We start from the raw sequence: 57,671 nt of genomic DNA on the forward strand, positions 1-57,671 counted from the left end.
CCGCGGCCGTCGGCTGAGCCGCCGGGTCAGCGGAGGGCACCTCAGTCGCCGGCCGGTCGGTCGGGGGTCCGGGGGCGGGCGCGTAGGTGGGCGCGCTCGCCCTGCCGGCCGAAGAGGCTGAGGATCTCCACCGGTTCGGCGTCGGCCGCGCCGAACCAGTGCGGCACCCGGGTGTCGAACTCGGCCGCCTCGCCGGGGGAGAGCACCAGGTCGTGTTCCCCGAGGACGACCCGCAGCCGCCCGTTGAGCACGTACAGCCACTCGTAGCCCTCGTGGGTCTGCGGGTCCGGCTCGGCGCGGCGGCCGTCGCCCGGCAGCACCAGCTTGTACGCCTGGATGCCGCCGGCGCGGCGGGTCAGCGGGAGCATGGTCATCCCGTGCCGGGTGATCGGGCGCAGGTGCACGCGCGGGTCCCCGGTGGGTGGAGCGTCGACGAGTTCGTCGAGCGTGACGCCGTGCGCCCGCGCGAGGGGGAGCAGCAGTTCCAGGGTGGGCCGGCGGGTGCCGGACTCCAGCCGGGACAGGGTGCTCACCGAGATGCCGGTGGCCGCGGCGAGCTCGGCGAGGGTGGTCTCGCGCTGCTGGCGCAGCGCGCGGAGCCGGGGTCCGACCGCGTCGAGGGTCTGGTCGAGGGCGTCGTCCATGCCCCCAGTTTGCCACTTCGGCAACAACATTTGCCGGCCGGCGGGGGTGGCCCGCATGGTTGTCGCGGGAGGTGGTCACGGTGACCGAACAGCTCGAAGAGGCGTACGACGTGGTGGTGGTCGGCGGGGGTGCGGCCGGTTTGAGCGGGGCGCTGACCCTGGCCCGGTCCCGGCGCACGGTGGTGGTGCTCGACGCGGGCGCCCCGCGCAACGCCCCGGCCGCCGGGGTGCACGGGCTGCTGGCCCGGGAAGGGACGCCGCCAGCCGAGCTGCTGGCACGCGGCCGGGCGGAGGTCCGCGGGTACGGCGGTCAGGTGCTGCCCGGCGAGGTGACGGCGGTGACCCGGGACGGTGAGGGCTTCACGGTGACGCTAACCGACGGCCGGTCGACCCGGGCCCGCCGGTTGCTGGTCGCCAGCGGCCTGGTCGACGAGCTGCCCGACGTGCCCGGACTGCGGGAACGGTGGGGACGGGACGTGCTGCACTGCCCGTACTGCCACGGGTGGGAGGTCCGGGACCGGGCCATCGGGGTGCTGGCCGGCGGGCCGATGTCGGTGCACCAGGCGCTGCTGTTCCGCCAGTTGAGCGCCGACGTGACGTACTTCGCCCACACCACCGCGCCGCCCGAGGGCGAGCCGGCCGAGCAGCTCGCCGCCCGGGGCGTGCGGGTGGTGCCCGGCGAGGTGGCGGCACTGGAGGTCGTCGAGGACCGGCTCGTCGGGGTACGGCTGGCCGACGGCACCCTGGTCCGGCGGGACGCCCTCGCGGTCGCACCACGGATGGTGGCGCGGGCCGGTTTCCTGGCGGCGCTCGGGCTGCCGACGGCGGAGCATCCGTCGGGGATGGGCGAGCATGTCCCCGCCGAGCCGACCGGCCGGACCTCGGTGCCCGGGGTGTGGGTGGCGGGCAACGTCACCGACCCGGCCGCCCAGGTCGGCGCCGCCGCGGCGGCCGGCACGGTGGTGGCCGCCCAGATCAACGCCGACCTGGTCGGTGAGGAGGCCCGCCGCGCGGTCGCCGCGCTGCGGGAGCCGTTCTCGCCCGCGATCGAAGCGCGAGTGGGTGAACTGGTGGCGGGCGACCGCCGGCACGGGCTCTGACCCGGGAAGGAAGCTGTCACATGTCCGAACAGTTCGACGAGGCGTACTGGGAGCAGCGGTACCGCGGGCACGGCCCCGCCCACCGGCGAGCGCCACACCCGTACCTGATGGCGGCGGTGGAGGACCTGCCGCCCGGCGTGGCGCTGGACGCGGGCTGCGGCGAGGGCGCCGAGGCCGGCTGGCTCGCCGCGCGCGGCTGGCGGGTGACGGCGGTGGACATCTCCGCCACCGCGCTGCACCGCGCCCGCGAGCACGCCGCCACCCTCGGCGCCGACGTGGCCGACCGGATCGAGTGGGTGCGGGCCGACCTGACCGGCTGGACGCCGCCAGCGGAGCAGTTCGACCTGGCCTGCGCCCACTACGTGCACCCGGCGACGGCGGACGCGGACCTGCTGCGGCGGCTGGCGGCGGCGGTCGCCCCGGGCGGCACGCTGCTCGTGGTCGGCCACGCCCCCACGTCGCCCGGTACGGCCGGGCGCCGCCGGCCGGGCGGGCGCGGGACCCCTCAGCGCAGCCGGACCGGCCCGGCGTCGATCCGGACCCGGAACAGCCCGTACGGCTTGCGGCGCAGGTCCTGCCCGCACTGGTACCTCGGCTGCCGGTGCAACTGGTTGGCGGTCACGTAGAGGTACCCGTCGGCGGCCACCGACATGGTGTCGGGCCACAGCAGCCGCGGGTCGTGCGCCACCGTCTCGTACTCGCCGTCGGGCCGCCGCCGCAGCACCGCGTTCTGCTCGTACGAGGTCAGGTAGACCCGGCCCGCGTCATCGGTCTCCAGGCCGTCCGCGCCGCCGCCCTTGTCCCCCTCGTCCACCACCGTCGTCGCGACCTCGGCGTCGTCGAGGGTGCGGTCGGCCAGCGCGTCGGTGGCGACGCTGTACCAGCGCCGGGACGCGAGCGGGCAGTAGTGGAGCCGCGCCCCGTCGGCGGAGATGGCGATGCCGTCGGAACCTATCGCCATCGGCTTCGGCGGCCCGTCCGGCGGCCGCTCCAGGAACGGCCGCCCCTCCACCACCGGCCGGAAGTCGGACAGCGGCTCCGCCTTCGTGGACGGGTGGTCGTGCAGCCGCCGCCAGGACGCGCCGCTGGCCAGGTCCACCACGATGATCCCGTTCGGCCCGGAGACGGACGAGTCGGTGACGTAGGCGATGCCGGCCTCCCCGCGGCGCAGGTCGAACCGCACGTCGTTGAGGTACGTCGACGGCAGCGCCACGTCCGTCGGGAAGGTGATCGACTGGGCGACCCGGTCGGTGTCCAGGTCGATCCGGACCAGCTTCGGCCCACCCGGGCGGGTCGGCTGGAACATCGGGCTACCGGTGTCCAGCACCCAGAGCCGGTCGGCCGGGTCCACCACGACGCTCTGCACCGAGACGAAGGCGGTCGGGTCGTCCTCGTCGGCCGGGCTGTTCCACGCCTCGTCGGGGAACGGCACCTCCCGGCCGTCGCGCAGTTCCACCACGGTGGCGGTCACCGGGTCGCCCCACTTCGGGAAGTTGACGAAGATCCGGCCGGTGTGCGAGACGCTCACCCCGGTCGGCATGGGACCCGTGAACGTGTGCACCAGCTCCAGCTCGCCGACCGGCTCGTCGCGTACGGGCCCGTTCATCCGCTGCTCCTGCCTCCCGGTTGAGGGTCGCCCTTCCCGCCGCCCGGCCCGGCAAACCTCGCCGGGACCCCCCCGCGCGGGCGTCACCACCGGCGGACTCGGCGCCCGCCGCCCGTGACGGGCGGGTGACGCGACCTCCGGCAGGGTCGCAGCACGACGTCAGCCCCTCGTCCCGTCAGGCCGTCCGAGGAGACTTCATGATCAGGACGATGCTCCGGCTCACCGCCCGCCCCGGATGCGAGTCCGTGCTGGATGTCGCGTGCCGGACGGTGGCCGGGCAGATCGCCGGGCTGGCCGGCAGCGTCCGGCAGGACGTGCTGCGTGACGGCACCGACCCGGCGGTGTTCGTGCTGGTCACCGAGTGGGCCGACGACGGCGCCCGGCGCCGGTACGCGGCCGGCCCGGTCGCCACCCGGTTTTCCGAAGCCGTCCGCCCGCTCTGCGCCGGGCCGCCGCGGCAGTGGGTGATGCGGGCGGCGCCCACCGGCTCGACGGTCTATGTGGACGTCGAGCTGACCGTGCCGGCCGACCGGCGCGCGGAGTTCCGGCGCGGCTACGCCGAGGTCCTCACCCGGATGACCGCGGTGCCCGGCTACCTGCGCGAGGAACTGCTCCACGAGCCCGGGTCGGACGTCCACCACATCTTCGCCGAGTGGCGCGGCGAAGCGGAGTTCCACCGCTGGATCGGCGACCCGGCGCACGCGCGGGAGGAGGCCGGCCCGATCGCGCCGTTCCTCCTCGACATCCGGCGCCGGCTCTTCCACGCCGTGGCCGATCCGGACAGCAGCCGAGAACCCAGCGCGGGCAGGGAGGCCGACGTGCACAGGACAACGGACGTACTGGTCGTCGGGGCGGGGCCCACCGGGCTCACCGCGGCCGTCGAACTGGCCCGGCGCGGCGTCGAGTGCCGGGTGATCGACAAGCTGGCCGCGCCACCCGGGCAGGCCGACAAGGCGATCGGCGTGCACTGCCGCACCATGGAGCTCTGGGAGGAGCAGGGCATCGTCCGGGAGGCGATGGACGCCGGCGTCTGGCTCACCGGCAACATGGTGTTCGTCAACGGGGCGGAGACGCACCAGATGAGCTGGGAGCTGCCCGGGCTGCCGTACGCGCACCTCGGCCTGCCCCAGTACGAGACCGAGCGGCTGCTCACCCAGCGGCTGGCCACCCTCGGCGTACGGCCGCGGCGGGGGACCGAGCTGGTCTCGTTCACCCAGGACGACGACGGCGTGTCGGCCGTCGTGGCCACCCCCGACGGAAGCACCGAGACGGTACGCGCGAAGTACCTGGTCGGTTGCGACGGCGCGCACAGCAGGGTCCGCGAACTGCTCGGCCTGACGTTCACCGGCGGGCTGGGCCGGTTCCCGCAGCTGTTCATGCTCGGCGACGTGGACGTCGACTGGGACATGCCGGACGGCCACCTGCTCCGGTTCCTGCACGAGACCGACGGCCGGATGGACGGCATGCTGGTCTGCGTGCCGCTGCGCGGCGAGCACCGGTACCGGATCGCCACCCTCGCGCCCCCCCGGTTCTTCGCGCAGACCGGCGGTCAGGACGCCCCGCCCGGGTTCAGCGAGGAGCTGGCCGAACCGACGCTGGCCGACGTCCAGGCCGCGCTCGACCGGCTCGCCCCGCCCGGCACCCGGGCGTCGAACCTGCGCTGGTCCTCGGTGTTCCGAATCAGCCACGGCATCGTCGACCGCTACCGGGACGGCCGGGTGTTCGTGGCCGGCGACGCGGCGCACCTGCATCCGCCGGCCGGCGGCCAGGGCATGAACACCGGGATCCAGGACGCCTGGAACCTGGCCTGGAAGCTGGCCCTGGCGGTACACGGGATCGCCGCGCCCGGCCTGCTCGACAGCTACGAGACCGAACGGCGGCCGGAGGGCGAGGAGATCGTCGGCCGGGCGGTCCGGATGGCCTTCACCGACGAGCTGGACCCGGCGGACCTGGAGCGGCAGTTCCTCCAGGAAATGTCCCTCCTGCTCAGCTACGCCGGCAGCCCGCTGGTCGGCGAGTCCGTCGCCGACCCCGACGCGCTGCGCGGCGGCCCCGGACCCGGTGATCTCGCCCCCGACGTGGCCGGCCTGCGTCGGCGCGGGGTCGGGCACCCGCTACGGCTGCGCGACCTGACCCGCGGCACCCGGCACACCCTGCTGGTCTACGCCGACGCCACGGCCGACGAGAAGGCGCTGACCGCGGCCGCGGAGCTCTGCGCCGACGCGCAGCGGCAGGCGTCCGGCGAGCTGGACGCGTACCTGCTGCTCAGCCCGGACGCCCCCGCGCCGCGGCTGCTCGCGCCGCCCGCGGTGGTGGACGCCGACGGCGCGTTCCGCGCCCGCTACGGCGTCGCCGGCACGGCGCTGTACCTGGTCAGGCCGGACGGGCACGTCGGGTACCGCAGCCAGCCGGTCGACGGCGACGGCCTCCGCAAGCACCTGCACCTGCTCCTCGGCGGTGCCCGATGACCCGGGTCCGCACCGTGCTGGCGATGCGCGCCCGGGAGGGCTGCGAGGAGCGGTTCGAGGCGGAATGGCTCTCGGCGGCCGAGGAGATCCGGACGCTCGACGGCTGCCTGCACCAGGACCTGGTCCGCGACGCCGACGACCCGCGCAGCTATCTGATCATCAGCGACTGGGCGGACCGGGAACGGCTGGACGCCTTCGGCCGCAGCGAACACCGGGACCGGCTGCTGCGGATCATCCGCGAGCTGCGCGAGTCCGCCCACCGGAACACCTACCAGGTGCTGCACAGCGTCAGTGGCGAGCCGCAGGAGCAGTCGAGATGACCGAGGACGCCGTACCCGGCCGGGAGCTCTACACCGACGAGTTCGCCGCCGACCCGTACCCCACCTTTGCGCGACTGCGGAGCGACCGGCCGGTCTGCCCGGTCAGCGCCCGGTTCGACCAGTACCTGATCACCGGGTTCGACGACGCCCGGGTGGCGCTGACCGATCCCCGGCTCTCCAAGGACCTCTACGGGCCCGGCCAGCACTACCTGCGGATCTTCGGACCGAACTCGGCGGGGCTCAACCGCAACATGCTCAACTCGGATCCGCCCGAGCACACCCGGCTGCGCCGGATCGTGTCGCAGGCGTTCGCGCCGCGCCGGATCGAGGCGCTGCGGCCCCGGGTCGCCCGGATCGTGGACGACCTGCTCGACAAGGTCGTCCCGCACGGCCGGTCCGAGCTGATGCACGACTTCGCGATCCCGCTGCCGATGACGGTGATCTGCGAACTGCTCGGCATCCCGCCGGCCGACCACGGCCGGGTACTGGACTGGACCCAGGTGATCCGGACCTCCGGCTCCTCCGGCCGCAGCCCGGAGGAGGAACGGGCGGCGGTGCAGGACGCCCAGTTGCGGCTGCACCACTACCTCATCGACCTGGTCGGAACCAAGCGGGCGCACCCGGCCGACGACATGATCGGCGCGTTGATCGAGGCCAGCGACGAGGACGCCACGCTGTCCGAGGCGGAGGTCGTCGCCACCACGTTCCTGCTGCTGTTCGCCGGCCACCAGACGACCGCCGACTTCCTCGGCAACGCCGTGCTCGCCCTGCTCACCCACCCCGAGCAGCTCGAACTGCTGCGTACCACGCCGCAGTTGCTGCCGTCGGCGATCGAGGAGCTGCTCCGTTTCGACGGCCCGCTGCCGGTGGCCAGCCCGCGGATCGCCACCGAGGACGTCGAGTACCAGGGCGTCACGGTCCCGCAGGGCTCGGTCGTCGGCGTGGTGATCAACGCGGCGAACCACGACCCGGCGCACTTCGCCGACCCGGACCGGCTGGACATCCGCCGGGTACGCGGCCCGCACCTCGGCTTCGGCCACGGCGTTCACTACTGCCTCGGGGTCTCGCTGGCCCGGATGGAGGCGCAGATCGGCCTCGGGGCGCTGCTGCGCCGGCTGCCCGGGCTGCGCCTCGCCGTACCGGCCGCCGAGGTGCCCCGGCTGCCGGCGGGCTCGCCGTTCCGGGGCCTGCTGGAACTCCCGGTCACCTTCGCCGCCTGACCCGCGGCGTCATCCGTCAGATCCGACTCAAGGAGCAGCCATGGTCTTCCGTAACGTGATCGTCTGCCGCATGGTCCCCGGCAGCGAGGGCACGGTCGGCGACGTCTTCGGGTACTACGACCGGACCACCCGACCCCAGGACCTGGGGGTCATCGGGCGGATCCTGCTCTCCCACCACGACCTCTACCTGCACGTCATCGAGCGCCGGCAGGACCCGAAGATCTCGGGGCAGACCCGCGGGCTGCCCGCGTTCCAGAAGATCGCCGAGGCGATCGGCCCCTACGTGACGCCGTACCCGAGGTACTGGAAGAACCCGTCCGACTCGGTCGCCAAGGAGTTCTACCGCTGGGCGCCGGAGGATGGCACCGCGCCCGAGGACAACACCCTGACCGTCATCGTCCAGCGGATCAAGCCGGGCGCCGAGGCGGACGTGGCGCGGATCTTCGCCGAGTCCGACGCCGGGCCGCTCCCGCGCGAGCTGGGCGTCGCCGCACGCTTCCTCTACTCGATCGACGACGTGTTCGTGCACCTGATCGAGCAGGACGCGGCGATCGCCGAGAGCCTGCGGCACCGCCATGAGCAGAAGCCGGCCTTCGGCAAGCTGATGGCGGAACTCGGCCCGTACGTCGAGCCGTACCGGCCGGAGAGCTGGCGGGGTCCGCAGGACTCGGTGGCCACGGTGTTCTACCGCTGGCGCGCGGAGGACTGAGGACCACCCCGCGAACCATCGGTAGAGCGCGAGAAGCAGCAGCGTCCCGCCCACCCCGACCGGCATGCCCGGGTTATGACGTCGTGCCGGTCCCGCTGCTAGGCGAGGATGGGCGGGTGACGACGGAGAGCCGCGAAGCCGCGGAGCTGGGCTGGTACGCGGTGCGCTGCGTCTTCCAGGACGGCCCCGACCTGCCGATCAGGTACGAGGAACGCATCACGCTGTGGCGGGCGGTCTCCTTCGCGGGGGCGATCGCCCTGGCTGAAGCCGAGGCGGCCGACTACGTCGAGGACATGGGCTGGACCTACTGCGGCCTCGCCCAGGCGTACCACCTGTTCGACGAGCCCGGGCACGGCGCCGAGGTCTATTCGCTGATGCGGGACAGCGACCTGGCTCCGGAGGCGTACTTGTCGGCGTTCTTCGACACCGGCCGCGAGCGCCAGGGGACCGTCACCGAGCCGGCGGCCGACCAGCCGGGATAGGCGGGATGCGAGCGCGCCCCGGCCCGTTCGAGGATGGGCCGGGGCGCAGCACGGCTCAGCTCACCTTCTCGCCGCGGCTGGCGCGGACGATGCCGTCGGTGTCGGAGATGCCCTCGCCCTTGATCACCTTGCCGTCGCGCAGGGTCCAGAAGTGCACGAAGCGCACGTTGAACTCGCCGCCGCTGCGGAAATGTCCGTACCACATGCCGATGGCCGCCGCCCAGTCGTCGCCGGAGACCCGGACCTCCTCGACGTCGAACCGGTTGTCGTCCAGCAGCTCCAGCGCCCCGGTGAAGTACTGCATCGCCCCGTCCAAGCCGCTGTAGTGGCCGGTGGACCACGGCAGCGACTTCGGGGTGACGATCTCCGCGTCCGGGTGGAAGAGGCTGACCACCGCCGGCGCGTCCATCCGCTTCAAGCCGTCGTAGAGCGCCTCCACGACCGCCTCGACCCGTTCCGTCATGCGATCCCCTCCCGGGGGTACGGCCGCCCCACCCGGGGCGGGCGATGCGCCCGTCCGTCCTCTTCGGACGATGCGAGCCTGCGTCGATGCCAGCCAAACGCACCAGACCAGCGCGGACAACCCCTAGCCGGCGACCGGCAGCCCCTACCCGACCGGGACGCAACCACACCGCCGGCATGCCGACCGACGGGTAACCCTGGCCGGTCGGACAGCCGACCGCGGTCGTTCGGACACCCTTCCCCAGGTGCCGACCGGGCAGCAATCTGGGAGAAGACAGTGACGGCGCTCACTCCCAGGATGGGAATCGCGCAAACGGGGGGTCAGTGCGCCCCCCACGTCGGTCCGGCCGCTCCGGATCAGTCCGACCGTCCTCGTCGGACCTCACCGCCACCCGATCGCGCGGCCCGGCGCCGCCTCCACCCGCGCCGGTACCGCGTGTCCGGCCCCGTCCCGGCGAGCCACGCCGGCCGGCGGCGGTCCGGTCCACGATCCCGCCCGCGCCGGTCCACCGGCGCCCTCCCCGTGAAGGACGACCCCATGCAGGACTACTGGCTGGCCCGGGTGCGCCAGCACGCCACCTCCCGCCGCGCGGTACTGCTCGGCGCGGCCGGCGCCGGCGCCGGCCTGGCCCTCGGCGGGCCCAGTGCCGCCTCGGCCGCCGCACCGACCACCACCGCCGCCGCCACCGAGCCGGCGTTCGACTTCGACACGGGCAATGCCGCCGAATCGGTGCTCGGGCCGTTCGCCGGCCCGGCGGTCTACGCCACCGTCGCGCCCAGCGATGCCACCCTGATCATCCGGTGGGCGAACATGCTGGAACTCTGCTGGTTCGACGCGATCGCCCCCTACCACCCCACGGCGGTGGGCATCCACACCCAGCTGCCCCGCCGGCCGCGGGCCGAGGCGGAGACCAACCGCAACAAGAACATCGCCATCCTGTACGCCTCGTTCCGGGTGTTCAACAGCATCTTCCCGAGTTACGCCCACACCTGGCGGGAGATGCTCCAGTCGGTCGGCCTGGACCCGGCCGACGACAGCATTGACCCGAGCACCCCGGTCGGCATCGGCAACCTGGCCGGCAAGGGCATTGTGGCCGCCCGCGAGCACGACGGCATGAACCAGCTCGGCGACCACGGCGGCCAGGTCTACAACCGGCAGCCGTACTCCGACTACACCGGCTACCGACCCCGGAACACCGCGTACGAGCTGGTCGACGCCTCGCGCTGGCAGCCGAACATCGTCACCAAGGGCAACGGCATCTTCCAGGTGCAGCAGTTCGTCACGCCGCAGCTGCAGAACGTCAAGCCGTACAGCTTCACCGACTTCGAGGAGTTCCGGGCGCCGGTGCCGACCGCCAGCAACCACCGCAACAAGGCGGCGTACAAGGCGCAGGTGGACGCCATGCTCGCCACCTCCGCCGGGCTCACCGACGAGCAGAAGATGAAGGCCGAGTTCTTCGACGACAAGTTCGCCAGCCTGGGGCTCGCCGTCGGGGCGGCGGCCCAGAACGCCGGGCTGAGCCTCGACGCCTGGGTGCACCTGCACGCCGCGGCGGAGACCGGCACCTTTGACGCCGCGATCGCGATCTGGTGGAACAAGAACATCTACGACTCGGTGCGCCCGTTCACCGCGATCCGCCACGTCTACCAGGGGAAGACGGTGACCGCCTGGGGCGGCCCGGGCAAGGGCACCGTCCGCGACCTGCCCGCCGAGCAGTGGCGCGGCTACCTGCCGGTGGCCGACCACCCGGAGTACCCGTCCGGCTCGACCTCGCTCTGCGCGGCCGAGACGCAGGCGGTCCGTCGGTTCCTCGGCACCGACCAGGTGCACTTCCGGTTCGAGCGGAAGGCCGGCTCCTCGGTAATCGAGCCCGGCCTCACCCCGCGGCAGGACATGGTGCTGAGCTGGGACACCTGGACCGACTGGATGCACGACTGCGGGATGAGCCGCTACTGGGGTGGCGTGCACTTCCAGCCCGCCATCAGGGCGTCGTGGGAGATCGGCCAGAAGATCGGCGACCGGGCGTTCGACTTCGTGCAGCGGCACATCAACGGTGAGGCGGTGCTGCGCTCTCGACGCTGACCTTCAGCGCCGCGAGCGTCCGCCGCATCCCGTCGCGGTTGTGCCGGGACCGGTCGCGGACCCCGGACGTCAGGGCGGAGACCCGGCGTCGGGCCGGTCCGCGCCGGTCCCACCACGACTGGACGACCTTCGTCCCGGCGCCGTCCGGGGCGGAGGTCAGGTCGAACCGCCAACTGGACACCAGTGCGCCGCCCAGCCGGACGTCGAAGCCGAAGCAGCGGCCCGGCTCCGCGGCCGTCACCGTGCACCGGGTGGTCCAGGACCGCCATCGGCCCTGCCGGTTGTGGCCGCGGAAGGTGCTGCCCACGGTGAGCGGGGAGCCCGGGTCGTCGAGCGTGGCGCCGACGCACTCCGGGCTCCATTCACCCATCCGCCGGACGTCGCTGACCGCCGCGTACACCTCGGGGGCCGGCGCCCGGACGACGATCCGCTCCTGGACGACCTCCGTCATGCCGCCGCGCGGAGTTCGTCGGACAGGTAGCTCTGCGCGTTGTAGATGGTGCGGGCCGGGTCGAGGATGCGCCGCCGCCCGTGCATCACCCGGGTGTTGTCGATGAGCGCCACATCCCCATCCTGCCAGGCCAGGTCCTCGGTGAGCGCCGCCGTCCGCGCCTCCACCTCGCGCATCAGCTCAGGGGGGAGCTCGGTGCCGTCGGCGAAGGTGATCCGCGGCTTCTCGTAGTTGTAGGACGGGCCGAGGATGCTGTTGGCGAACGCGAGGCGGGAGCCGAACAGGGTCGGATGCGCGGCCGGCACCTGGAACTCGTAGCGGATGGCGCCGTCGTCCAGCGGCTCGATCAGCGTCCTGCCCGGCCCGGTGGCCAGCGCCCGCATGTCGTCCACGGTGATCTCGTCGACCGGCTTGGCGTCGCCGAGCTGGTGCACGACGAACGCCTTCCAGCGGTGCTCCTCCACCCGGCGGCTGTACGCGATGTCCTGCGCGGCGAACCGCGTCCGGGCCTCCTCGCTGAACCCGTCCCAGACCCGGTAGCCGTCGCAGACCGTGGTCTCCGAGCCCTCGGCGGCCGCCTTCTCGCAGAAGAACCAGGTCAGGTCGGGGGCGAACGGGCTGTTGCCGTTCTCGATGTGCAGGCCGACCGCGTCGGTGCCGGCGTCCACCTTCTGCGCGACGTCCCCGCCGTGGAACTCGCGGGCCGGGTCGAGGGTGATCCGGCCGGAGATCGCGTGCACCAGGGCGGAGAAGAGCTCCAAATCGGCGCGGAAGCCGCGGAACACGATGAAGCCCGACTCGCGCAGCAGCCGGACGGTGACCAGCGGGTCGAGGTCGGTGAGCGCGGCGGTGGCCGGGGCGGTGCAGAGCAGCCCGTTGCCGGTGCCGTAGCGGCTCATGGCGAAGGTCGTGGTCAGCATTGCCGTCATCTCCCGAAAGTGGACTCGAAGGGGGTGGCCGTCGGCCGGTCGGCCGGCGGGTCCAGCGGCCGGCAGGGCAACCGCCCGTCGGCGATGGCCGCCCTGATCTCGTCCCGCCGGGGACGGCCGGTCACCGTGAAGTACCGGCCGTACAGGTCGTCGCCGGCGGGCAGCACGCAAGCGGCCGAGACCCGCTCCACTGCGGAGAGCCGCTGCGCGCCGAGCGCGGCCAGGTCGCGCCGGGCGGTCGCCTCGTCCGTTCCGTCGGCGACCAGGAACAGGCCGTGCAGCGTCTGCATCCCGTCGCCGACCACCGCGCCGGCCCGGACGAACGGCAGCGTGGCGTACTGCGCCTCCACCCACTCGGGGGCGACGTTGCGTCCGGCGGAGGTGACGATGACGTTCTTCTTCCGGCCGACGATGCGGATGTGGCCGGTCTCCTCGATCTCGGCCAGGTCACCGGTGTGCAGCCAGCCGTCCGGGTCGACCCGGCACGCGGACGGGTCGGTGCCGGTGTAGCCGGCGAACAGCGACGAGCTGCGCACCAGCAGTTCGCCGTCGTCGGCCAGCCGCACCTCGACGTGGTCCAGCGGCTGCCCGACCGTGCCGATCCGCCGGTGGCCCGGGCGGTTCCAGGAGACCGTCGAGCTGTTCTCGCTCAGGCCGTAGCCCTCGTACACGGTCAGGCCGTGCCGGTCCAGGCGGCGCAGCGTGCCGGCATCGACCGGCGCGCCGCCGCAGCAGATCAGCGGCGGCTCGTCCCGGCCGAAGAGCTCCCGGACCACCGGCCGGCCCTGCGCCGCCATCCGGTCCGCGCGCTCGGCCAGCTCCTCGGCCAGGGCCGGAGTTGCCACCAGCGCGGTCGGCCGGGCGGCCGGGGTGTAGCGCAGCACCGCGCGCGCCGCGAACGACGAGGTGCCGACGAGTGGCTCGTCCGGCGGCAGCAGCATCACCGTGCCGCCGTGGCAGATCACCAGGTAGATCGCGGCGACCTGCTCGATCAGCAGGCTGAACGGGACCAGCGACAGGTAGCGGGTGTACGCGCCGGCCGGCATGATCCGGTCCAGCGACCGCAGCAGCGCGTCCAGACCGGCGCCCCGGATGCGGACGCCCTTGGGGTGGGAGGTGGTGCCGGAGGTGTGCACCACCTTGCAGACCGCCTGCTCGTCCCGCCACGGGGCGTCCGGCCACGGCGGGGCGGCAACCACGGCGGCCTCGGCCACCAGGTCGGTCAGTGCCACCGGGACCACCCGGCAGCCGGCCGGCAGCACCCGGTCGGCGCCCCACTCGGCCAGCCGTTGCCGGCCTGCCTCGTCGACCAGGCAGATCGTGGCCTCGGGCAGCAGGCTGGCCGCCTGCTCGGCGGAGAACGCCAGCGGCACGGGCACCTCCACCGCGCCGGAGAGCAGCAGCGCGAGGTCGGCGACCACGAACTCGGCGGTGTTGCCGGCGAGCACGCCCACCACCGGCCGGGTCTCCGCCAGCCGCAGCCCGCCGGCCAGCACCCGGGCGGCGCCGACACCGTCCCGGTAGGACAGCACGGTGGTCGGCCGTCCGTCGTGGTTCAGCGCCTCGACCAGCGGGCGCCCGTCGGCGGCGAGGCGGGCGAGCCGTTCCTCAACGAGCATCGGTCATCGCCTCCCGGGGCAGCGCGCGGCGCAGCGCGACGTCGAGGTTGAGGAAGCGGTACCGGCCGGTGCAGGCGCGTACCAGCTCGCCGATCCGGTCCAGCGGCACCAGGCCGGTAGTGGGCGCGTGGTCGTAGTAGGTGCCCCAGCGCCTCCGCTCGCCGGGGGTCATCCACGTCGGCCGGGCCCGCCCCAGGGACAGGAACGGCACCCCGAACTGGGGTAGCGCCGCCGCGAGCGGGCCGGTCGCGGTGCAGAGCGCGAAGCGCATGCCCTGGCACCAGGCGAGCAGCGGCAGCAGCCGGATCAGCTCCGCGCCGCTGCCGCCGACCGCCACGAACGAGCCGACCTCCACCACGTCGTCGCGGGAGACCGGTGCCCCGGCGACCCGCTGGAGCGCCTCCTCGAGCGGATGGTCCAGGTAGCGCTCGGAGAAGAAGCCGCAGGACGAGTTGAAGGTCATCCCGCCGCAGGCCACGATCTGCTCCGGCCGGTCCGGATGATGCCGGGCGGCCAGCACGAAGCAGTCCGGCGCCGGGTCGATCAGGGCGCCGTAGATCTCGGCGTACCCGGCGCGGACGAACGCGGTGGCCGCGTCCCACTCGGGCGACGGAGGGCTGGTGACGCGGACCCGCAGCGGGTCAGCGCCGATGGTCGCCGCCGGCCCCGGTGCAGCCGTGGCGGATCGGGTGATCGTCATGCCGCCTGCCAGTCCATCCGGATCGGGGATTTGTTCATCCGCAGGAGCAGCCGCGGGGGCAGCTTGTACTGCCGGCGCAGCAGCGCGGTCGCGGCGCGGGTCATGGTGCGGGGCTGCCGGTCGAGCCAGGTGAGTGTCTCCTCGAGCGCGGCGAGCGCCTGGTCGATCTCCTCGGCCGTGCAGGTCAGCGGCGGGTACATGCGCAGCACCGGCTCGGCGATCCGCTCGTTGAGCGAGTGTCCGGTGTGTACGCCGCGCTGTCCCATGCCGATCGACACCATCAGCTCCACAGCCGGGTTGGCCGTCCGCAGGCCGGTCATCAGGCCGATGCCCGGCGCGCCCCGCAGGTGCTTCGGGTGCCGGCGGACGGCCTCCGCCAGGCCTTCGGTGAGCCGCGGGCCCAGCTCGGCGGCCCGGGCCGGCAGGTCCCGCTCGCGGACCTCGGCGATGGTGGCGGCCGCGGCGGCGACCGCGACGCCGGTGACCGCGCCGCCCGAGGCGAGCAGGGACGGGTGCCAGCGCGGGTGCCGGGTCGCGTCGTCGACCACGGCGGAGCTGAGCGCGCAGACGCCGACCGGCACGAACCCGCCGGTGAGCGCCTTGGACAGCAGCATGACGTCCGGCCGCACGTCGTCGCGCTCGACCGCGAACATCCGCCCGGTACGGCCGAACCCGGTCTGGATCTCGTCGGCCACGAAGAGGGTGTCGGTGGCCGCGCAGGCCTCGGCGACCGCGCGGACGTACCCGGGCGGGGGGACGGTGAGGTGCGCGCCGCCCAGCACCGGCTCCAGGAACACCGCCGCCACCGAGCCGTCCGCCAGGGCCGCGCGGACCGCCGCGGCGTCGCCGTACGGCACGACGACGAGGTGGTCGCCGAGCGGCTCGAACGGGGTGCGGTGGTTGCCCTGGCCGAGCAGCGAGAGGGCGGCCAGGGTCTTGCCGTGGTAGCTGCCGTCGGCGACGACGATCCGGTGCCGGTCGGGCCGGGCCAGCCGGACCGCGCGCAGCGCCGTCTCGCAGATCTCCGCGCCCGAGCAGCCGAGCACGAAGCGGTCCAGCCCCGCCGGCAGGATCTCGGCCAGGGCGCGGAACAGCGCGGCGGTGGCCGGGTGCACCGCGCCGGGCGGGTTCGCCGGCGCCTGGTGCAGCGCCTCGGTCACCGCCGCGGCCACCCGGGGGTTGCCGTGCCCGACCAGGAAGACGCCGTAGCTGGCGGCGAGGTCGAGGGCGGTGGTGCCGTCCTCGCCGTACACGTGGCTGCCGCTGGCGTGGCTCTCCACCGCCCGCCCGGCGGCGGCCAGCATGGTCGCCGCGGTGGGGTTCCAGTGCCGGCCGAGCGTGGAGAAGATCCGTTGCCGGTCGTCCAGCGAGGTCATGCGCGTACCTCCCGCCCGGCGCCGGGCCCGGTGGTGGCGAGCCGGGCGCCGGCGGCGGCGATCCGGTCGAGGAGTTCGGCGACGTCGCCCGGCGCGGCGGTCAGCGGGGGCAGCACGGCCACCACGTCGCCGTCCGGCGGGCGCGCCAGCACGCGTTCCCGGGCCAGCTCGGTCACCAGCGTCCGGGCGGCGTCGGGCCCGGCGAGCCGCAACCACACCAGGGCGCCGTCGGCGCCGACGTCGCTCACCGCGCCGGTGCCGACCAGGGGCGCCAGCCGGGCCCGGGCCAGCGTCTCCACCTCCCGCTGCCGGTCGGCCAGCCGCTCGTCGGCGACGGCCGACAACACGGCGGCGACGGCCGTGGCGGAGAGCGGGTTGGCGCCGAAGGTCGAGCCGTGCAGGCTCGGGTTGCGGCGGGCGTAGACCCGGTCGTAGGTGGCCCGGCTGGTCACCACGCAACCGACCGGCACCGCGTCCGCGCCGAGCGGCTCGCCGAGCACCAGGGCGTCCGGCACGATCGGCAGCCGGGTGACCGCGAGATCGACGCCGAGCCGGGCCGGGCCGGTGAGCCGTTCGTCGAGCACCAGCAGCGCCCCGCTCTGGTCGCAGGCCGCCCGCAGCCGGCGCCACCAGTCGGGGGACAGGTCGGCCAGCCGGCGGCCCGGGGCGGCCGGTGCCACCACCACCGCCGCGACGTCGTCGCGGACCCGGGCGACCAGCTCGTCGGGGCGGTCCCGGGGCACGGCGGCCGGCGCCAGCGGTTGGTCGGGCAGGAGCGGGAAGCCGTGGGTCAGCGACAGCCCGTGCAGCAGGGTGCCGTGGTCGGCGCCGGCGAAACCCGCGACGAGGCGCCGGCGCCGGTGGGTGCCCTTGGCGAGCTTGAGCGCCGAGTCCAGCGCCTCGGCGCCGCTGTTGCACAGGTACGACACGGTCAGCGGGTCGGGGCAGAGCCGGTGCAGCGCGGTCACCGCCTCGGCCAGCGGCCGGCTCACCAGGATCCGGCTGGACAGGGCGGTGCGACCGGCCTGTGCGACGAGCCGCTCGGTCACCGCCGGGTGGCCGGGACCGAAGCCCGCCGAGGCCGCGTCGAGCCACACGGCGCCGTCCACCGCCTCGATCCGGGCGCCGACCTGGCGCCGGATCACGGGCGCCTGCGGCCCGGGGGCGCCGATCAGGTGCCGGCGGACGACGTCGCCGTCGTCGAGGTCCGGCGCGTCGCGGGTTCCCAGGTGCGAATTGGTCGTCATGAGGTCACCAATCACGGCCGCCGACTCGTGCGAAAGGGACGGAGCGGCGCAGGCATAGACGTTGCGGAATGGGCGCTGGGTGCGCCGACGGCCCCGACGACCCGCTTCAGCATGTCGTCCGGTCCGCGAAAAGTCTTCGCGCAAATTGCTGTCTTGGTGCGCCGTCGCCGTCCGTCCTCCGTCGCCGCGACGCCAGCGCGATGATGGATGAATTCGCAGCTCACAGCGATGCTCGCAGCGGGTGGCCGAGCCGGGTCCGGGGTGCGGCGGCAACCTCGCGTCGTCTTCCGGACATCTGCCGTACGGATAGCGGCCTATCGACGTACGCTACCCCTTTGTCGGGGCCGGAAAAAAGCCGACAGAGTATGTTCGTCACGCGGTTAAGTAGTCTCGGACCGTCGGTCCGCCCATTATGGTTGCTGCTATGAATGGGATTTCGGGACCGATCCATCGTCCGGGCGACGCCGGCTACGACACCCACCGCACCGGCTACAACCGGATCATCGAGCACAAGCCCGCCCTGGTGGTCGAGGCGGCGGACGCCGACGACGTGGCGGCCGCGGTGCGCCTCGCCGCCGCCGAGGAACGGCCGGTCGCGGTGCAGGCGACCGGGCACGGCCCGGCGGTGCCCGCTGACGACGCGGTGCTGGTCCACACCGGACGGATGGCCGGGGTGCGCGTCGACCCCACCGCGCGTACCGCCCGGCTGGCGGCCGGCGTCCCGTGGCGCGACGTGCTCGCCGTGACGGTTCCGCACGGCCTCGCGCCGCTCAACGGCTCCAGCCCGGTGGTCGGCGCGGTCGGGTACACCACCGGTGGCGGGATCGGCATGCTCGGCCGGCGGTACGGCTTCGCGGCGGACCATGTGCGCGCGATCGACCTGGTGACCGCCGACGGCCGGCAGCGCCGGCTCACCGCGACCCAGGAGCCCGACCTGTTCTGGGCGGTGCGCGGCGGCAAGGGCAACTTCGGCGTGGTCACCGCGCTGGAGATCGACCTGTTCCCGGTCACCCGGCTCTACGGCGGTGGCCTCTACTTCGGCGCCGAGGCGGTGCCGGACGCGCTGCGCGCGTACGCCGAGTGGACCGGGACGGTGCCGGACGAGATGACCTCCTCGGTGCTCATGGTCCTGGTGCCGGACATCGAGGCCGCCCCGGCCCCGCTGCGCGGGCGGTACGTCATGCACCTGCGGATCGCCTGGTGCGGCGCGCCGGAGGAGGGGGAGCGGCTGGTCGCGCCGCTGCGGGCGGCCGCGCCCGCGCTGATGGACACACTCGGGGTGCTGCCGTACGAGCGGGTCGGGTCGATCCACCACGAACCCACCGACCCGGCGGCGAGCTACGGCCGCAACGTCGCGCTGCGGGCCCTGGAGCCGGACACGGTGGCGGCGCTGCTGGCCGCGGCCGGTCCCGACGCGGGCGCCCCGTACGCGGTCGAGCTGCGCCACCTCGGCGGCGCGTACGCCCGGCCGCCGGCGGTGCCGAACGCGGTCGGCGGCCGGGACGCCGGGTTCAGCCTCTCCTCGATGTCCCTTGCCGACGGCGCCGACCTGGACGCGTTGCGGGCGGCGCACGAGGGCCTGCACGAGCGGCTGCGCCCGTGGCTGGCCCCGGGTCTGTTCAACTTCCTCGGCGTGCACGATGCCACCGGGCAGGCCGTGCGGGCCGCGTTCGGCGCCGGCTACGAGCGGCTGGTCGACGTCAAGACGGAGTACGACCCGGCGAACCTGTTCCGGATCAACCACAACATCCCGCCGCGTACCTCCGCGTGATGCGTCGTCGACAATTGACGGTGAAAACTGTTCACCTCGCATTTTCCTGATGCTCGACGGGTGGTCCGTAAACGCTGGAGGCAGAAATGTTGCCGGCAGATGTCGGCTCCGGTCGAATGCCGCATAACCCGCATCCAGCGTTTGTCGGGAGTGCGACACAAATAGCCTGTAATCGATGGCTACCCTGCGCAGGTGCCTCCTCGCTCACAGCAATATGGGAGTGGTTCCGGATGTGCCGTCCCTGGCAGAGTCTTTTCCGATCCTGCCGACGACGCCGGCATCGGGTTCGGCGTTCCGCCGTCGCCACCGCCGACCGCCCCGCCGGCGCCTTGCCGAAAGGAAACGCAGGGACACAATTAAATAGGACCAGAATCAACGACATCTGTTTGGGTCGCCGGGTTTCCGGACCGGTTCCTGCCGGTCCCCGGGCAGCCCATTCCGAAAACCCACCGGAAGAGACGCTCCGGACGGCCCGGCCGAGTGCCCGCACGGGTCGACCGGCCGGGCGTGGGGAGGCGGTGGGCGGCAACGACGGTGGTGGTCTGTCGCCGGGCCCCGAGGACCGGGTGATCATCCGGCCCCGGGGCCCCGCGCGGACGCTGGGGGAGGCGTTCGGTGCGACTAGTTCGGGAATCACTGTGTCTGGCCGTGCTCGGCCCCATGCGCGCCTGGCGGCACGGGGACGAGATCACGCTGGGCCCGCCGAAGCAGCGGGCGGTGCTCGGCCTGCTGGCCAGCCGGGTCAACGACGTCGTCGGCTTCGAGGAGATCATCGACGCGGTCTGGGGCAGCGACGTGCCGCCGACCGCCGCCAACGGGGTGCACACGTACGTCGCGGGCCTGCGCCGGGTGCTGGAACCGGGCCGCAACCGCCGGGAACTCGGCGACGTCCTGGTCTCCACCGGCGGCGGGTACGCCCTGTTCATGGACCCGGACGACCTGGACACCACGCTCTTCGCGGCCCGGCACCGGCAGGCCCGCGGGCTGCGCGAGGCGGGCGACGGTCCGGGCGCGGTCGAGGTCTACCAGTCGGCGCTGCGGCTGTGGCGCGGCGAGGCGTACTTCGGTGTGCCCGGGCCGTTCGCCGCGGTGGAGCGGACGCGCCTGCAGGAACTGCGGTTGACCGTGGTGGAGGAGCTGGCCGAGCTCCTGCTCGACCTGCACCGGCCGGCCGACGCGGTCACCGTGCTCTCCGAGGCGGTGGCAAAGGAACCGTTGCGCGAGAAGCTGCGCGGTCTGCTGATGCTCGCCCTCTACCGCAGCGGCCGGCAGGCCGACGCGCTGAGCCTCTACCGCGAAACCCGGCAACTGCTGCACGAGGAGCTGGGCATCGAGCCGGTCCTGGAGCTGCGCGACCTGCACAACCAGATCCTGGCCGGGCACCCCGACCTGGACGACCCCGCGCCGCCCGAGCTGCCGGCCGAGGTTCCCGCGGCGCCCGAGCCGCGCCTCGGTGACCTGCGCCGGCCGGCCCAGCTGCCCTGCCGGCCGCGCGGCTTCGCCGGCCGCCACGCCGAGCTGACCCAGCTGCACGGCCTGGTCGACCGGGACCAGCAGCGCGGGGCGACGACCGTCGCCGTGCTCGAGGGCGGTCCGGGCGCCGGCAAAACCGCCCTCGCCCTCGAACTGGCCCACGAGATCGCCGCCGGCTTTCCGGACGGGCAGCTGTTCGTCGACCTCCGTGGTTCCGCCGCGGCCGGCGGCCCGCCGTTGTCGCCGCTGGACGCCCTCACCTTCGCGCTGGTCAGTCTCGGCATCGACCGCCCGCGCATCCCCGACGAGCTGCACGCCGCCAGCGCGCTCTACCGCAGCGTCCTGCACGGGCGGCGGATGCTGGTGGTGCTCGACGACGCGACGGACCCGGGGCAGATCCGCCCGCTCGTCCCGGGCGGGCCCGCCTGCGTCCTGGTGACCAGCCGTCGCCGGCAACGCGGACTCGCCGCGCGCGACGGGGCGTACCGGGTGACGCTGGGGCCGGTCTCTACGGCGGAGGCCACCGACCTGCTCGCCAACCTGGCGGGCGTCGGTCGACTGACCGGCCGGGCGGACGAGGTCGCCGAGCTGGCGGAGCTGTGCGGCCGGTTGCCGCTGGCGTTGCGGATCGCGGCCGTGACGCTGGCCGCCGAGCCCACCCTCACCCCCGGCGAACTGGTCCGCCGCTACCGGCTGCCGCACAACCGCCTCGACCATCTCGCGGTACGCGGCGACTCGAGCACCGACGTGCGGGCCGCGCTGGCCGTCTCGTACCAGGGGCTGCCGCCCGAGGCCGCGCGGATGTTCCGGATGCTGGGTTGCTGCCCCAGCACGGCGGTCACCACCCAGATGGCGGCCGCGCTCGCCGGACTGACCCGCGCCGAGGCGTACCACCAGCTCCAGGTCCTCGTCGACCACCACCTCCTCGAGGAGGTGTCCGGCTGCCTGCACCGGTTTCCGGCCCTGGTCCGGGTCTACGCCACCGAGTGCAGCGAGGCCGAGACCCGGGCCAGCCGGATGGCCGCGCTGGGCCGGATGCTCGGCCTCCAGCGCCGGGAGGAGGCCCTCCGCCAGTACGAGGAGAGCGCCGCGTGAGCCCGTGCAGACATCGACCAGAGAACCTCCAGACCAGCGGCGGCAGACTCAGCACACCCCGGCGGCGCCGCCGAGCTGCCCGCCACCCGATGGTCTCGCTTCCCGACAGCCAGCCCTGAGGAGAGTCCGTGAGCATGATCGGTAGCCATGCCATCGTCGTAGGTGGCTCCATCGGCGGAATGGCCGCGGCCACCGCCCTCGCCCGCCGGTTCGACCGGGTGACCGTCATCGACCGGGACACCCTCCCGACCGAACAGGCCCGGGACCGCCGCGGGGTGCCGCACGGCATGCACGCGCACGCCCTGCTGATCAGTGGCCGGCTCGCGCTCGAGGAGCTCTACCCGGGCCTGACCGAGGAGCTGATCGCCGGCGGCGCGGTGCCCTTCGATCCCGGCGCCGACCTGCTGTTCCACCAGATGGGCGGACTGCGGGTACGGTTCCGCAGCGGCATGCTCGGGATCAGCCAGACCCGGGCGTTCCTGGAGCTGACCGTGCGCAAGCGGGTGCTGCGGATGGCCAACGTGACCGTCCACGACCGACTCGCCGTCTCCGGCCTCATGGGCGTCAGCGGCCGGGTCACCGGGGTGGAACTGGACGACGGCCGTACCCTCGCGGCGGATCTCGTCGTGGACGCCACCGGCCGCAGCGGCGGCCGGTCCGACCGCTGGCTGGAGAAGCTCGACTGCCCGGCGCCGGAGAACGCCGTCGTCCGGATCGACGTCGGCTACACCAGCCGGATCTACACCCGCCAGCCTGGCGACCTGCCCGACGGCACGCTGCTCGCGCTGATGGCCGCGGTGCCGCCGCACCACAAGAAGGCCGCGGCGGCCTTCGCCGTCGAGGGCGACCGGTGGGTGGTGACCATCGGCGGCTGGCACAAGGATCACGCGCCCGCCGACCCGGCCGGTTTCCTCGCCTTCGCCGAGGGCCTGCCGTCGCCGGCCATCGCCCACCTGATCAAGAAGGCCGAGCCGCTCAGCGACCTGGAGACCCGGCAGTTCCCGGCCGCCCGCCGCCGCTTCTTCGAGCGCCTCGACCGGCTGCCCGCCGGATACGTCGCTCTCGGCGACACCATCTGCAGCTTCAACCCGCTGTACGGGCAGGGCATGACCGCCGCCACTCTGGAGGCGCTGGCGCTCGGTCGCAGCCTGGACAGGTTCGGCACCGCCTCCACCGAGATGGCCCGGCACTACTACAAGGCCGCGGCGAAGGTGCTGGAGACGCCGTGGCGGATGGCGACGGGTGGCGACTTCGCCTATCCCGAGACCACCGGCCCCAGGCCGTTCGGCACCGACCTGATCAACCGGTACGCCCGGGAGGCGATGCTCGCCAGCCATGTCTCGCCCGAGGTGCACAAGGTGCTGCTGGAGATGCAGCACCTGCTCTGCCCGCCGTCGGCGCTGCTGCGGCCCACCACGGTGCTGCGCTCGCTGGTGGCCGCCCGCCGCTCGCCGGCCCGGGCCGAGGTGGTCACGCAGTCCGCGCCGGCTCGCTGAGTCTCCCCGGGCGGGCCGGTCACCGTCCGGCCCGCCCACCCGGCCGCCGCTCCCGCGCCGTCCGTCCATCGGCCCGTCGTCCGGCCGGCCTGCCCGCGCCGCCGCCGTGATCGTGCCGACCGTCCTCTGCCCAGTGAGGGAGCTGCCGTGCCACCGTCGACCCCGCCCCGGCCGCGACGCTGGTGGGCCCTGGCCGCGGCGGTGGCCTGCCTGCTGCTGATCGGGCTCGACACCACGACGGTCTTCCTGGCGCTGCCGGAGCTGATGACCGCCCTCCCGGCCTCGGCCGGCCAGCTCCAGGGCGTGTTCGTCGGCTACCTGCTCGCCTTCGGCCTGCTGATGGTGCCGCTCGGCGCCCTTGCCGACCGGCTCGGCCGGCGGCGCGTACTGCTGGCGGGCCTGCTGGTCCTCGGGCTCGGGGCGGCCGGCGCGGCGCTGGCCGGCAGCGTCGCCGCGCTGCTGGTCGCCCGGGTGGCCATGGGCGTCGGCGCGGCCGTCGTCATGCCGACCGCGATGGCGATGCTGCCGGTGCTGTTCCCGCCCGAGGAGCGGGGCCGGGCGTTCGCGGTGGCCTCCGCCGCGGTGAGCCTCGGTCTCTGCTTCGGCCCCCTGGTCGCCGGCGCGCTGCTGGAACGGTACTGGTGGGGTTCGGTCTTCCTGGTCGACCTGCCGATCGTGGTGGTGGCCGCGCTGCTCGTGGCGGTGTTCTTCCCCGAGTCCCGGGCGCCGGCAGGTCGTCCGGCCGCCGGCGGCGGTCCCCGGCTGAGCCGCCCGGTCCTGGTGCTGGCGCTGGTGTACGTGCTCATGACCGGGTTCCTGTTCGTGCTGACGCCGTACCTCGACGGGGTCGGCGCCGCCCGCGGGCTCTCCGCCGGCCTGCGGCTGCTGCCGCTGGTCGGGGCGTTGCTGGTGGGCGCGGGCCTCGGCGAGCGGGTCGGTGCCCGGGTCGGCCCGCGGGGGGCCGCGGTGGCCGGCGCGCTGCTGGCCGCGGCCGGCCTGGCGCTGTTCGCCACGGCGGGCACCGCCACCGCCGCCGCCCGGGTCACCCTGGGACTGGTCGCGGTCGGGGCGGGCCTCGGCGCGATGCTGTCCAGCGCGATGCGGGCGGCCACCGCGGCGAGCCCGGACGACCTGCTCGGCGTGGTCCGCTTCACCACCGCGGTACGCCAGGTCGCCGGGGCGGTCGGGGTGCTGCTCGCCGGCACGGTACTGACCCTGGTGTACCGGGCCGGCTCCGCTGCCGTCGGTGCGCACCTGGGCGCTGCCCTGCGCCGGGGGGAGGAGGCCGGGGCGGCGGGCGACGAGCTGCGCGCGGCGGCCCGGCTGGCCTACGTGGACGGCCTGCAGGCGGCGGCGCTGGTAGGGGTGGGGCTGGCCCTGCTCGCGGCCGCGATCGCCGCGACCGGCCGGTTCGGGCCGCCCGCCGACGACCGGGCTCCGGCGGTGCGCCACCCGGCCCCCGCCGGCGCGGACCGCCCCGCCTGACCATCCGGCCGGCCCCGCACCCGCGCCCGCGCCGAGCGGCGCCGCGCGGTACCGCGCGGTATGCAGGCAGCAATTTCCCCGAAGGTGCTGCCTCGGGACGAGACAAGGCAGCAACTTCCCGGAAGTTGAGCGGATCTTGGGGGTGCGCGGGCGGGTGGGGTGCCGGGCGTGGCGTGCAGGGTGCGCAATGCAGGGTGCAGCTGGTGCCGTCGGTCCCGTCGCCGGGATTGCGAACGGTGCCATCGTCGCGATGTCCTCCGTCCGCGGAGGACGGTTGGCGAGCCGGTGCCTGAGCTGCACGGACGCCGATGGGGGCGGCCGGCCGGCGATGACCGGGCGGTGCCGTCGCCGGCGGCCGGGCGGGTCTGGGGAGGCCCTTAAGACCGCGTCCAGAGGGTCTGCAGAACGACCTGCGCAGACTGGCCTGGCGCACCCGGGACCCGCTCGTCGGACCGCGCGGGGCCGGTCGTCAGACATCGGTCCGCCCGGGTCGCCCGCCCCTTTCGTGGCCCGATCAAGGGAGAGTTGCGAATGTCGTCCAATCTCTACGGCATCCCCGACGACTTCGACGTCGTCGTCATCGGTGGCGGCCCCGCCGGCGGCACGCTGTCAGCGCTGCTGAGCGAGCGCGGCCGGCGGGTCCTCGTGCTGGACCGCGAGCGCTTCCCCCGCTACCACATCGGAGAGTCCCTCATCCCCGGCTTCATGCGGCCGATGGAGGAGCTGAAGCTGCTCGACCGGATGGAGCAGCGCGGGTTCGAGAAGAAGCACGGCGGCACCCTGGTCTGGGGCGCCCAGAAGATCCCGTGGGGCTTCTCGTTCATCGAGGGCGGCCCCTACAGCTACTCGTATCACGTCCGCCGGGCCGACTTGGACTCGATGATCCTCGACCGGTCGCGCGAGCTGGGCACGCACGTGATCGAGGAGGCCACCGTCAAGGAGGCCATCGAGGAGGACGGCCGCGTCGTCGGCGTCCGCTACACGATCCGGGGCTCCGAGGAGGTCCAGGAGGCCCGGGGCAAGCTGGTGATCGACGCCTCCGGCCAGGCCCGCGTGCTGGGCCGCAAGCTGAGCAACGTCAACTGGCACGACGACATGCGCAACGTCGCGGTCTGGACGTACTTCGACAACGCCGACCGGCTCCCCGGCGACGAGTACACCAACATCCTCATCGAGGGCCTGGAGGGTGGCTGGTTCTGGGGCATCCCGATCGACAAGGGCACGATGAGCGTCGGCTACGTCACCGCCTCCGCGGCGGCGGCCGCCTCCGACGAGTCGCTGGAGGACCTGTTCCGGGCCCAGCTCGCCCGGTCCAGTCAGCTCAAGGAGCTGCTCAAGAACGCCCGCCAGTCCAGCGGCTTCCGCTCGGCCCGCGACTGGTCGTACACCTGCGACCGGTTCTACGGCCCGGGTTGGGCGCTGGTCGGCGACGCCGCCGCGTTCGTCGACCCGCTCTTCTCCACCGGCGTGGCGCTGGCCACCCTGGCCGGCAGCGCCCTGTCGAAGATCCTCGACAAGGTGCTGGAGCACCCGGAGATCGAGGATGCCGCGCTGGAGCGGTACGCGACCGCGTACCGGGCCTTCTTCGACGAGATCCGCACCTTCGTCGGGAAGTTCTACGACCGCACCAGATACAAGGAGTTCTACTGGGAGCAGGCCCAGACGATCGTCGACCCGAAGCGCGAGCGCGACCCGCGGGAGGACTTCGTCACCCTGGTCTCCGGCCTCAGCGGCCGCCACCCCCTGTTCAACATCAACGTGGACGACCTCATCGCCGAGCGCGCGGAGACCGCCGCGGTCGGAGCCTGACCCACCCACGCGGCAGCCGCTCCGGCGGCTGCCGCGTGGCCGCACCGAAGCCGAATGGGGCCCGATGACCAGCCACACCATCCAGATGTTGTTCGTCGACCTGGCGCTGATCCTGTTGCTCGCCCGCGGCTTCGGCGTGCTCGCCGTCCGGTTGGGGCAACCGCCGGTGGTCGGTGAGATATTCGCCGGCATCCTGCTCGGGCCGACCCTGTTCGACGGCTGGATCGCCGCGAACCTGTTCCCGACCGCCGTCCGGCCGCTGCTCTCCGGTATGGCGGACGTCGGAGTGGCCCTGTTCATGTTCGTGGTCGGTCTCGAGCTGGAACGTGGCGTGCTGCGCGGCATGGGACGCAACACCGCCGTGGTGGCGGCCGGCTCCACCCTGCTGCCGCTCGTCCTGGGCCTCGGGCTCGGCTGGTACCTGCTGCGCGGCCACGGTCACGGCGACGCCGCGGCCTTCATGATCTTCATCGGCCTGTCGGTGTCGGTGACCGCGTTCCCGGTGCTCGCCCGGATCATCGCCGACCGTGGACTGTCGCGGACGACGGTCGGCACCTTCGCCCTGGCGACCGCCGCCGTGGTGGACGTGGTGGCCTGGGTCGCCCTCGCCGGCGTACAGGCCTCGATCGGCGGGGAGGACGGGCACTGGCGGGTCCTGCTGCTCCTGCCGTACGTCGCGGTGATGTTCCTCGTCGTCCGCCCGCTGCTGCGGCGGCTGGTGACCGGCGGCGACCCGGACGATCCGATCAGCGTCCCCCGGCTGGCCGCTGTGCTCAGCGGTGCCCTGCTCTCCGCCGCCGCCACCGAGGCGATGGGCATGCACTTCATCTTCGGCGCGTTCCTGTTCGGCCTGGTGATGCCGACCGGCGGCGCGGAGCAGCGCAGCGAGGCCATCCAACGGCAGACCGGCCAGCTCACCGCCCTCCTGCTCCCGGTCTACTTCGTGGTCGCCGGGCTCAAGGTGGATCTCGGCGGGGTGGGCCTGGACGGGCTGCTGGACTTCGGCGTGATCCTGCTGGTCGCCGTGGCCGGCAAGCTCGGCGGCACCTACCTCGCGGCACGCGTGCAGGGCGTGCCCGCCCGCGCGTCGCTGGCGCTGGGCACCTTGATGAACACCCGCGGGCTCACCGAACTGATCATCCTGGGCGTCGGGCTGCGGATCGGCCTGCTCGACGACTCCCTCTACTCGCTGATGGTCGTCATGGCGCTGGTCACCACTGCGATGACCGGCCCGATGCTCGCCTGGATCTACCGCCGGCCGGTGGAGATCACCGCGCCGGCCAGGGTGCCGGATCTGGTACCGGCGGCCCGGTCGTCGGCCTAGGAGGAGGAACAGATGCACCTCGTCGAACGTGGATCGGAGCTGGCCACGCTGGCGGAGGTCCTCACCGCCTCCGCCATGGGCACCGGCGGCGCGGTCCTGATCAGCGGCGGCATCGGCTGCGGCAAGTCGGACCTGCTCGACGCCGTACGCGGGCGGGCCGAGGCGGACGGCTTCGCGGTGCTCGCCGCGGTGGGCTGCTGGGCCGAACGGGAGTCGGCCGGTGGCGTCCTCGGACAGCTGCTCCGCTCCGCCGAGCTTCCCGGGGCCGCGCCGGACCGGATCGGCGAGCTGCTCGACGGGCTCGGCGGCGCCGCCCCGGTCCCGGAGGCCGAGCCGCGTACCCTCGACGCGGGCACCACCGCCGCCGTGCACCAGCTCTGCACCGAGGTGCTCCAGGTCGCTGAGCGGGTGCCGGTGCTCATCTGCGTCGACGACGTGCAGTTCGCCGACGCGGTCTCCCAGCACTGGCTGATCCAGCTGCTCGGCCGGCTGCGCAACGCCCGGGTGGCGGTGGTGGTCGCCGAGTGCGTGCTCTCCCGGCCGACCAACCCGCGACTGCGCGCCGAGCTGCTGCGGCTGCCCAGCTACCGCCGGATCCCGTTGCCGCGGCTCTCGCCGGCCGGGGTGGCCACCGTGCTGCACCGCCACCTGGACCCGGACACCGCCGCCGCGCTGGCCGGCGAGGTCCACCAGGTCAGCGCGGGGAATCCGTTGCTGGTCCGGGCGCTCGTCGAGGACCAGCGCACCGGTGAGCGGCCGCCGGCCGCCGGGACCCGGGTCCGGGTCGGCGAGGCCTACGGGGACGCGGTGCTCAGCTGCGTGCTGCGCGGCCGGCCGGTGCTGATGCGGGTGGCCCAGGCGCTCGCCGTGCTCGACGAGGGCGCCGACAGCGCCGCGCTGGCGGTCCGCCTGCTCGACGACGAGGAGCCGGCCACGGTCCAGCGCGGGCTGGACGCGCTGGACGCCGCCGGCCTGCTGAACGGGGGAGCCGTCCGGCATCCGGCCGCCACCGCCGCGCTGCGCGCCAGCGTTCCGGCACACGAGCGGGCGCGGCTGCACCGGCGTACCGCCGAACTGCTCTACTCCGACGGCGCGCCGCCGACCCGGGTGGCCCGCCACCTGGTCGCCGCCGACCGGACGCTGCCCGACTGGGCGCTGCCGGTGCTGCGCGCCGCGGCCGAGCGGCACCTGGTGGAGAACCGGGCCGCCGACGCGTACGCCTGCGTCGAGGTGGCGCTGCGGATCTGCGCCGACGAGAGCCTGCGCGTCCCGCTGAAGGCCCTGCTGACCAGCGCCGCCTGGCTGCTGAACCCGTCGATGAGCGTCCGGCACCTGGGCGAGCTGGCCGAGGCACTGCGGGAGGGGCGGCTCGGCGACCGGCACGCCCTGATGCTGGCGAAGTACCTGCTCTGGCACGGCCGCTTCGAGGAGGCGGCGGAGGCGATCGAGCGGATCGTGGCCCGGGGCGAGGAGAACGACCCGGCCGGCTCGGCGGAGCTGCGCGCGACCCGGGAGATCCTCGCCGCCTCGTACCCGGCGCTGGTGTCGGGCCGGCTGCGACCGGAGCGCAATCCCGCCCGTCCGGCCCGGGACCCCCGGGTACGCAGTGCGGCGGCGCTCTCGTCGCTGCTCGCCGGCGGTGACGAGGACGAGGCGGTGGCCGACGCCGAGGCCTGCATGCGGGCCATGCGGTTGACCAAGAAGACCCAGGAAGCGCTGATGTGCGCGGTGGCCACCCTCCAGTTCGCCGACCGGCTGCCCGCCGCGGCGAGCTGGTGCGATCACTGGCTGGCCGAGGCGCGGGCCTGGCAGGTGCCGCTCTGGGAGGCCGAGTTCGCCTCGCTGCGCGCCAGCATCGCGGTGCGGCAGGGCAACCCGCTGCTGGCCCGGCAGCTCGCCGAGGCGGCGCTCAAGCAGGTGCCGCTGGAGAGCTGGGGCGTCTGCATCGGCGGCCCGCTGGCCAACCTGGTGCAGGCCGCCACCGACACCGGCGACCACGAGGCGGCGTCGACCTACCTGGAGATGCCGGTGCTGGAGGGCATGTTCAAGAGCCGGTTCGGGCTCTACTACCTGCACGCGCGGGGCCGCTTCCAGCTGGAGAACGGCCGCCCGCACGCCGCCCTCAACGACCTCACCACCTGCGGCCAGCTGATGACCTCGTGGGGCTTCGACCGGCCGGCGCTGGTGCCGTGGCGGGCCGAGGCGGCCCAGGCGTACCTGCTCGCCGGCGACGTGGCGCGGGCCCGGACCCTCGCGCGCGAGCAGTTGGCCCTGGTCGGTCCCCGGGCCTCCCGGACCCGCGGCATGTCGCTGCGGGTGCTGGCCGCGGTCAGCCCGCCGGGGGAGCGCGCCGACCTGCTCACCGAGGCGGTCGAGGTGCTCCGCGGCTGCGGCGACCAGGCCCAGCTCGCCCAGGCCCTGGGCGATCTCGGTTGCCTGCACTACCAGGCCGGCCGCCCGGCGCGGGCCCGGCCGCTGGTCGAGACGGCGGCCCGGCTGGCCCGGTCCTGCGGCGCCCGGCCGATCCTGCGCCGGCTGCCGCTGGAGGCCGGCCCGGCCCGGCCCGAGCCGGCCGACCCGGCCGAGCAGGTGAGCCGGGTGGCCGCGCTGTCGCTGCTGTCCGGTGCGGAACGCCGGGTGGCGGCGCTGGCCGCGCGCGGGCACACCAACCGGGAGATCTCCCGCCGGCTGTGCATCACGGTCAGCACGGTGGAGCAGCACCTGACCCGGACGTTCCGCAAGCTCGGCGTCAAGACCCGGGCGGACCTGCCCGAAGAGATCGTGCTGGACATGGCGGTGGCGGGATGAGACCCGCCGGCCGTCGGGCCCCCGCACACCGTTTCCCGACGAGAAGGAGGTGAGAAGATTGCCGCTCGACAGCTCCGGATCGGGACGTGACGACCGGTACGATGTGGCGATCCTCGGCAGTGGTATCGCTGGCGGCATGCTCGGTGCGGTGCTGGCCCGCAACGGCGTCAAGGTGCTGCTACTGGACGCCGGCGCCCACCCACGGTTCGCGATCGGGGAGTCCACCATCCCCTTCACGTCCGGGATGACCCGGATCATCGCCGACCGCTACGGCGTGCCGGAGATCAAGCCGCTGTCCAGCTTCCGCGGCGTGCAGAAGCACGTCTCCCGCAACTGCGGCCGCAAGCAGAACTTCGGCTTCGTCTACCACCGTGAGGGCGTCCCGCAGGATCCCAGGCAGACCAACCAACTGGTCGTCCCGTCGATGCTGCGGACCGAGTCGCACCTGTTCCGCCAGGACGTGGACACGTACCTGTTCCAGGTAGCGGTGAAGTACGGCGCGCACACCCGGCTCAACACCCGGGTGGTGGACGTGGACATCGACCCGGACGAGGGCGCGGTGCTCCGCTCGGACCGGGGCGAGGAGTTCCGGGCCAGCTACGTGGTCGACGCCGGTGGGTTCCGCTCGCCGCTGGCCGACAAGTTCGAGCTGCGCGAGGTCCCCACCCGGGCCCGGACGCACTCGCGCAGCATCTTCACCCACCTCATCGGGGTGCGCCCGTACGACCGGTCGCCGGCCGCCGCGCGCGGCCACGACCAGCCGAACCCGTGGCACCACGGCACCCTGCACCACGTCTTCGACGGTGGCTGGATGTGGGTGATCCCGTTCGACAACCACCCGGACTCGCTCAACCCGCTGGTCAGCGTCGGTCTGACCCTCGACCCGCGGGTACACCCGAAGACCGACCTGCCGCCGGAGGAGGAGTTCCGGCAGTTTTTGAACCGCTTCCCGGACATCGCCTGGCAGTTCGAGGAGGCCAGGCCGGTGCGGCCGTGGGTCTCCACCGGCCGGCTCCAGTACTCGGCGAAGCAGATCGTGGGGGACCGGTTCTGCCTGACCTCGCACGCGGCCGGCTTCATCGATCCGCTCTACTCGCGCGGCATGACGAACACCCTCGAACTGATCAACATCATGGCCTGGCGGCTGATCGCGGCCGCCCGGGACGGCAACTGGTCGACCGACCGGTTCGAGTACCTGGAGACTCTCCAGCAGGGACTGTTCGACTTCCACGACGACATCGTCTACAGCTCGTTCGTCGCGTTCCGCGACTACGATTTGTGGAATGCGGTGAACCGCACCTGGCAGCTCGGCACCATGCTCGGGAACGTCGTCATCGAGGACGCCTACTTCCGCTATTCCCGCAGCGGGGACGACAAGGTCTTCCTCGCCCTCGAGGACAGCCGCCACCCCGGCTCGCCGTTCCCGGTCAGCGAGAAGTTCAGCGAGTTGGGCGTGTTCACCCGGCAGACCTGCCAGGCGGTCGAGGCCGGCACGCTGTCCGCGAAGGACGGGGCCGCGCAGATCTTCGCCACGATCGCTTCGGCCGACTACCTGCCCCCGTCGTTCGGCTTCGGCGATCCGGAGAACCGCTGCTTCAGCGCCTCCCCGTCGAAGATGGCGCGCAACGCGGTGTGGAGCCGGCGCAAGGCGCCGAAGGAGATCGGCGGCATGATGACCCGGGCCACCGCCGGCCTGGTCCGCATGCGGCTGCGCCCCTGACCGCACCCCCTACGCGGTACGGCGGCGGTCCCGGTGTTCCCACCGGGGCCGCCGCCAACGTGTGTGCGGGGTCACTCCACATTGGTATTCTTCGCTGCCTGCGGGCGGTCGCGATAGGGGTCGGCCTCGGGTACGGACGGGTCGAATCGGGGTTACCGCCCATTCGCCGCCCGCGTAGATTCTGGTGGGCGGCGACAATTTCGCCGCGACCCGTGGAATTTCCACACCGCCGGGCGACGAACGGTCGTAACCGCAATTTCTGCATTCTCCCGCCGCGGTCCCGTCGACGAAAAGGCAGTGAATGGACGCGATGGCAGACTTCGACACGGCAGACCAGATCGCGATCGTCGGCATGGCCGGACGCTTTCCCGGCGCCGACGGTCCGGAGGCCCTGTGGCGACTGCTGATCGGACGCGGCGACGCCATCGTCGGCGTACCGGCGCAGCGCTGGGACGCCACGGCCCAGCTGGACCCGGAGCGCGAGATCCAGGCCGTGGGCGGCTTCCTCGACGGCGTGGACGAGTTCGACGCCGCCTTCTTCGGCATCTCGCCGCGCGAGGCCGAGGACATCGACCCGCAGCAGCGACTCATGCTGGAGGTCACCTGGCGGGCGCTGGAGGACGCCGGGCAGCCGGCCGCCGGCCTGGCCGGCACCCGTACCGGCGTCTACGTGGGCGCGTCCTGGCACGACTACGAGCTCGCCCGCCGCGAGCGGGGCGCCCCGACCAGCCAGCACAGCCTGGTGGGCAACGCCCTGGACGTGATCGCCGCCCGCGTGTCGTACGCCCTGAAGCTGCGCGGCCCCAGCCTGACCGTGGAGACCGGCTGCTCGTCGTCGCTGGTCGCCCTGCACCTGGCCGCGCAGGCGCTGCGCGCCGGGGAGATCGACGCCGCGGTCGTCGGCGGGGTGAACCTGATCCTCGCCCCCGACGTCTCCATCGGCCTCACCCACTTCGGCGGGCTCTCCCCGAACGGCCGGTGTGCCGCCTTCGCGGCCGGGGCCGACGGGTTCGTCCGCGGCGAAGGGGTGGCCGCCGTCCTGGTCAAGCGGCTCGACCGGGCGCTGCGCGACGGCGACCGGGTGCACGGCGTGCTGGTCCGGTCGGTGGTCAACAACGACGGTGGCGGGGAGAGCCTGGTCACCCCCAGCCCGGAGGGGCAGCGCGAGCTGCTCCGCCTGGCATACGGCGACGGCACCGTGCCGCTGGACCGGCTCGGTTACGTCGAGGCGCACGGCACCGGCACCGGCCGGGGCGACCCGATCGAGGCCGGCGCCATCGGCGAGGTGCTCGGGGCAGCACGCACCGTCGGGCCGCTGCCGGTCGGCTCGGTGAAGACCAACATCGGCCACCTCGAGGCGGCGGCCGGGATGGCGGGCCTGTTCAAGGTCCTGCTGGCGCTGCGGCACCGCACCGTTCCGCCGAACCTGCACTCCGCCACGCTCAACCCGGAGATCCCGTTCGACCGGCTCAACGTCACCGTGGTGCGGGAGCCCCTGGCGCTCCCCGCCGACGAGCCGGTCTACCTCGGGGTCAACTCCTTCGGCTGGGGTGGCACCAACGCCCACGTGGTGGTCGGCCCGGCCCCCACGCCCGCCGCCGGCCCGGCCGCCGAGCCACCGGACACCGGCCTGCCCGCCGTGGTGCCGCTCTCCGCCCGCCAACCGGCCGCGCTCGCCGCGCTCGCCGGGGACCTCGCCGGGCGGGTGCCGGAGGCGGAGCGGGACCTGACCGCCGTCGCGGGCAGCCTGGCCTGGCACCGGGACCACTTCCCGATGCGCGCGGCGGTTGTCGCCGACCGGCCCGCCGCGCTGCGGGACGGGCTGGCCCGGCTCGCCGCCGCCGGACCGGACGCGCCCGAGGACCCCGACCTGCCCACCGGCCGGGCCGTGCCGCACCGCCGCACCGCGTTCGTCTTCCCCGGCCAGGGTTCGCAGTGGCGGGGGATGGGCCGGGAGCTGTACAAGCGCAGCCCGGTCTTCGCGGACGTGGTGCGCCGCTGCGCCGAGGCGCTGCGCCCGCACGTCTCCTGGGACCTCACCGCGGTCGTCGCCGACGAGGCGGGCGACGAGTGGACCACCCGGATCGACATGCTCCAGCCGACCCTCTGGGCGATGTCGCTCGGCCTGGCCGAGCTGTGGCGCGCCAACGGCGTCCACCCGGACCTGGTGCTCGGTCACAGCCAGGGCGAGATCACCGCGGCCACCCTGGCCGGCGCGCTCTCCTACGCGGACGCCGCCCTGCTGATGGCCCGGCGCAGCGCGATCGCCCGGCGGGCCTCCGGCCGCGGTCTGATGCTCGCCGTCGACCTGGACCGGGACGGCGCCCGGGAGGCGTTGCAGGGCTTCGAGGAGACGGTGGCCCTGGCCGTGCACAACGGCCCCCGTTCCTGCGTGCTCTCCGGCGCCGGGGACGACGTGCTGACGCTCAAGGAGCTGCTGGAGGCCGAGGACGTCTTCTGCCGCCTGGTCAACGTGGACTACGCGTCGCACAGCCCGCAGATGGAGGCGCTCCGCGACGACCTGCTGGCCGCGCTGGAGCCGGTCCGCCCGAGGGCCGGCGCCGTGCCGCTGCTCTCCACCGTCCGGGTCAAACTGCTCGGCGGCGCCGAACTCGACGCCCGGTACTGGGTGGAGAACCTCTGCCGCCCGGTGCTCTTCGCCGACGCCCTGCGGCAGGCCTTCGACGACGGCGTCACCCACGTCGTCGAGATCAGCCCGCACCCGGTGCTCACCCCGGCCGTCGAGCAGCTCGCGGCCGAACGCGCCGAGCCGGTCGCGGTGCTCTCCACCCTGCGCCGCGACCAGGGCGCCGCCGAGGACATGGCCCGCGCCCTGGCCCGGTCGTACGTGGCCGGGCTGGCCCCGTTCGGCGCGCTGCCCAAGGGCCGCCGGGTGGACCTGCCGGGCTACCCGCTGCGGCCGGAACGGTACTGGCCGGCGGACCGGCCCCGGCGTACCGGCGGGCGCGGCTTCGAGGTGGCGCTGTCCCCGGCGCCCGGGCAGGTGGACACCTGGCACGCGCCGGTCGGGCTGGCGCTGGGCGAGCAGTCGTGGCTGGCCGACCACCGGGTGCACGACGCCGTGGTGCTGCCCGGCGCCGCCATGCTCGGGCTGCTGCTGTTGGCCGCGCGGGCGCGCACCGGCGGCCGGCCCGGCAGCCTCGACGAAGTGGCCTTCGACCGTGAGGTCACCTTCGCCGGCGACGACGTGCGACTGACCGTGGAGTGGCGCGACGACGTCACCGAGGGTGGCAATGTACGCCTGCTCCACCTGCCCGACGGCGGCGCCGGCTGGACCGCCGCGGCCGGCGGCCGGGTCTCCTACCGGCCGGTCGACGCCCCGCCCCCCGCGTATCCCGACTGGGCCGAGCCGGCGGAACCGACCGACCCGGGCACCTTCTACCACGAGTGGGCCGGCCGGGGGCTCCGCTACGGCCCGGCGTTCCGCCCGGTCCGGGCGCTGCGGGTGCACCCCGGCGGGGCGGAGGCGGTCGGCGAGGTGGTGCTGGCCGACCGGCTGCGGGCCGGCAACCGGCCGCATGCCCTGCACCCCGCGCTCGCCGACGGCGCCCTCCAGGTGGCGCTCGCGCTCTGCCCCGGCGACCAGGCCGTGGTGCCGGTCGCCGTCGACCGGGTCCTGCTGCACACCGACCTCGACGAGCCGCCGACCACCGTCTCGTCGCACGTGGTCCGGCACGACGCCGAGCACTACGACGTGCACGTCTTCGACGCCGCGCGGCGGCCGGTGCTGAGCCTGCGCGGACTGCGCCTGCGGCCGCTTCCGGACACCGTCGGCGGCACCGACGACGCGGACCGGCTGCACCGGCTCACCTGGACGCCCGCCGAGCCGCCGACCGTGCCGGTGAGCCTCGGCCGGTGGCTGGTCTGCGGCCCGGCCCCCCGGGGTGAGCTGGTCACCGCGCTGCGGGCGGCCGGCGCCGACCCGGTGGACGACGGCAACGACCTGCTCGCCACCGACCCCCGCGCGGAGGCCGCCGGAGTGGTCTTCGTCGCACCGGACGCCGACGCCGGGCTCGGCGCGCAGCGGCAGGGCCTGCTCCGGCTCACCGCCGTGGCCCGCGCCTGCGCCGGGCGGAGCGTGCCGCCCCGACTCGCCGTGGTCACCACCCGGGCCCAGGCGGTCACGCCGGCCGACCGGCCCGACCCCGGAGCGGCCCTCTACTGGGGCTACCTGCGGGCGCTGCGCCGGGAACACGGCGAACTCGAACCCCGGGTGGTCGACGTGGACCCGGCCGACCCGGACCGGTCCGCCCGGTGCGCCGCCGAGCTGCTCGGTGGGGAGGACGACCAGGTGGTGCTGCGCGCCGACGGCCGCCGGGTCGGCCGGCTGGCCCGCGGCGAACTGCCCGAGGAGGACACCGCCGAGCTGCCCGCCCCGCGTACCGCGGCGCAGCCCTTCCGGGTCGTCCCGTCCCGACCGGGACGCTGGGAAGGGGTGGTGCCGGTCCCGCTGGCCCGGCGCGCCCCCGGGCCGGGTGAGGTGGAGGTCGAGGTCACCGCCACCGGGCTCAACTTCATCGACGTGATGAAGGCCGTCGGCACGTACCCCGATCCGTCCGGCGGGGCCGGCCTGCTCGGCGGCGAGTGCGCCGGCCGGGTCGTCGCGGTCGGCGACGGGGTCACCGAACCCCGGCCCGGGGACCGGGTGGTCGCCTGCGTCTTCGGCGCGCTGGCCAGCCACGTCACCGTCCGCGCCGGGCACACCCGGCCGATCCCCGCCACCCTCGCCGACCCCGACGCCGCCGCCCTCCCGCTGGTCTACGCCACCGCCTGGTACGCCCTGGCCGACCTCGGCCGGCTCGCCGCCGGCGAGACCGTGCTGGTGCACTCCGCTGCCGGGGGCGTGGGCCTGGCCGCCGTGCAGGTCGCCCGCGCCCTCGGCGCCCGGGTCGTCGCCACCGCCGGCGGCGAGGCCAAACGCGAGCACCTGCGGGCGCTCGGCGTCGCCGACGTCTTCGACTCCCGCGACCTGGGCTGGGCCGCCCAGGTACGGGCGGCGACGGGCGGGCGGGGCGTGGACGTCGTGCTCAACTCGCTGACCGGCGCGGCGATCCCGCTCGGCCTCGACGCGCTCGCCGAGGACGGCCGGTTCATCGAGATCGGCAAGAAGGACATCTACGCCGGGCGGCCGATCGGCCTGGACGCCTTCCGCAAGGGCATCACCCTCGCCGCCGTCGACCTCGCCGGCCTGATGGACCGGCGACCCGACCGCTTCGCCCGGCTCTTCGCCGATGTGTGGCAGCGGATCGCCGACGGCGCCCTCCCGCCGCTGCCCACCCGGGTTTTCCCGTACCCCGAGGCGGCCGAGGCGCTGCGCGAGATGTCGCATGGCACGCACATCGGCAAGCTGGTGGTCGTCGACCCGACCACCGTCGAGACGGTCACCGCGGTGCCCCTGCCCGACGGGCGGTTCCGGGACGGGACGTACCTGATCAGCGGCGGCCTCGGCGCGCTCGGCCTGGCCCTGGCCGAGTTCCTCGCCGGACACGGCGCCGGTGGCCTGGTGCTGCTCGGCCGCTCCGAACCCACTCCCGCCGCCCAGGCCCGGGTGGCGGCGCTGCGCCGCACCACCGCCGTCGAGGTGCTGCGCTGCGACGTGGCCGACGAGGCCGCCCTGCGCCGGGCGGTGGACGGGGTACGCGCCGGGCTGCCGCCGGTGCGCGGCGTGTTCCACGCCGCCGGCCTGCTCGACGACGCCACCGTCGGCACCCTCACCGCCGAGCAGGTGGCCCGGGTACTGGCGCCCAAGGTGGACGGCGCGCTCGCCCTGGAGGCGGTCACCGCCGACGACCCGCTGGACCTGTTCGTGCTCTTCTCCTCGGCCGCCGCGCTGATCGGCAACGCCGGCCAGGCCGCATACGGGGCGGCGAACGCGTACCTGGACGCCTTCGCCGAGTCCCGGCGGCGCGCCGGACGGCCGGCGCTCAGCGTCCAGTGGGGCCCGTTCGGCGACGTCGGCCTCGCCGCGGCCGACGAGAACCGGGGTGCCCGGCTGGCCGAGCGGGGCATGGAGAGCTTCCCCACCGGCGAGGCGTGGCCGGCGTTGCTGCGGATGCTCGGCCGAGACGAGCCGGTGGTCGGGTACGTGCCGCTGAACCTGCGCCGCTGGTTCGACGCGTACCCGGACACCGCCGGGCTGCCGAGCTGGCAGTGGCTGCGCTCGGCGGCCCGCGACGGGGAGGCCGCCGCTCCCGCGCACGGATTCCGGGGCACCCTGCTGCAGACGCCGGCCGCCGAGCGGGCCGCCCTGGCCGAGGCGAAGGTGCGCGAGCTGGCCGGCCGGGTGCTGCGGCTGGACACCGAGCGGGTCGACCGGGAGACCCCGTTCAAGGACCTCGGCCTCGACTCGCTGATGGGCCTGGAGCTGCGCAACCGGCTGGAGCAGGCGTTCGGGCTGCGGCTGTCGCCCACCCTGCTGTGGACGTACGGCAGCGCCCGCGCCCTGGCCGGCGCCCTCTGCGAGCAGCTCGCCCGCACCGCCGAGCCGCCCACCGCCGAGCCGGCCGAGCCCGACCGGGCGGCCGCCGAGCCGGCGGTGCCGAGCGGCACCGGCTGACTCACGGCACCGCCCGCCCGACCGCATCCGCGCCCCGAGGAACCGAGGTCATGGACGACACCGACAACGCCGCCGCCAAGCGGCAGGACGCCCAGCTCAAGCGGGCCCTGGCCACCATCCGGACGCTGCGCCGCAAGCTGGACGAGCAGGGCGGCGACCAGCCCGTCGCCATCGTCGGGATCGGCCTGCGGCTGCCCGGCGGGATCGACGACACCGAGGCGTACTGGGACGCGCTGGCCGCCGGCCGGGACCTGGTCGGGCCGATGCCCCCGGCCCGGCAGGGTCCGTTCGCCGCCGAGTGGGCGCAGCTGCCGCAGCGCGGCGGCTTCCTCGACGAGGTGCTCGACTTCGACGCCGACTTCTTCGGCATCAGCCCGCGCGAGGCCCGGGCCCTCGACCCGCAGCACCGGCTGCTGCTGGAGGTCGCCTGGGAGGCGCTGGAGAACGCCGCCGTCCCCGCCGACCACCTCGCCGGCCGCCCCGCCGGGCTGTACGTCGGCATCACCGGCCAGGACTACCGGGACTGGCTCCCCGGCGAGCCGGACGCCTACTGGGCCACCGGCAACGGGCACTGCTTCGCCGCCGGCCGGCTCGCGTACAGCCTGGGGCTGACCGGCCCGGCCATGGCGGTCGACACGGCCTGCTCGTCCTCGCTGGTCGCGGTGCACCTCGCGGTGCAGGCGCTGCGCCGGGGCGAGTGCGAGGTGGCCATCGCCGCCGGGGTCAACCTGATCATGTCGCCCCGCTCCACCCGGCTGGTCGTGCAGACCCGGTCGCTCGCCCCGGACGGCCTCTGCAAGGCGTTCGACGCCCGGGCCAACGGCTTCACCCGGGGCGAGGGGGCCGGCGCGCTGGTGCTCAAGTCGCTCGCCCGCGCGGTCCGCGACGGCGACCGGATCCACGCGGTGATCCGGGGCAGTGCGGTCAACCAGGACGGCCGGTCCAGCGGGTTCACCGCACCGAACGTGCTCTCCCAGGTGGCGCTCATCGAGGCGGCCCTGGCCGGGGCCGGCGCCGGGCCCGCCGACGTCGGGTACGTGGAGGCGCACGGCACCGGCACCGCGCTCGGCGACCCGATCGAGCTGGAGGCGCTGGCCACCGTGCTCGGCCGGCGCAACGGGGGCGCGCCCCTCGCGGTCGGCTCGGTGAAGACCAACCTCGGGCACCTGGAGGCCGGGGCCGGGGTGGCCGGCCTGGTCAAGGCGGTGCTCTGCGTCCAGCGCCGGCAGGTGCCGCCGGTGGTGCACCTGCGGACCCTCAATCCGCGCATCGACCTGGGCGCCACGGGGATGGTGGTGCCGGACCGGCTGATCGACTGGGCCGACGACGCCGGCCGGTTGGCCGGGGTCAGCTCGTTCGGGATGAGCGGCACCAACGCGCACCTGGTCATCGGCGCGGTCGAGCCGGACGAGCTGGCCGAGCGGCCGGCCGGGCCCGCCGGCCCGGTGGCCGGCTTCGTGGTCTCCGCGCGCACTCCCGAGGCGCTGCGCGAGCTGGCCGCCGCGTACGCCCGGCGGGTGCGGCGACTGTCGCCCGAGGACTATCCGGCCTTCGCCGCCACGGCCAACGCCGGGCGCAGCCGGCTGCCGGTGGCCGCCTGGATCGCCGCCGCCGACCCGGACACCGCCGTCGCCGGCCTCACCGCGCTGGCCACGGGCGCCCCGCCGGTCGAGGTCGACCCCGCCGCGCTCGCCGCCGCCTCGGCGGCGCGGGCCGTGCTCGACCTGCCCGGGTATCCGTGGCAGCGCCAGCGGCACGCCCCGGACCGGCCCACCGGCGGGGAAGCCGACGAGCCCCGGCCCGCCCGGCACACCCACGAGGTGGTCTGGACCGCACTGGACCGGCCGGCCCCGGACCCCGGCACCGGTCCGCTGGTCCTGGCCGGGGACGACGCCGCGCTCGTCACCGAACTGGCGGCCGCCGCTGCGGCCCGCGGGCTCGCCGGCACGCTGCTCACGCCGGAACCGGGGGACGCCCCGCCGGGCTGGCGGGCGGCGGCGCTGCCGGGCGACGCGGCGGAGTGGACCGGGCTCTGGGCCGACCACCCCGACGGGACCCTGGTGCTCGTCCCGGCCGCGCACCCCGTCCGCACCGCCCGGGACGAGGACGCCGCCGGCTCGGACGAGGACGCCGCCGGCTCGGACGAGGACGCCGCCGGCCCGGACGGGGACGGCGACCCGGTCGACCGGGCGGCGGCCACCGTCGCGGCGGTGACCACGGCGGTGGCGGCCCTGGCCGGCACCGGGGCCAGCGGCCGACCGGCTGTGCTGCTCACCCGGGGCGCCCGCCGCACCGGGCCGACCGACGAGGTGACCGCCACCGACCACGGGCCGCTGCACGGCCTCGCCCCGGTGCTGGGACTGGAGTTCGGTCCGGCGTTCGGCGGCGTGGTCGACCTGCCCGCCCGGCCGGGCCCCGACGACCTGGCCGCCGCGCTGGACCTGCTCACCGCGCCGCCCGGCCCGGTGCTGGAGGACCTGGTCGCGGTGCGGGCCGGCCGGATCCACGCCGCCCGGCTGCGTGACGCCGACCCCACCCCGGCAGCCCTGCGGGTCCGCGCCGACGCCACCTACCTGGTCACCGGCGCGCTCGGCGCGGTCGGCCGGGAACTCGTCACCGACCTGGTCCGGCGCGGCGCCCGCCGGCTGCTGCTGGTCGGTCGGCGCGCCGAGGCCGACCTGGAACCCGCCGCCCGGGAACTGCTCACCCGGCTCCGCGACGACGGGATCGGGGTCGGCTACGTCGGCGGCGGATGCGACACCGCCGACTCGCGTCGGCAGGTCACCGCCGCGCTGCGCGGCATGCCGCCGCTGGCCGGGGTGCTGCACGCCGCCGGCACCATCGCCCGGGTACCCGCCACCGAGCTGGACGCCGGGCGGATCGCCACCGCCCTGCGCGCCAAGCTGGGCGGCGCCTGGTGGCTGCACCGGCTCACCCGGAACCTGCCGCTGGACTTCTTCGTGCTGGTCTCCTCGGTCTCCGCGCTCTGGGGCACCGAGGGCTACGCCGCGTACGCCGCCGCCAACGGCGGGCTGGACGCGCTCGCCGCGTACCGCCGGTCGCTCGGGTTGCCGGCGGTCAGCATCGCGTACGGGCCGTGGGCGGTCTCCGGGATGGCCGACGGCGACTCCCGGGACCGGTTCGCCCGGCTGGGCGTGGGCGCGCTGGACCCGGCCACCGGCTGCGCGGCGCTGCGGGACGAGACACCCGGACCGGAGGGCTATTTGGTGGCCTGCCCGCTGGACCGGGCCCGGCTGGACAGCGTGCTGGGCGGCCTGCGCCCGCGCGGCCTGCTCGCCGCCGCGCCGGCCCGCGCCGGGGCACCGCCCGCCGCCGATGGCGCACCCGGATCGGAGGACGAGCGGGAGCCGTCGGTCGTGGCGGAGCTGACCGCGCTGCCGGTGGGCACCCGCCCGGCCGTCGCCCGCGCCCACGTGGCCCGCCTGCTGGCCGCCCAGCTCGGGCACCCGGCGGGCCACGTCGTCCGGGAGGACACCGGCTTCTTCGATCTCGGCCTGGACTCCATCATGGCGGTGGACCTGGCCCGCCGGCTCGCCGAGGCATTCGAGGTGCCGCTGCAGGTGGCCGACGTCTTCGACCACCCCACCATCCGCCAGTTCGCCGACCACCTGCTGGCCCTGGGCGACGGCCCGGCCGCCGTCCCCGGACCGGCCGTGGCGGTCGGCGTCCCGCCGGCCGACCACGCCCGGATGCACGCCGCCGACCCGCCGGTCCACGGTGGACCGGCCGCCGTGCGCCCCGTGTCTCCGGCCATCCCGACGGCTCTCCTCCCGGCCGCCCCGCAGGCGGGGGAGCCGGCCGCCCCGGTCGCCACGGTGACCGGACCGGCGGCGTCCCCGGCCGGGCCGGCGGCGATCATCGGGATGGCCGGTCGCTTCCCCGGCGCGGACTCGGTGGAGGAGCTGTGGGACCTGCTCCGCTCCGGCCGGGACGCGGTGGGCCCGGTGCCCGCGCACCGCTGGAGCCACCGCACGTTCCACACCGCCGACCCGGACAGCGGTCCCCGGATCACCACCGACCAGGGCGGCTTCCTGCGCGATGTGACCCGCTTCGACGCCGGATTCTTCGGCGTGCCGACCCGGGAGGCGGAGAACCTCGACCCGCAGCAGCGGCTGCTGCTGGAGTGCGCCTGGCACGCGCTGGAGGACGCCGGGATCGACCCGAAGGGGCTGGCCGGCAGCGGTACCGGGGTCTTCGTCGGGGTGAGCAACGGCGACTACGCCCGGGTGCTGGCCGGCGCGGGGGTGGACCGGCTCGACGCCTACTACAGCACCGGCACCGCGCTCAACGCCGTCGCCGGCCGGCTGGCGTACGTGCTGGGCCTGGCCGGGCCGGCGCTCGCCGTGGACACCGCCTGCTCGTCCTCGCTGGTCGCCCTGCACCTCGCCGTCCGCGCGCTGCGCGGCGGGGAGATCGACGCGGCGATCGTCGGCGGGGTCAACGTCATCGTCGACCCGCTCGCCTCGGTGGCGGTGAGCCGGGCGCACATGCTCTCCCCGGACGGGCGGTGCCGGGCCTTCTCCGCCGACGCCAACGGCTTCGTCCGGGCCGAGGGCTGCGGGGTGCTCGTCCTCAAGCGACTCGCCGACGCCGACCAGGACGGCGACGCTGTGCTCGCCGTGGTCCGGGGCAGCGCGGTCAACCAGGACGGCAGCTCGTCCGGGCTGACCGCGCCGAGCGGCCGGGCCCAGGAACAGGTCATCGCCGCCGCGCTCGCCGACGCCGGGGTCGACGGCGCCGGCGTGGACTTCCTGGAGGCGCACGGCACCGGCACCTCCCTCGGCGACCCGATCGAGGTCGGGGCGGCCTGGCGGGTGCTCGGCAAGGGTCGGGCCGCCGACCGGCCGCTGTGGCTCGGCTCGGTCAAGAGCAACCTCGGCCACTGCGAGTCGGCCGCCGGCATGGCCTCGGTGATCAAGACGGTGCTCGCCCTGCGGCACGGCACCATCCCGGCCAACCTGCACTTCACCGACCCGAACCCGCACATCGACTGGGCCGGCATGGACGTCCGGGTCGTGGACAGCCCGATCGCCTGGCCCCGCGCCGGCCGGCCCCGGCTCGCCGGGGTGTCCGGCTTCGGCTTCACCGGTACGAACGCGCACGTCCTGCTCGCCGACCCGGAACCGGCCACGGTCGGCCCTGTCGACGGTCCGACGTGGATCGCTGCGGATGCCGATCCGACCGCGGACGACAGCGCCGCGACCGCTCCCGGCGGGACGACCGACCCGCTGCTCGTCCCGCTCTCCGCGCCGGGCCCGGACGGGCTGCTCCGGCTGGTCGACCACTGGCGGGAGCGGATCGCGGAGTGCCCGCCGGCGGAACTGCGCGACCTGGCCGCGCTGGCCGGCACCGGCCGAGCCCACCTGCCGTACCGGGTGGCGCTGCTCGGCCGCGACCGTCAGCAGCTCCTCGCCGCCGCGCCGCCGGCCGACCCGGTCCCGGCGACCCGGCCGCCCCGCATCGCGTTCCTCTTCTCCGGCCAGGGCAGCCAGTTCTTCGGCATGGGCCGCGAGCTGTACGCCACCGAGCCGGTGTTCCGGGCGGTCTTCGACGAGTGCGACCGGCGGCTCGCCCCGACGCTCGGCACCTCGCTGACCGAGCTGATCTTCAGCGGCGACGACCGGACCGCGATCAACGAGACCCGGGTCACCCAGCCGGCCCTGGTCACCCTGGAGGTGGCCCTGGCCGAGCTGTGGCGCTCCTGGGGCGTCACCCCGGCCGTGGTGATGGGCCACAGCGTCGGCGAGGTCTCCGCCGCCGTCGTGGCCGGGGTGCTGGACCTGCCCGCCGGGCTCGACCTGATCGCCGAGCGGGCCCGGCTGATGCAGGCCACCCGGCCGGGTGCGATGCTCGCCGTGGTCGCCACCGAGGAGCAGGTCCGCGACCTGATCGCCGGCACCGGGCTGGACCTGGCGGCGGTCAACGGCCCCGAGGCCACCGTGGTCTCCGGCCCGCCCGAGGAGGTCGACGCCCTCGCCACCCGGCTGCGCGCCGAGGGCGTACGGCACCGGGGGCTGAGCGTCTCGCACGCGTTCCACTCGCGACTGCTGGACCCGGCCTTGGACGAGTTCCGCGCGGCCTGCGCCACGGTCCGCCACACGGCTCCGGCCATCCCGGTGATCTCCAACCTCACCGGGGCGGTCGCCGGCCCCGACACGTACGACGCCGACTACTGGGTGCGCCACGCCCGGCAGCCGGTGCGCTTCCACGCGGGCGCCGGGCAGCTCGCCGCGCTCGACGTGGACGTGTGCCTGGAGATCGGCCCGGACCGTACCCTGGTCAACCTGGTCCGGGCCGCGGGCCTGGCGCCGGCCGGCGGCCTGCTGTCGTCGCTGCGCCGTGGCGCGCCGGACCGGGCCGCGCTGCTCGCCGCGGTCGCCGGGCTCTACCCGCTCGGCCAGGACCTGAACTGGTCCCGCGTGCAGCCGCGCCGCCCCGGCGCCCGGGTCGAGGCGCCGCGCTACCCGTTCGCGGAGACCCGCTACTGGGCGGCGGCCGGGGAGCCGGTGGTCACCGCCGGCCCTGCCGCCGACGCGCCCGCCTGGGGTACGCCGGTCCGCTCGCCCGCGCTGCGCGGCCGGGTGTTCCGCACCGAGCGCAGCACCGAGTACCCGCCGCACCTGACCGACCACCGGCTCTACGGCACCGTCTCCGTGCCCGGCGCCTCGCAGACCGCCACCGCGCTCAGCGCGCTGGCCGGCGACGGCACCCCGCCCGCCCTCGCCGACCTGGTCTTTCCCCGCGCCCTCGTGCTGCACGACGGCGAGCGGTACGAGCTGCAGGTCATCGAGGCCGCGCAGGAGCACGGCGGCCGGACGGTGAGCGTGCAGAGCCTGATCGACCCGGAACGGGACCGCTGGCAGGAGCACCTCTCCGCCCGGCTGCTGCCGGACCCGCCGGCCGAACCCCGACCGGTGCCCGACCTCGCCGCCTTTCAGGCCGCCGCCGAGCGCCGGCTCGCCGGGGCGGACTTCTACCGGCACTTCCGCGAGATGGGCTACCTGCTCGGCCCGTCGTTCCGCTGGATCGACCAGGTGTGGCTGCGCGGCGACGAGGCCCTGGTCCGGTACGCCCGCCCGGAGCGGATGAACGAGGACCCGGCCGGCTGGGCCATCCACCCCGGCCTGCTCGACTCCTGCCTGCAGAGCACGGTGACCTTCGGCGTCGACCCCGACGCGACCGATGGGTCGGCAGAGGAGTCCGGCCGGGCCGGGCTGGCGGTCCCGTTCGCCGCCGCCCGGCTCACCCTGGCCCGCCGGCCCGACCCGGCCGGGGAGCTCTGGGGCCACGTACGGGCCCGGCGGTCCACCCCCCGCCCCGACGGGACCCGGCAGGTGGACGAGGCGGACCTGCACCTGTTCGACGGGCGCGGCCGGACCGTCCTGGCGGTCGACGGGTTCCGCATCCGGCACGCCCCCCGGGACCTGCTGGAGCGGTCGCTGCGGGACACCGCCGTGCACGTGCACGAGCTGGCCTGGGTCACGCCGGAACCGGACCGGCCGGCACCGGCCCCGACCGAACCGCCGCGCGCCGCCGTCCTCGGCGACGACGTCCGGCCCGCGCTCGCCGCGGCGGTCACCGGCCTGGTCGAGCCCGCCGACGAGTCGCCCGACCTGGTGCTGGACCTGCGGTTCGCGGCCACCGAGCCGGGGGAGTCGGCGGACGCCGCGCTGGCCGCCGCCCGCCGGCTCGCCGACGACCTGCGGACCGCCCCCGCCGCCGTGCCGTACCTGGTGGTCTGCGCCGACGGGGCCGCGGCCGCCCCGGTCCGGGAGGCGCTGTGGGGGATGCTCGCCGCGGTCGAGGCGGAGCACCCGGACCGCCGCCTGGTCCGGGTCGCGCTCGCCGCCGGCGCCGACCCGGGCGACGCCGCCGCGCTGCTGGTCGACGAGCTGCGGCGCGGCCTGCCGGAGACCCGGCTGCGGATCGACGCCGACGGCCTCCGGGTGGCCCGGCTGCGCCCGCTGCCCCCGGCCGAGGCCGACCTGCCGGCCGCCGTCACCACCGGCGCCGCGCTGGTCACCGGTGGGCTCGGCGCGCTGGGACTGAGCGTCGCCGGTTTCCTCGCCCGGCAGGGCGTTCCCGCGATCACCCTGGTCGGCCGGTCCGCGCCCGATCCGGCGGCCAGCGCGGCGATCGACCAGCTCACCGCCGGCGGCACCCGGGTCCGGGTGGTCCGGGGCGACGTCACCGACCCCGAGGACTGCCGGCGGATGGTGGCGGAGGCGGAACGCGACGGGCCGATCGGCAGCGTCTGGCACCTCGCCGGGCGGACCGCCGACGGGGCCTTCGACCAGCTCGGCGAGGCCGCCTTCGCGGAGGTCTTCGCCGGCAAGGCGGCCGGCGCGGACCGGCTGCTGGCGGCGCTGGCCGGGCGGCGGCCGGCGGCGCTGGTGCACTTCTCCTCGGTCTCCGCGGTGCTCGGCTCCGCCGGCCAGGCCAACTACGCGGCTGCCAACGGCTACCTGGCCGGCCTCGCCGCCCGGCTCCGTGACGGTGGCCTGCCCGCCGTCAGCGTCGACTGGGGACCGTGGACGCCCAGGGTGAAGGGCGGCCTCGCCGCCACCGAGGCGACCCGGCGGGCGATCGACCGGCTGGGCGTGCGTCCCTTCACCGACGAGGAGGCCGAGAGCGTCCTGCGGGCCGCGCTCACCGCCGGCCGGGACCGGCTCGTCGCCGTGGCCGTGGACGCCCGGGCGTACGTCGACCGGGCGGCCGGGCATCCCCGGGCGGCGCTGCTGCTCCCGCTGCTGGACCGGGGCGGGCGGTCCGGGTCGGCCACGCCCGCCGCGCCGGCCGCGCCGCGCGGCTGGTTGCGCGAGGAGCTGGACCGGACGGGCGCCGACGAGCGGGAGGACCGGCTCCGAACGGCCGTGCGGGGGGTGGCCGGTGCGGCGCTGGGCGACCCGGGGGCGCTCGACGACGAGGCCGGCTTCGTCGACCTCGGCCTCGACTCGATCATGGTGATCGACCTGCGGACCCGGCTGTCGCACGCCCTCGCCGTGGACCTGCCGGCCACCGTCGCCATCGACCACCCGACCATCGCGCAGGTCGCCGCGTACGCGATCGACCTGCTCTATCCCGACGACGGACCGGCCGACGCCGCGACGCCCGCCGGCTGGCCCGGGCCGGCGCACGCCGGTCCGGCGGACGAGCCGGCCGGGACGGACGGCGACCTGGCCGACCTGTCGATCGACGAGCTGGTCCGGGCCGTCCGGGCGGACCTGGCCATGGAGGAGTGAGGGACGTGACCATGGACGCCACCGAGCTGCGCCGACTCGTGGAGGACCAGCTTCGGCTCTCCCGGCGGCAGCAGGCCCGGATCCGCGAGCTGGAGCGGGAGCAGCGCCCGCCGCTCGCCGTCGTCGGCCTCGGCCTGCGCTTCCCCGGTGACCTGAACACGCCGGAGCAGTTCTGGGACTTCCTGCGCGGCGACGCGCACGCGGTCACCGGGATCCCCGAGGACCGGCCCGGGCTGCGGGCCGCGTACCGGCCGGGGCCGGCCCGCCCGGGCCGCTCCTACGTGGACCGGGCCGCCTTTCTCAGCGACATCGGCCACTTCGACGCGGACTTCTTCGGCATCTCCCAGCGGGAGGCCGAGCTGCTCGACCCGCAGCAGCGACTCCTGCTGGAGACCGCCTGGGAGGCCCTGGAACGGGCCGGGGTCGCCGTGCGCCGCGCCGACCGGCTCGACGTCGGCGTCTACCTCGGCATGATGGCCTCCGAGTACGGCGAGCGGCTGGCCGTCCGGGAGGACAAGACCCCGCTCGACCCGTACTACGCCACCGGCGGCGGCCTCTGCTTCGGCGCCGGCCGGATCAGCTACGTGATGGGCTTCGCCGGCCCCGTCGTCAGTGTGGACACCGCCTGCTCCTCCTCACTGGTGGCGATGCACCTGGCGGTCCGCGCGCTGCGCGCCCGGGAGTGCCGGTACGCGTTGGTCTGCGGCTCGAACCTGCTGCTGTCGCCGAACCTGATGGTGTCGCTGTGCCAGAGCCGGGCGCTCTCCCCGGCGGGTCGCTCGAAGTCCTTCCTGGCCTCCGCCGACGGGTACGGCCGGGGCGAGGGCGTCGGCGTGCTGGTGCTGATGCGCCTCGACGAGGCGGAACGGGAGGGCCGGCCGGTCCTGGCCGTGGTCCGGGGCAGCGCGGTCAACCACGACGGCGCCGCTTCCGGGCTGACCGTGCCCAGCGGACCCGCCCAGCAGCAGGTGGTCCGGGCGGCCCTCGCCGACGCCGGGGTGGGCGCGGCCGACGTCGGCTGGGTCGAGGCGCACGGCACCGGCACCCTGCTCGGCGACCCCGTCGAGGTGGGCGCCCTGGACGCCGCCCTCGGCACGGCGGTCCGGGAACGCGGGGTCCCGCTCGGCATCGGCAGCGTCAAGGCCCGGCTTAACCACCTGGAGGCCGCCTCCGGCGTGGCGGGGCTGATGAAGACCGTGCTCATGCTGCACCACGGCGAGATCCCGGCCGCGGCCGACGAGGCCGACGGCCCGCTCAACGAGCACATCCCCTGGGATCGGCTCAACTTCACCGTGCCCCGGCGTACCGCGCCCTGGCCGGCCGAGCTGCCCCGCCGGGTGGCCGGGGTGAACTCGTTCGGAATGAGCGGCACCAACGCGCACGTGGTGCTCGAGGCGTACCGGCCGGCGGATTCGGACGCGCCGGCCACGCTGCCCGGGCCCGAGCTGCTCACCCTCTCCGCCCGGGATCCGCAGGGCCTGGCCACCCTCGGCGCCGCCGTGGTGGCCCGGCTGCGCGCCACCGACCCGGCCGACCTGCCGTCGCTCTGCCACACCCTGCGCGCCGGCCGCGCGCCGTTCGGGCACCGGGTGGCGGTGCTCGGCGGCAGCGCCGACGAGCTGGCGGTGCGGCTGGCGGCGGCGGTCCGGCAGCCGGCCGGCCCGGCCGGGCGGCTGCGCCCGGTCACCCTCTGGGCCGCCGCCGACCACAGCGCGCTGGAGGTCGCGCTGGACGCGGTCCGGGCCCGCTGGCCCCGGCTGGTCCCGGACGACCCGACCGGCGAGGCGCCCGACCGGTGGGTGGCGCTGCTCGGCCGGCTCGGGGTCCGGGTCCGGTCCCGCCGCGACACCGGCCGACCGGCCGGCGCGGCGCGCCTGGAATGGCGCGGCGAGGACGGTACGGCACACGTGGTGCCGCTGGTCACCGCCGTCCCCGAGGCGGCCCCGGGGCTGCTGCTGGACGCCCTCGCCACGCTCTTCCTGGCCGGGCTCGACGTCCGCTTCGACGCGCTGCGACCGGCCGGCGCGCGGATCCTGCCGGACCTGCCCACCTACCCGTTCCGGCGCCGGCGGTTCTGGGTGGACGAACCGGTCGGCGGGGCCGGGACCGCGGCCGCGGCCGCGGCCGCCGACGCCGGGGACCCGGAACCGCTGCCCAGCGACCGGGCGGGCATCGAGGCGTACCTGATGACCGAGCTGCGCGAGGTGTTGCACGCCGAGGAGGAGCTGGACCCGAGCCGGTCCTTCCTGGAGACCGGCGGCGACTCGTTCGTCTCCACCCTGTTCATGACCCGGATCGAGGAACGGTTCGAGATCGCGCTCACCCCCGAGGACCTGCCCATCGACCGCCCGCTGGCCGCGCTGCTGGCGACGATCGCCGACCACATCACCGGCCGCCCGGTCGCGGCCGGGGGACGGGAGTGAACCGATGACCGCCTTCCTCCGGCCGCGACCGGTCCCCGACCCCGACCTGCGCCTGGTGGCGTTCCACCACGCCGGCGGCTCCGGCAGCGCCTACTTCCCGCTCAGCCGGGGCATCCCGCCGGAGTGGGACCTGCTCCTGCCCGACCTGCCCGGCCGGGGCCGCCGGCACCGGGACGAGCCGCTGCGGGACATCCCCGCCATCGTCGCCCGGGTGGCCGAGGAGCTGCTCGACTGGGCCGACGCGCCGCTGGCCCTGTTCGGGCACAGCCTCGGCGCGGTGGTCGCGGCGGAAACCGCGCGGGCGCTCGGCGCGCACGGCGTCGAACCGGTCTGGCTCGGCGTCTCCGGCCGCCCCGCCGCCGGCTACCGGGGTCCGAAGGCGACCCTGCCGTACGACGTCTCGGACGAGGAGATGCTGCGCCACCTGTTCGCGCTGGGCGGCATGCCGGACCGGATCCACGAGGTGCCCGAGTTCCGGGCCCAGCTGCTCCGGCTGGTCCGCGCCGACCTGGGCGCACTGGCCGGATACGCCCCGCCGCCCGTCCGCCCGCCGCTGACCGTGCCGATGACCGCCTTCGGCGGCACCGAGGACGACTGGGCGCCGCCGGCGGCGGTCGCGGCCTGGGCGGGGGAGACCACCGGGCCGTTCCGACGGCTACTCTTCCCTGGCGGGCACTTCCACTTCCTCGGTGCCGCGTTCGGGTCCTTCACCGCCGCGCTGGTGGCGGAGGTCCGCGCCGCGACCCGGTCCACCTCCCGGCCCCGGCCCACGTCCGGCGTGGTCACCGCCGGAGCCGCGTCACCCCCGGTGTGAGGAGCGCAGGTTGAACACGAAGGACCAGCTCGTCCCGGCCGAGATCCCACCGGTCGACATGCGACCCCTGATGGCCAGCTTCCCGTCCGGGGTCACGGTGACCACCGCGCTGCACGACGACGGCCAGCCCTGGGGGATGACCTGCACGTCGCTGTGCAGCGTCTCCCTCGACCCGCCGATCCTGCTGGTCTGTCTGCGCTGCGGCAGCCCCACCCTGGAGGCGATCGCGGCGAGCCGGTCCTTCGCGGTGAACCTGCTGCACGACCAGGCCCGGGTCTTCGCCGAGCTGTTCGCCTCCGGGGCGGTCGACCGCTTCGAGCGGGTCCGGTGGACCGTCGGCCCGGCGGCCGGCGGCCCGCACCTGCTCGACGCCGCCCACACCATCGCCGACTGCGAGGTGGTCGACGACAGCGTGGTCGGCGACCATGCCGTGGTGATGGGCCGGGTCCGCGCGGTCACCCGGCTGCGCCCGCAGCGGCCCCTGCTCTACGGCCTGCGCCGCTACGCCACCTGGCCGGAACTGGTCGACGGCAGCTACCTCTCCTCCGACGCCCAGGCCTTCGACTGGTCCTGACGCCCCTCACGGGGAGGGGCAATTTCGGGGAAGTTGCTGACTCGACGCGCCGGGAGGCGGCAACTTCCCCGACGTTGCTGCCTACCCGCGCGGATCGCGGGTCAGAAGGGGACGGGGAGGGGGTCGTCGGCCGGCTCCGCCTCGGCGGCGAAGCGGGCGATGCGCTCGGCCAGTCGGGCCGAGGAGGCGGCCGACACGATCGAGTGGTGGTCCTCCGGCCAGCGTTCCACGGTCAGCTCCGGGCAGACCGCCTGCCAGGCGGGCACCGGGTCCGGCCGCTCCACCCGATCGGCGACGACCAGCAGCACCGGCGCCACTCCCGGGGCGGGCCGGTGGGCGGCCAGCGCGGCCAGGTTGTCCCCGTGCACCCGGACCAGCCGGCGGGACCCGACCTCGTCCAGTTCGGCGGGGAGCAGGCCGGCGGCTCGGGCCGCGGCGTGTGCCGCCCCGGCCAGCCCGTCCTCCGCAGCGGCGGCGAGCGCGGCGGCCACCGGTTCCGGCAACCGGCCGCCGGCCAGGTCGGTGAGGAACTCCCGGTGCCGCTCCCGATCGTCGGCCGGCAGGCGCAGGGTGCGGATGTCGCTGTCGACCAGGACCACCCGGGCCGCCTCGCCCTCGTCGCGCAGTTGGGCGGCCAGCTCGTGGGCCAGCACGCCCCCCATCGACCAGCCGGCGAGCAGGTACGGCCCGTGCGGCGCCAACCGGCGCAGCTCGGCCCGGTACCCGGCGGCCATGTCGGCGAGGCTGGGCGTACCGGCCGCGTCGTCGCCCGCGAGGGCCCGGCTCTGGAAGCCGTACACCGGGCCGGCCCAGGCGCGGGCCAGGTCGGCGTAGCGGGCCACCGAGCCGCCGACCGGGTGGCACAGGAACAGCGGCTGCCCGGCACCCTCGGCCAGCGGCACGGCGCACCGGACGGTGCCGTCGCCGGCGGCGAGCCGGGCGGCCAGCCCGCGTACCGTGGGGGCGTCGAAGATCTGCCCGAACGGGACCTCGGTGCCGAGGTCGGCGCGGAGCCGCTGCACCAGGCGCAGGGCGAGCAGCGAATTGCCGCCGAGGGCGAAGAAGTCGTCGTCCGGGCGGACCGCCGGCACCTCCAGCAGCTCCGCCCAGACCCGGCAGAGCCGCTCCTCCACGGGGCTGGCACCGCCGGCCCCGGTTCCCGTGGCGGGGGTGTCGTCGCGGGCGGCGGCCTCGGCGGCGGCGAGCGCGCGGTCCAGGTCCACCTTGCCGTTGCCGCTCAGCGGCAGCCGGTCCAGCAGGTGGATCCGCGCCGGCACCAGGTACGCGGGCAGCCGCTCCCGCAGGTATCCGGCGAGCGCCGCCCGGTCCGGCGCGCCCTCCTCCCCGGGCACCACGATCGCGACCAGCCGGCGCTGACCGCCGGGCACCTGCTGGGTGGTGACCGCGCAGTCCCGTACCCGCGGGTGGGTGCGCGCGACCGCCTCGATCTCGCCCGGCTCCACCCGGAACCCCTGCACCTTGACCTGCCGGTCCTCCCGGCCGAGGAACTCGATGGTGCCGTCCGGCCAGTACCGCCCCAGGTCACCGGTGCGGTAGAGCCGCTCCCCGGTGGCCGGATCGGTGACGAACCGCTCGGCGGTGCGCTCCGGGTCCCGCCAGTAGCCCTCGGCCAGCCCGGCCCCGCCGATGTGGATGCCGCCGACCGCCCAGGGTGGACGCAGCCGGAGCCGGTCGTCGAGCACCCGCATGGTCTGGTTCGGCAGTGGCCGCCCGTACGGGATGCTCCGCCACGCCGGGTCGACCGCGCCGATCTCGTAGCTGTTGGACCAGATCGCCGCCTCGGTGGCGCCGCCCAGCGCGGTGACCCGGGTGCCCGGCCAGGTCTCCCGGAGCCGGTCGGGCAGCGTGGTGGGCACCCAGTCGCCGCTGAGCAGGAACGCCCGGACCGGGGGCCGATCGGCGGCCGGTCGAGTGGCCACCACCTCGACCAGCATCTGGGCCAGCGCGGGCACCGAGTTCCACACGGTCGCGCCGTGCCGGGTCGCGGCGTCCGCCCAGCCGACCGGGTCGGGGCGGCTTCCCCCGGCGGGCAGCACCAGGGTCGCGCCGGCCGCCAGGGTGCCGAACACGTCCCAGACGGACAGGTCGAAGCTGAGCGAGGAGATGCCGAACACCCGGTCGTCGGGGCCCAGCCCGAACCGGTGGTTGATGTCCGCCACGGTGTTGAGGGCGGCCCGGTGCGCCACCGCGACCCCCTTCGGCCGCCCGGTGGAGCCGGACGTGTAGATGACGTACGCCAGATCGGTCGCCGCCCCACTCGACGTGACCGGTTCGGCGGCGGGTGCCAGGCGGTCCACCTCGATCGCCGGCACGGCCCGCCCGCCGAGGTCGGTCGGGCGGTGCGACTGGACCAGTGCCACCCGGGCCGCGCACTCGTCGAGCAGATGGCCGATCCGCCCGGCGGGCAGCGCCACGTCGACCGGGCAGTACGCCGCGCCGGCGCGCAGCACGCCGAGGACGGCGACCACCTGCTCCCAGCCCTTGGCCATCACCACCGGCACCAGCTCACCGGGACCGACGCCGTGCCGGCCCAGCGCGTTGGCCACCGCCGCCGAGGCCGCCGCCAGCTCCCCGTAGGTGAGCGTCCGGGCGTCGGTGACCAACGCCGGGTGGTCCGGCCGTTCGCCGGCCCGGCGCAGGAAGCCGTCCTCCAGCCGCCCGGCCGGCCGCGGCCCGGCCGGCTCGTTGTCCCGGGCCACCACCGCCCGGTGCGCGGGTGGCACCGGCTCCAGCGGGGTGCCGGCCCCGCCGAGCGCCCGCAGCAGCCGCTCGTACGCCTCGAACGCCGCCTCCGGCAGGCCGGCCGGGAAGGCGTCGTCGACCACGTCCCAGATGCAGTCCACGCCCCCGTCCGGGGCGTCCTGGAGTTGGTTGTCCACCAGCACCTGCGGGGTGCGCAGGTGGCTGTCGACCTGGCGGCAGACCGGCCGCCCGACCGCCGCGCCGGCCGGCCGACGCGGGGCGAGCATGCTGTTGAAGACGTACGGCAGGGCCGCCCGGCTGGTCCAGCCGCGCCGGGCGGCCAGCTCGCGGGTGACCCGGACCGCGGTGACGTCGCTGTGCGCCATGTCCCGCCAGAGCTGGCGCTGCACCTGCCGGGCCCGGTCCCAGAAGTCGTCGCCCGCGCCCAGGTCCACCTCCAGCGGCAGGGTGGCGCTGAGCTGACCGACCACCCCGGCCAGCTCGGGGTGCAGGCTTGGCACGTTCTGGTGCAGCACGTTGAGACAGAACCGGGGCTGCGCGGCCCAGCCCCCGAGGACCTCGGCGAAGACCTGGAGCAACGCGGTCGGCGGCAGCACCCGCTGCCGCCGGGCGGCGGCGCAGAGCCCGTCCCACTCGGCGCGGCTCAGGTGGCAGACCCGGCGGACCAGGCGGACCGGGTCGATGCCGGCCAGCGGGCGGGCCAGCGGCAGCTGCGGCGCGTCCGGCAGGCTGTCCAGCCGCTGCTCCCAGTACCGCCAGTGCTCCCGGTACGGCTCGGTGTCCTGCCAGGCCACCAGGTCCCGGACGCTCTCGGCGAAGGTGCGGGCCACCGGCGGCAGCGCGACGTCGGGGTCCTGGTAGAGCTGCCACCACTCGCCGAGCAGGTGCCGGGTGCTGGTGGAGTCGAGCAGCAGCAGGCTCATCGCCAGGTGCAGCCGCCACCGGCGCCGGCGCAGCCGCTGGGCGACCACCTGGAACAGCGGCCACCCGGTCGGGTCCACCCCCTGCTCGGCGATCCGCTCCCGGACCGCGCGCAGCGCCGCCTCCCGTTCGGTGGGCGGCAACCCGGTCAGGTCGGTCACCGCCAGCGGGAACGGCGTCACCCGGGCGTCCGGCAGCACCCGCTGGCCGCCCTCGGCCAGGATCACCGTGCGCAGGTGCTCGTGCCGGTCGATCAGCCGGTCGACCGCCGCCCGGGCCCGCTCCGGGTCGAAGTCGACCACGTCCAGCTCGACGTACATGGTGGGCCGGAAGCCGCCGAGCTCGATCAGCGGGCTGCTGCCGACGAGGTAGCCGGCCTGGAGGTCGGTCAGCGGGAAGGTGCGCCGCGACTCGGGGTCCGTCGTCACTGGGGCCTCCGGCGGGTACGGGTGTCGGTAGGGGTGCTCCGGGTGCTGCCCGGCCGGGGCGGCCGGCGGATCCGGCCTGGTCGGCGGTGGTGTGGGGGCACCCGACCGGGCCTGAGTCCGCCTAGAGGGTGCGCCGCTCGGGGCGTGCTGTCTTCGCGCAGATTGCTGTTCCCGCAGCGCGTCGGCACCGCCGGCCGGAACCCCTGCGGCGGCCGAGCGGTCCGCCGCCGGGCGGTGCTCGCGGCCGGCGCTCGGGAGCCGGCGGATTGTCCACCTGGGACGCCGCCGGATCACCTCCCAGATTGCCCAGATTCGGCGCTTGTGACCGGCTTCCCCGGCTGCCTATCGTGCGCTCACCGCCCGACCGCCGAGGGAGCGTACGCCGATGACTCTCACCGCCTCCGCCGCGCCGCCGCAGACCGCACCGCCCGCCGCCGGCCTGGGCGGCCCCGACGCGGCCGACGTCGTCGACCGGCACCTGGCCGCCGCGCCCGGGCTGGAGCAGGCCGTCTGGGCGCAGGCCCGGTCCGCGCCGACCCGGCTGCGGGCCGCCGCCGGCCTGCTGCTGGCCGCGGTGGTCGCCACCGGACTGGACTGGGCGTCGTCCCTGGCCTGGCTGCGCGGCGACGCCGACCCGGTCGAGACGGGCGACGGTACGCGGGTCCCGGCCGACGAGGCCGGACCGGCCGGCGAGGGGCGGTTCGCCGCGGAGACCGCCTTCCTTCGCAACGAGGCGGAGTGGACGGCCTGGTACCGGCGTACCCGCGCGGAGGCCGAGGGCGCCGGCACCGGGCTGGGGGAGTGGCGGCGGCACCTCGCCGACACCCTCGCCGAGCTGCGCGGGCTGGAACGCGCCGGCCGGCTCGACACCCCCGCCGGGACGGTTTTCCGCCGGTTGGTGGGCGCGCAGCAGGAGCGGATCGGTCTGACCGTCGCCGAACGGGCCCAGGCCGCCTGGCTGGTGTCCCTCGTGGTGCTCCGGACCGCGACCCGCGGCCCGTTCTTCGCCGACGGCCCCGACGCGCCCGACCGCCGGCTGCACGAGGAGGCCAAGTACGCGCCGGCCACCATCCTCGACCAGATGCCGGACCTGGTCGGCGCCGGCGTCGAGGGCCGGCAGCCAATGCCCGTGCGGGGCGCGCCGCTGCCGCTCGCCGGGCGGGACGCGGACCTTCCCGGGCTGGCCGAGGTGCTGCTCGCCCGGCGCAGCGCATACGGCACGTACGGCGGCCCGCTCACCGCCGACGAGCTGGGCCGGCTGCTCTACCACTCCGCCGCCGTCACCGGCGAGAAGGCCATGGACGGCGCGGAGGCGTCGCTGCGAGTCCGACCCCACCCCAGCGGCGGCAACCGCTACCCGGTCCGGCTGCTGGCCTACTGCCACGACGTGGCGGGCGTGCCGCGCGGCCTCTATCTGCACGACCCCGAGGCGCACGCGCTGCTCCCGCTCGACGCCCGTGACCTGACCGGCGAACTCGTCCCGGCGGTGCCGGCGACCGATCCCCGGCTGCCCGCCACCAAGGCCGGCGGCAAGATCGACGCCGCCGGCT

At 75.3% G+C, this 57,671-nt stretch carries 32 protein-coding genes and 1 pseudogene (2 of these 33 cut by a window edge); 23 read left to right on the forward strand and 10 right to left on the reverse strand.

All coding sequences use genetic code 11. The annotated features are described in order from the left end of the window. Positions 1 to 17: the end of an FAD-binding dehydrogenase gene (locus ACZ6S5_RS18375; protein WP_466001838.1), read on the forward strand. The gene continues 1,642 nt to the left of window position 1, outside the view; 17 of the gene's 1,659 nt are visible here — the last part of the coding sequence; its start codon lies off the left edge, out of view; the stop codon is at positions 15 to 17. 24 nt (positions 18 to 41) lie between these two features. Here the strand turns inward: ACZ6S5_RS18375 and ACZ6S5_RS18380 are convergent, their stop codons facing one another. Next, a complete protein-coding gene (locus tag ACZ6S5_RS18380; RefSeq protein ID WP_466001840.1) occupies positions 42 to 644 on the reverse strand; it encodes a helix-turn-helix domain-containing protein in 603 nt (200 codons plus the stop codon). Between the two features lie 80 nt (positions 645 to 724). Here ACZ6S5_RS18380 and ACZ6S5_RS18385 point away from each other — a divergent pair, with 80 nt between their 5' ends. Together ACZ6S5_RS18385 and ACZ6S5_RS18390 are read left to right on the forward strand one after the other, a co-directional pair. Continuing rightward, entirely contained in the window at positions 725 to 1,744 is a 1,020-nt protein-coding gene (locus ACZ6S5_RS18385) for an NAD(P)/FAD-dependent oxidoreductase (RefSeq protein ID WP_466001842.1), read from the forward strand. Between the two features lie 20 nt (positions 1,745 to 1,764). After that, positions 1,765 to 2,136, forward strand: a pseudogene (locus ACZ6S5_RS18390) (class I SAM-dependent methyltransferase); the annotation flags it as partial. A gap of 113 nt (positions 2,137 to 2,249) precedes the next feature. On the opposite strand, the gene ACZ6S5_RS18395 reads toward ACZ6S5_RS18390, so the two are convergent. Continuing rightward, on the reverse strand, positions 2,250 to 3,350 hold the full coding sequence (locus ACZ6S5_RS18395; RefSeq protein WP_466001844.1) for an L-dopachrome tautomerase-related protein: 1,101 nt from the start codon (positions 3,348 to 3,350) through the stop codon (positions 2,250 to 2,252). A gap of 197 nt (positions 3,351 to 3,547) precedes the next feature. On the opposite strand from ACZ6S5_RS18395, the gene ACZ6S5_RS18400 reads away from it, so the two are divergent. The 5 genes from ACZ6S5_RS18400 to ACZ6S5_RS18420 all read left to right on the forward strand — a co-directional run bounded on the left by ACZ6S5_RS18400 (position 3,548) and on the right by ACZ6S5_RS18420 (position 8,549). Further along, positions 3,548 to 5,818 carry an FAD-dependent monooxygenase gene (locus ACZ6S5_RS18400; protein WP_466001846.1) on the forward strand — a complete coding sequence of 757 codons (2,271 nt, stop codon included), beginning with the start codon at positions 3,548 to 3,550 and terminating at the stop codon, positions 5,816 to 5,818. Continuing rightward, entirely contained in the window at positions 5,815 to 6,138 is a 324-nt protein-coding gene (locus tag ACZ6S5_RS18405) for a putative quinol monooxygenase (protein ID WP_466001848.1), read from the forward strand. Before ACZ6S5_RS18400 ends, ACZ6S5_RS18405 begins: the two co-directional genes overlap by 4 nt. Then, a complete protein-coding gene (locus tag ACZ6S5_RS18410; RefSeq protein WP_466001850.1) occupies positions 6,135 to 7,358 on the forward strand; it encodes a cytochrome P450 family protein in 1,224 nt (407 codons plus the stop codon). Before ACZ6S5_RS18405 ends, ACZ6S5_RS18410 begins: the two co-directional genes overlap by 4 nt. A 40-nt stretch (positions 7,359 to 7,398) precedes the next feature. After that, on the forward strand, positions 7,399 to 8,067 hold the full coding sequence (locus ACZ6S5_RS18415) for a TcmI family type II polyketide cyclase (protein ID WP_466001852.1): 669 nt from the start codon (positions 7,399 to 7,401) through the stop codon (positions 8,065 to 8,067). 116 nt (positions 8,068 to 8,183) lie between these two features. Then, positions 8,184 to 8,549 (forward strand): hypothetical protein, encoded by a 366-nt coding sequence (locus tag ACZ6S5_RS18420; RefSeq protein ID WP_466001854.1) that lies wholly within the window; start codon positions 8,184 to 8,186, stop codon positions 8,547 to 8,549. Between the two features lie 55 nt (positions 8,550 to 8,604). Here the strand turns inward: ACZ6S5_RS18420 and ACZ6S5_RS18425 are convergent, their stop codons facing one another. Continuing rightward, the gene (locus ACZ6S5_RS18425; RefSeq protein WP_466001856.1) at positions 8,605 to 9,012 is read right to left on the reverse strand and encodes a nuclear transport factor 2 family protein; all 408 of its coding nucleotides are present in this window, start codon (positions 9,010 to 9,012) and stop codon (positions 8,605 to 8,607) included. A 537-nt stretch (positions 9,013 to 9,549) separates the two neighbouring features. Between ACZ6S5_RS18425 and ACZ6S5_RS18430 the strand changes: the two genes are divergently transcribed. Then, positions 9,550 to 11,094: a vanadium-dependent haloperoxidase gene (locus ACZ6S5_RS18430; protein WP_466001858.1), complete on the forward strand. Its 1,545-nt coding sequence runs from the start codon at positions 9,550 to 9,552 to the stop codon at positions 11,092 to 11,094. On the opposite strand, the gene ACZ6S5_RS18435 is transcribed toward ACZ6S5_RS18430, so the two are convergent. From ACZ6S5_RS18435 to ACZ6S5_RS18460, 6 genes are read right to left on the reverse strand one after another with little or no spacing between them, the layout of a single operon-like run. After that, positions 11,060 to 11,545 carry an SRPBCC family protein gene (locus tag ACZ6S5_RS18435; protein WP_466001860.1) on the reverse strand — a complete coding sequence of 162 codons (486 nt, stop codon included), beginning with the start codon at positions 11,543 to 11,545 and terminating at the stop codon, positions 11,060 to 11,062. The two genes, ACZ6S5_RS18430 and ACZ6S5_RS18435, sit on opposite strands and share 35 nt — an antisense overlap. Continuing rightward, the gene (locus ACZ6S5_RS18440) at positions 11,542 to 12,474 is read right to left on the reverse strand and encodes a TauD/TfdA family dioxygenase (protein WP_466001862.1); all 933 of its coding nucleotides are present in this window, start codon (positions 12,472 to 12,474) and stop codon (positions 11,542 to 11,544) included. Before ACZ6S5_RS18440 ends, ACZ6S5_RS18435 begins: the two co-directional genes overlap by 4 nt. Continuing rightward, the gene (locus ACZ6S5_RS18445) at positions 12,471 to 14,093 is read right to left on the reverse strand and encodes an AMP-binding protein (protein WP_466001863.1); all 1,623 of its coding nucleotides are present in this window, start codon (positions 14,091 to 14,093) and stop codon (positions 12,471 to 12,473) included. The genes ACZ6S5_RS18440 and ACZ6S5_RS18445 overlap by 4 nt, the downstream gene beginning before the upstream one ends. Next, on the reverse strand, positions 14,083 to 14,793 hold the full coding sequence (locus tag ACZ6S5_RS18450) for a thermostable hemolysin (RefSeq protein ID WP_466001865.1): 711 nt from the start codon (positions 14,791 to 14,793) through the stop codon (positions 14,083 to 14,085). The genes ACZ6S5_RS18445 and ACZ6S5_RS18450 overlap by 11 nt, the downstream gene beginning before the upstream one ends. Then, entirely contained in the window at positions 14,790 to 16,169 is a 1,380-nt protein-coding gene (locus ACZ6S5_RS18455; RefSeq protein ID WP_466001867.1) for a class-III pyridoxal-phosphate-dependent aminotransferase, read from the reverse strand. Before ACZ6S5_RS18455 ends, ACZ6S5_RS18450 begins: the two co-directional genes overlap by 4 nt. Further along, the gene (locus ACZ6S5_RS18460) at positions 16,166 to 17,416 is read right to left on the reverse strand and encodes an aminotransferase class III-fold pyridoxal phosphate-dependent enzyme (protein WP_466001869.1); all 1,251 of its coding nucleotides are present in this window, start codon (positions 17,414 to 17,416) and stop codon (positions 16,166 to 16,168) included. The genes ACZ6S5_RS18455 and ACZ6S5_RS18460 overlap by 4 nt, the downstream gene beginning before the upstream one ends. 424 nt (positions 17,417 to 17,840) lie before the next feature. On the opposite strand from ACZ6S5_RS18460, the gene ACZ6S5_RS18465 reads away from it, so the two are divergent. The 13 genes from ACZ6S5_RS18465 to ACZ6S5_RS18525 all read left to right on the forward strand — a co-directional run bounded on the left by ACZ6S5_RS18465 (position 17,841) and on the right by ACZ6S5_RS18525 (position 52,048). Beyond that, on the forward strand, positions 17,841 to 19,187 hold the full coding sequence (locus tag ACZ6S5_RS18465; RefSeq protein WP_466001871.1) for an FAD-binding oxidoreductase: 1,347 nt from the start codon (positions 17,841 to 17,843) through the stop codon (positions 19,185 to 19,187). A gap of 615 nt (positions 19,188 to 19,802) precedes the next feature. Continuing rightward, complete coding sequence (locus ACZ6S5_RS18470; protein WP_466001873.1) at positions 19,803 to 21,755, forward strand: AfsR/SARP family transcriptional regulator; 1,953 nt, start codon at positions 19,803 to 19,805, stop codon at positions 21,753 to 21,755. A 134-nt stretch (positions 21,756 to 21,889) separates the two neighbouring features. Further along, entirely contained in the window at positions 21,890 to 23,251 is a 1,362-nt protein-coding gene (locus ACZ6S5_RS18475) for an NAD(P)-binding protein (RefSeq protein WP_466001915.1), read from the forward strand. A 147-nt stretch (positions 23,252 to 23,398) separates the two neighbouring features. Next, a complete protein-coding gene (locus ACZ6S5_RS18480) occupies positions 23,399 to 24,736 on the forward strand; it encodes an MFS transporter (RefSeq protein ID WP_466001875.1) in 1,338 nt (445 codons plus the stop codon). Between the two features lie 531 nt (positions 24,737 to 25,267). Continuing rightward, positions 25,268 to 26,545, forward strand: a complete 1,278-nt coding sequence (locus ACZ6S5_RS18485) for an NAD(P)/FAD-dependent oxidoreductase (RefSeq protein ID WP_466001877.1) — start codon at positions 25,268 to 25,270, stop codon at positions 26,543 to 26,545. Between the two features lie 64 nt (positions 26,546 to 26,609). Then, positions 26,610 to 27,869 carry a cation:proton antiporter domain-containing protein gene (locus ACZ6S5_RS18490; protein ID WP_466001879.1) on the forward strand — a complete coding sequence of 420 codons (1,260 nt, stop codon included), beginning with the start codon at positions 26,610 to 26,612 and terminating at the stop codon, positions 27,867 to 27,869. A gap of 12 nt (positions 27,870 to 27,881) precedes the next feature. Next, entirely contained in the window at positions 27,882 to 30,677 is a 2,796-nt protein-coding gene (locus tag ACZ6S5_RS18495; RefSeq protein ID WP_466001881.1) for an AAA family ATPase, read from the forward strand. A 49-nt stretch (positions 30,678 to 30,726) separates the two neighbouring features. After that, positions 30,727 to 32,397, forward strand: a complete 1,671-nt coding sequence (locus tag ACZ6S5_RS18500; RefSeq protein ID WP_466001883.1) for an NAD(P)/FAD-dependent oxidoreductase — start codon at positions 30,727 to 30,729, stop codon at positions 32,395 to 32,397. A gap of 301 nt (positions 32,398 to 32,698) precedes the next feature. Further along, complete coding sequence (locus ACZ6S5_RS18505) at positions 32,699 to 38,974, forward strand: SDR family NAD(P)-dependent oxidoreductase (RefSeq protein ID WP_466001885.1); 6,276 nt, start codon at positions 32,699 to 32,701, stop codon at positions 38,972 to 38,974. Positions 38,975 to 39,024: 50 nt separating this feature from the next. Next, positions 39,025 to 48,237: an SDR family NAD(P)-dependent oxidoreductase gene (locus ACZ6S5_RS18510; RefSeq protein ID WP_466001887.1), complete on the forward strand. Its 9,213-nt coding sequence runs from the start codon at positions 39,025 to 39,027 to the stop codon at positions 48,235 to 48,237. Positions 48,238 to 48,248: 11 nt separating this feature from the next. After that, on the forward strand, positions 48,249 to 50,660 hold the full coding sequence (locus tag ACZ6S5_RS18515; protein ID WP_466001917.1) for a beta-ketoacyl synthase N-terminal-like domain-containing protein: 2,412 nt from the start codon (positions 48,249 to 48,251) through the stop codon (positions 50,658 to 50,660). Between the two features lie 4 nt (positions 50,661 to 50,664). Next, positions 50,665 to 51,474 (forward strand): thioesterase II family protein, encoded by an 810-nt coding sequence (locus tag ACZ6S5_RS18520; RefSeq protein WP_466001889.1) that lies wholly within the window; start codon positions 50,665 to 50,667, stop codon positions 51,472 to 51,474. 10 nt (positions 51,475 to 51,484) lie between these two features. Next, the gene (locus tag ACZ6S5_RS18525) at positions 51,485 to 52,048 is read left to right on the forward strand and encodes a flavin reductase family protein (RefSeq protein ID WP_466001891.1); all 564 of its coding nucleotides are present in this window, start codon (positions 51,485 to 51,487) and stop codon (positions 52,046 to 52,048) included. A 101-nt stretch (positions 52,049 to 52,149) separates the two neighbouring features. On the opposite strand, the gene ACZ6S5_RS18530 is transcribed toward ACZ6S5_RS18525, so the two are convergent. Further along, positions 52,150 to 56,121 carry a non-ribosomal peptide synthetase gene (locus tag ACZ6S5_RS18530; protein ID WP_466001893.1) on the reverse strand — a complete coding sequence of 1,324 codons (3,972 nt, stop codon included), beginning with the start codon at positions 56,119 to 56,121 and terminating at the stop codon, positions 52,150 to 52,152. Positions 56,122 to 56,506: 385 nt separating this feature from the next. Here ACZ6S5_RS18530 and ACZ6S5_RS18535 point away from each other — a divergent pair, with 385 nt between their 5' ends. After that, positions 56,507 to 57,671, forward strand: partial view of a SagB family peptide dehydrogenase gene (locus tag ACZ6S5_RS18535; RefSeq protein ID WP_466001895.1) — the 5' portion only. Its footprint extends 266 nt past the window's final position; only the first 1,165 of its 1,431 coding nucleotides appear in the window; it begins with the start codon at positions 56,507 to 56,509; its stop codon lies beyond the right edge, outside the window.

The organism is Micromonospora sp. NPDC051924, from assembly GCF_055586005.1.

Excerpts from the sequence above, each read along its gene's own strand:
- ACZ6S5_RS18430 (WP_466001858.1), top strand. The coding sequence starts at position 9,550 with ATGCAGGACTACTGGCTGGCCCGGGTGCGCCAGCACGCCACCTCCCGC.
- ACZ6S5_RS18425 (WP_466001856.1), bottom strand. The coding sequence starts at position 9,012 with ATGACGGAACGGGTCGAGGCGGTCGTGGAGGCGCTCTACGACGGCTTG.
- ACZ6S5_RS18465 (WP_466001871.1), top strand. The coding sequence starts at position 17,841 with ATGAATGGGATTTCGGGACCGATCCATCGTCCGGGCGACGCCGGCTAC.
- ACZ6S5_RS18380 (WP_466001840.1), bottom strand. The coding sequence starts at position 644 with ATGGACGACGCCCTCGACCAGACCCTCGACGCGGTCGGACCCCGGCTC.
- ACZ6S5_RS18445 (WP_466001863.1), bottom strand. The coding sequence starts at position 14,093 with ATGCTCGTTGAGGAACGGCTCGCCCGCCTCGCCGCCGACGGGCGCCCG.
- ACZ6S5_RS18455 (WP_466001867.1), bottom strand. The coding sequence starts at position 16,169 with ATGACCTCGCTGGACGACCGGCAACGGATCTTCTCCACGCTCGGCCGG.
- ACZ6S5_RS18490 (WP_466001879.1), top strand. The coding sequence starts at position 26,610 with ATGACCAGCCACACCATCCAGATGTTGTTCGTCGACCTGGCGCTGATC.
- ACZ6S5_RS18515 (WP_466001917.1), top strand. The coding sequence starts at position 48,249 with ATGGACGCCACCGAGCTGCGCCGACTCGTGGAGGACCAGCTTCGGCTC.
- ACZ6S5_RS18450 (WP_466001865.1), bottom strand. The coding sequence starts at position 14,793 with ATGACGATCACCCGATCCGCCACGGCTGCACCGGGGCCGGCGGCGACC.
- ACZ6S5_RS18415 (WP_466001852.1), top strand. The coding sequence starts at position 7,399 with ATGGTCTTCCGTAACGTGATCGTCTGCCGCATGGTCCCCGGCAGCGAG.
- ACZ6S5_RS18475 (WP_466001915.1), top strand. The coding sequence starts at position 21,890 with ATGATCGGTAGCCATGCCATCGTCGTAGGTGGCTCCATCGGCGGAATG.
- ACZ6S5_RS18460 (WP_466001869.1), bottom strand. The coding sequence starts at position 17,416 with ATGACGACCAATTCGCACCTGGGAACCCGCGACGCGCCGGACCTCGAC.
- ACZ6S5_RS18440 (WP_466001862.1), bottom strand. The coding sequence starts at position 12,474 with ATGACGGCAATGCTGACCACGACCTTCGCCATGAGCCGCTACGGCACC.
- ACZ6S5_RS18405 (WP_466001848.1), top strand. The coding sequence starts at position 5,815 with ATGACCCGGGTCCGCACCGTGCTGGCGATGCGCGCCCGGGAGGGCTGC.
- ACZ6S5_RS18435 (WP_466001860.1), bottom strand. The coding sequence starts at position 11,545 with ATGACGGAGGTCGTCCAGGAGCGGATCGTCGTCCGGGCGCCGGCCCCC.
- ACZ6S5_RS18520 (WP_466001889.1), top strand. The coding sequence starts at position 50,665 with ATGACCGCCTTCCTCCGGCCGCGACCGGTCCCCGACCCCGACCTGCGC.
- ACZ6S5_RS18505 (WP_466001885.1), top strand. The coding sequence starts at position 32,699 with ATGGACGCGATGGCAGACTTCGACACGGCAGACCAGATCGCGATCGTC.
- ACZ6S5_RS18495 (WP_466001881.1), top strand. The coding sequence starts at position 27,882 with ATGCACCTCGTCGAACGTGGATCGGAGCTGGCCACGCTGGCGGAGGTC.
- ACZ6S5_RS18395 (WP_466001844.1), bottom strand. The coding sequence starts at position 3,350 with ATGAACGGGCCCGTACGCGACGAGCCGGTCGGCGAGCTGGAGCTGGTG.
- ACZ6S5_RS18485 (WP_466001877.1), top strand. The coding sequence starts at position 25,268 with ATGTCGTCCAATCTCTACGGCATCCCCGACGACTTCGACGTCGTCGTC.
- ACZ6S5_RS18510 (WP_466001887.1), top strand. The coding sequence starts at position 39,025 with ATGGACGACACCGACAACGCCGCCGCCAAGCGGCAGGACGCCCAGCTC.
- ACZ6S5_RS18410 (WP_466001850.1), top strand. The coding sequence starts at position 6,135 with ATGACCGAGGACGCCGTACCCGGCCGGGAGCTCTACACCGACGAGTTC.
- ACZ6S5_RS18400 (WP_466001846.1), top strand. The coding sequence starts at position 3,548 with ATGATCAGGACGATGCTCCGGCTCACCGCCCGCCCCGGATGCGAGTCC.